51 protein-coding genes (2 of these 51 cut by a window edge) are annotated in these 57671 nt (G+C 46.0%); 23 read left to right on the forward strand and 28 right to left on the reverse strand.

Annotated elements, in window-relative coordinates; genetic code table 11:
- The 3 genes from EP13_RS18325 to bioH form a co-directional block, all read right to left on the reverse strand.
- Positions 1–363, reverse strand: the beginning of a protein-coding gene (locus EP13_RS18325; protein WP_044058536.1) for a putative metalloprotease CJM1_0395 family protein. 636 nt of this gene lie to the left of the window's left edge; the window shows 363 of its 999 coding nt (coding positions 1–363); it begins with the start codon at positions 361–363; the stop codon falls past the left edge of the window.
- Positions 364–377: 14 nt separating this feature from the next.
- Complete coding sequence (locus tag EP13_RS18330) at positions 378–710, reverse strand: hypothetical protein (RefSeq protein ID WP_044058537.1); 333 nt, start codon at positions 708–710, stop codon at positions 378–380.
- A 152-nt stretch (positions 711–862) separates the two neighbouring features.
- A complete protein-coding gene (gene bioH / locus EP13_RS18335) occupies positions 863–1672 on the reverse strand; it encodes a pimeloyl-ACP methyl ester esterase BioH (RefSeq protein WP_044058538.1) in 810 nt (269 codons plus the stop codon).
- A 311-nt stretch (positions 1673–1983) separates the two neighbouring features.
- Between bioH and EP13_RS18340 the strand changes: the two genes are divergently transcribed.
- Complete coding sequence (locus tag EP13_RS18340) at positions 1984–2487, forward strand: ComF family protein (protein WP_231497893.1); 504 nt, start codon at positions 1984–1986, stop codon at positions 2485–2487.
- Here the strand turns inward: EP13_RS18340 and EP13_RS18345 are convergent.
- Complete coding sequence (locus EP13_RS18345; RefSeq protein ID WP_044058539.1) at positions 2459–5092, reverse strand: M14 family zinc carboxypeptidase; 2634 nt, start codon at positions 5090–5092, stop codon at positions 2459–2461. The genes EP13_RS18340 and EP13_RS18345 overlap by 29 nt on opposite strands.
- Before the next feature lie 114 nt (positions 5093–5206).
- Between EP13_RS18345 and nfuA the strand changes: the two genes are divergently transcribed.
- The 5 genes from nfuA (at position 5207) to EP13_RS18370 (ending at position 8452) form a co-directional block, all read left to right on the forward strand.
- A complete protein-coding gene (gene nfuA, locus EP13_RS18350) occupies positions 5207–5785 on the forward strand; it encodes a Fe-S biogenesis protein NfuA (RefSeq protein WP_044058540.1) in 579 nt (192 codons plus the stop codon).
- Between the two features lie 15 nt (positions 5786–5800).
- The gene (locus tag EP13_RS18355; RefSeq protein ID WP_044058541.1) at positions 5801–6025 is read left to right on the forward strand and encodes a hypothetical protein; all 225 of its coding nucleotides are present in this window, start codon (positions 5801–5803) and stop codon (positions 6023–6025) included.
- A gap of 99 nt (positions 6026–6124) precedes the next feature.
- Positions 6125–6817, forward strand: a complete 693-nt coding sequence (locus tag EP13_RS18360; protein ID WP_044058542.1) for an aspartate/glutamate racemase family protein — start codon at positions 6125–6127, stop codon at positions 6815–6817.
- A 34-nt stretch (positions 6818–6851) separates the two neighbouring features.
- Complete coding sequence (locus EP13_RS18365; protein ID WP_044058543.1) at positions 6852–7466, forward strand: class I SAM-dependent DNA methyltransferase; 615 nt, start codon at positions 6852–6854, stop codon at positions 7464–7466.
- 89 nt (positions 7467–7555) lie between these two features.
- Positions 7556–8452: an AraC family transcriptional regulator gene (locus EP13_RS18370; protein ID WP_044058544.1), complete on the forward strand. Its 897-nt coding sequence runs from the start codon at positions 7556–7558 to the stop codon at positions 8450–8452.
- A gap of 8 nt (positions 8453–8460) precedes the next feature.
- Here EP13_RS18370 and EP13_RS18375 read toward each other — a convergent pair whose 3' ends face one another.
- Positions 8461–9726 (reverse strand): MATE family efflux transporter, encoded by a 1266-nt coding sequence (locus EP13_RS18375; protein ID WP_081869595.1) that lies wholly within the window; start codon positions 9724–9726, stop codon positions 8461–8463.
- A gap of 174 nt (positions 9727–9900) precedes the next feature.
- Here EP13_RS18375 and EP13_RS18380 point away from each other — a divergent pair, with 174 nt between their 5' ends.
- Positions 9901–11028, forward strand: coding sequence for a polysaccharide deacetylase family protein (locus EP13_RS18380; RefSeq protein WP_044058545.1), 1128 nt, complete (start codon positions 9901–9903; stop codon positions 11026–11028).
- Positions 11029–11050: 22 nt separating this feature from the next.
- Here the strand turns inward: EP13_RS18380 and EP13_RS18385 are convergent, their stop codons facing one another.
- The 6 genes from EP13_RS18385 to EP13_RS18410 are packed head-to-tail and all read right to left on the reverse strand — an operon-like array spanning position 11051 to position 15510.
- A complete protein-coding gene (locus EP13_RS18385) occupies positions 11051–11638 on the reverse strand; it encodes a GNAT family N-acetyltransferase (RefSeq protein WP_044058546.1) in 588 nt (195 codons plus the stop codon).
- Position 11639: 1 nt separating this feature from the next.
- Positions 11640–12287, reverse strand: coding sequence for an SCO family protein (locus tag EP13_RS18390; protein WP_044058547.1), 648 nt, complete (start codon positions 12285–12287; stop codon positions 11640–11642).
- Positions 12284–13198 (reverse strand): heme o synthase, encoded by a 915-nt coding sequence (cyoE, locus tag EP13_RS18395; protein ID WP_044058548.1) that lies wholly within the window; start codon positions 13196–13198, stop codon positions 12284–12286. The genes EP13_RS18390 and cyoE overlap by 4 nt, the downstream gene beginning before the upstream one ends.
- The gene (locus tag EP13_RS18400) at positions 13191–14255 is read right to left on the reverse strand and encodes a COX15/CtaA family protein (protein WP_081869541.1); all 1065 of its coding nucleotides are present in this window, start codon (positions 14253–14255) and stop codon (positions 13191–13193) included. The genes cyoE and EP13_RS18400 overlap by 8 nt, the downstream gene beginning before the upstream one ends.
- A 9-nt stretch (positions 14256–14264) precedes the next feature.
- Positions 14265–14810, reverse strand: coding sequence for a hypothetical protein (locus EP13_RS18405; RefSeq protein WP_044058549.1), 546 nt, complete (start codon positions 14808–14810; stop codon positions 14265–14267).
- Positions 14803–15510 (reverse strand): SURF1 family protein, encoded by a 708-nt coding sequence (locus EP13_RS18410; protein ID WP_052364488.1) that lies wholly within the window; start codon positions 15508–15510, stop codon positions 14803–14805. Before EP13_RS18410 ends, EP13_RS18405 begins: the two co-directional genes overlap by 8 nt.
- Positions 15511–15542: 32 nt before the next feature.
- Between EP13_RS18410 and EP13_RS18415 the strand changes: the two genes are divergently transcribed.
- Positions 15543–15752, forward strand: a complete 210-nt coding sequence (locus EP13_RS18415; RefSeq protein ID WP_044058550.1) for a DUF2909 domain-containing protein — start codon at positions 15543–15545, stop codon at positions 15750–15752.
- 20 nt (positions 15753–15772) lie between these two features.
- On the opposite strand, the gene EP13_RS18420 is transcribed toward EP13_RS18415, so the two are convergent.
- The 6 genes from EP13_RS18420 to EP13_RS18445 all read right to left on the reverse strand — a co-directional run bounded on the left by EP13_RS18420 (position 15773) and on the right by EP13_RS18445 (position 23537).
- Positions 15773–16654, reverse strand: coding sequence for a cytochrome c oxidase subunit 3 (locus tag EP13_RS18420; RefSeq protein ID WP_044058551.1), 882 nt, complete (start codon positions 16652–16654; stop codon positions 15773–15775).
- Positions 16655–16675: 21 nt separating this feature from the next.
- Positions 16676–17263 carry a cytochrome c oxidase assembly protein gene (locus tag EP13_RS18425; RefSeq protein WP_044058552.1) on the reverse strand — a complete coding sequence of 196 codons (588 nt, stop codon included), beginning with the start codon at positions 17261–17263 and terminating at the stop codon, positions 16676–16678.
- Positions 17264–17281: 18 nt separating this feature from the next.
- Positions 17282–18895, reverse strand: a complete 1614-nt coding sequence (ctaD, locus tag EP13_RS18430) for a cytochrome c oxidase subunit I (RefSeq protein WP_044058553.1) — start codon at positions 18893–18895, stop codon at positions 17282–17284.
- Between the two features lie 9 nt (positions 18896–18904).
- Complete coding sequence (gene coxB, locus EP13_RS18435) at positions 18905–19981, reverse strand: cytochrome c oxidase subunit II (protein WP_156026871.1); 1077 nt, start codon at positions 19979–19981, stop codon at positions 18905–18907.
- A gap of 678 nt (positions 19982–20659) precedes the next feature.
- Positions 20660–21286 (reverse strand): transcriptional repressor LexA, encoded by a 627-nt coding sequence (gene lexA / locus EP13_RS18440; protein ID WP_044058554.1) that lies wholly within the window; start codon positions 21284–21286, stop codon positions 20660–20662.
- A gap of 139 nt (positions 21287–21425) precedes the next feature.
- Entirely contained in the window at positions 21426–23537 is a 2112-nt protein-coding gene (locus tag EP13_RS18445; RefSeq protein WP_044059150.1) for a TonB-dependent receptor, read from the reverse strand.
- Positions 23538–23760: 223 nt separating this feature from the next.
- Here EP13_RS18445 and EP13_RS18450 point away from each other — a divergent pair, with 223 nt between their 5' ends.
- Both EP13_RS18450 and plsB read left to right on the forward strand, forming a co-directional pair.
- Entirely contained in the window at positions 23761–24243 is a 483-nt protein-coding gene (locus EP13_RS18450; protein ID WP_044058555.1) for a GNAT family N-acetyltransferase, read from the forward strand.
- A 125-nt stretch (positions 24244–24368) separates the two neighbouring features.
- Entirely contained in the window at positions 24369–26816 is a 2448-nt protein-coding gene (gene plsB, locus EP13_RS18455) for a glycerol-3-phosphate 1-O-acyltransferase PlsB (protein WP_044058556.1), read from the forward strand.
- Positions 26817–26907: 91 nt separating this feature from the next.
- Here plsB and ilvA read toward each other — a convergent pair whose 3' ends face one another.
- The gene (ilvA, locus tag EP13_RS18460; protein ID WP_044058557.1) at positions 26908–28446 is read right to left on the reverse strand and encodes a threonine ammonia-lyase, biosynthetic; all 1539 of its coding nucleotides are present in this window, start codon (positions 28444–28446) and stop codon (positions 26908–26910) included.
- Positions 28443–30293 carry a dihydroxy-acid dehydratase gene (gene ilvD / locus EP13_RS18465; RefSeq protein WP_044058558.1) on the reverse strand — a complete coding sequence of 617 codons (1851 nt, stop codon included), beginning with the start codon at positions 30291–30293 and terminating at the stop codon, positions 28443–28445. The genes ilvA and ilvD overlap by 4 nt, the downstream gene beginning before the upstream one ends.
- A gap of 541 nt (positions 30294–30834) precedes the next feature.
- Here ilvD and EP13_RS18470 point away from each other — a divergent pair.
- Both EP13_RS18470 and EP13_RS18475 read left to right on the forward strand, forming a co-directional pair.
- Positions 30835–31449 carry a trimeric intracellular cation channel family protein gene (locus tag EP13_RS18470; RefSeq protein ID WP_044059151.1) on the forward strand — a complete coding sequence of 205 codons (615 nt, stop codon included), beginning with the start codon at positions 30835–30837 and terminating at the stop codon, positions 31447–31449.
- Positions 31450–31539: 90 nt separating this feature from the next.
- Positions 31540–33054 (forward strand): YifB family Mg chelatase-like AAA ATPase, encoded by a 1515-nt coding sequence (locus EP13_RS18475; protein ID WP_044058559.1) that lies wholly within the window; start codon positions 31540–31542, stop codon positions 33052–33054.
- Here the strand turns inward: EP13_RS18475 and ilvY are convergent.
- Complete coding sequence (ilvY, locus tag EP13_RS18480) at positions 33051–33923, reverse strand: HTH-type transcriptional activator IlvY (RefSeq protein ID WP_044058560.1); 873 nt, start codon at positions 33921–33923, stop codon at positions 33051–33053. The genes EP13_RS18475 and ilvY overlap by 4 nt on opposite strands.
- A 155-nt stretch (positions 33924–34078) precedes the next feature.
- Here ilvY and ilvC point away from each other — a divergent pair, with 155 nt between their 5' ends.
- Positions 34079–35557: a ketol-acid reductoisomerase gene (ilvC, locus tag EP13_RS18485; protein ID WP_044058561.1), complete on the forward strand. Its 1479-nt coding sequence runs from the start codon at positions 34079–34081 to the stop codon at positions 35555–35557.
- Between the two features lie 76 nt (positions 35558–35633).
- Here ilvC and EP13_RS18490 read toward each other — a convergent pair whose 3' ends face one another.
- A complete protein-coding gene (locus tag EP13_RS18490; protein WP_052364490.1) occupies positions 35634–36881 on the reverse strand; it encodes a multidrug effflux MFS transporter in 1248 nt (415 codons plus the stop codon).
- Positions 36882–37097: 216 nt separating this feature from the next.
- Positions 37098–39044, reverse strand: a complete 1947-nt coding sequence (locus tag EP13_RS18495) for an alpha/beta hydrolase family protein (protein WP_044058562.1) — start codon at positions 39042–39044, stop codon at positions 37098–37100.
- Positions 39045–39439: 395 nt separating this feature from the next.
- On the opposite strand from EP13_RS18495, the gene EP13_RS18500 reads away from it, so the two are divergent.
- Together EP13_RS18500 and EP13_RS18505 are read left to right on the forward strand one after the other, a co-directional pair.
- A complete protein-coding gene (locus EP13_RS18500) occupies positions 39440–41260 on the forward strand; it encodes an autotransporter assembly complex protein TamA (RefSeq protein ID WP_044058563.1) in 1821 nt (606 codons plus the stop codon).
- Positions 41257–45000: a translocation/assembly module TamB domain-containing protein gene (locus EP13_RS18505; protein WP_052364491.1), complete on the forward strand. Its 3744-nt coding sequence runs from the start codon at positions 41257–41259 to the stop codon at positions 44998–45000. The genes EP13_RS18500 and EP13_RS18505 overlap by 4 nt, the downstream gene beginning before the upstream one ends.
- Positions 45001–45066: 66 nt before the next feature.
- Here EP13_RS18505 and EP13_RS18510 read toward each other — a convergent pair whose 3' ends face one another.
- Both EP13_RS18510 and EP13_RS18515 read right to left on the reverse strand, forming a co-directional pair.
- Positions 45067–45645: a hypothetical protein gene (locus EP13_RS18510; RefSeq protein ID WP_052364492.1), complete on the reverse strand. Its 579-nt coding sequence runs from the start codon at positions 45643–45645 to the stop codon at positions 45067–45069.
- The gene (locus EP13_RS18515) at positions 45638–46144 is read right to left on the reverse strand and encodes an RNA polymerase sigma factor (protein ID WP_044058564.1); all 507 of its coding nucleotides are present in this window, start codon (positions 46142–46144) and stop codon (positions 45638–45640) included. Before EP13_RS18515 ends, EP13_RS18510 begins: the two co-directional genes overlap by 8 nt.
- A 225-nt stretch (positions 46145–46369) precedes the next feature.
- Between EP13_RS18515 and EP13_RS18520 the strand changes: the two genes are divergently transcribed.
- Positions 46370–46642 carry a hypothetical protein gene (locus EP13_RS18520; RefSeq protein WP_044058565.1) on the forward strand — a complete coding sequence of 91 codons (273 nt, stop codon included), beginning with the start codon at positions 46370–46372 and terminating at the stop codon, positions 46640–46642.
- Positions 46643–46656: 14 nt separating this feature from the next.
- On the opposite strand, the gene EP13_RS18525 is transcribed toward EP13_RS18520, so the two are convergent.
- Genes EP13_RS18525 through proB form a run of 3 tightly spaced genes read right to left on the reverse strand, consistent with a single transcriptional unit; the run spans position 46657 to position 49157 of the window.
- Complete coding sequence (locus tag EP13_RS18525; protein WP_044058566.1) at positions 46657–47592, reverse strand: D-2-hydroxyacid dehydrogenase; 936 nt, start codon at positions 47590–47592, stop codon at positions 46657–46659.
- A complete protein-coding gene (locus EP13_RS18530) occupies positions 47585–48034 on the reverse strand; it encodes an acyl-CoA thioesterase (RefSeq protein WP_044058567.1) in 450 nt (149 codons plus the stop codon). Before EP13_RS18530 ends, EP13_RS18525 begins: the two co-directional genes overlap by 8 nt.
- Before the next feature lie 22 nt (positions 48035–48056).
- Positions 48057–49157 carry a glutamate 5-kinase gene (proB, locus tag EP13_RS18535; protein ID WP_044058568.1) on the reverse strand — a complete coding sequence of 367 codons (1101 nt, stop codon included), beginning with the start codon at positions 49155–49157 and terminating at the stop codon, positions 48057–48059.
- Between the two features lie 193 nt (positions 49158–49350).
- Here proB and EP13_RS18540 point away from each other — a divergent pair, with 193 nt between their 5' ends.
- From EP13_RS18540 to EP13_RS18555, 4 genes are all read left to right on the forward strand, one after another.
- Positions 49351–51816, forward strand: coding sequence for a M1 family metallopeptidase (locus EP13_RS18540; RefSeq protein WP_081869543.1), 2466 nt, complete (start codon positions 49351–49353; stop codon positions 51814–51816).
- Positions 51806–52345, forward strand: coding sequence for a DUF6702 family protein (locus tag EP13_RS18545; RefSeq protein WP_231497895.1), 540 nt, complete (start codon positions 51806–51808; stop codon positions 52343–52345). Before EP13_RS18540 ends, EP13_RS18545 begins: the two co-directional genes overlap by 11 nt.
- Positions 52346–52485: 140 nt before the next feature.
- Positions 52486–52758, forward strand: a complete 273-nt coding sequence (locus tag EP13_RS18550; protein WP_044058569.1) for a hypothetical protein — start codon at positions 52486–52488, stop codon at positions 52756–52758.
- A 112-nt stretch (positions 52759–52870) separates the two neighbouring features.
- Entirely contained in the window at positions 52871–54283 is a 1413-nt protein-coding gene (locus tag EP13_RS18555; RefSeq protein ID WP_052364493.1) for an ABC1 kinase family protein, read from the forward strand.
- 27 nt (positions 54284–54310) lie between these two features.
- On the opposite strand, the gene EP13_RS18560 is transcribed toward EP13_RS18555, so the two are convergent.
- The gene (locus EP13_RS18560; RefSeq protein WP_044058570.1) at positions 54311–54619 is read right to left on the reverse strand and encodes a DUF6482 family protein; all 309 of its coding nucleotides are present in this window, start codon (positions 54617–54619) and stop codon (positions 54311–54313) included.
- 359 nt (positions 54620–54978) lie between these two features.
- Here EP13_RS18560 and EP13_RS18565 point away from each other — a divergent pair, with 359 nt between their 5' ends.
- The 3 genes from EP13_RS18565 to EP13_RS18575 form a co-directional block, all read left to right on the forward strand.
- On the forward strand, positions 54979–55836 hold the full coding sequence (locus EP13_RS18565) for a DUF3014 domain-containing protein (protein WP_044058571.1): 858 nt from the start codon (positions 54979–54981) through the stop codon (positions 55834–55836).
- The gene (locus EP13_RS18570; protein WP_044058572.1) at positions 55823–56401 is read left to right on the forward strand and encodes a DUF1285 domain-containing protein; all 579 of its coding nucleotides are present in this window, start codon (positions 55823–55825) and stop codon (positions 56399–56401) included. The genes EP13_RS18565 and EP13_RS18570 overlap by 14 nt, the downstream gene beginning before the upstream one ends.
- Before the next feature lie 176 nt (positions 56402–56577).
- Positions 56578–57671: the 5' portion of a metal-dependent hydrolase family protein gene (locus tag EP13_RS18575; protein ID WP_156026874.1), read on the forward strand. Its footprint extends 187 nt past the window's final position; the window shows 1094 of its 1281 coding nt (coding positions 1–1094); the start codon lies at positions 56578–56580; its stop codon lies off the right edge, out of view.

The raw sequence follows: 57671 nt of genomic DNA on the forward strand, positions 1-57671 counted from the left end.
TTCTTGTTGCTCTTGCTCGGTTTGCTGCTGCGACTGTTGTTGAGATTGTTGTTGGTCTTGCGCGTTTTGCTTACCCGCGCTTTCATCTTCAGCATTGTCAGGCTCTTGCCCAAAAACATTATCAAAAGCGGCCTGTAGTTCAGATTGAACTTGAGGGCGTTCGTACGTTACCGGTGCAGGGGGTTGACCAGGCGTTCTTGCCTTATCAGTATCTGAACCCAAACCTTTCTGGGACGCGCCTTGTTCAGCATCGCTTGCTTGGGGAATGGTTTCTCGAAGGGTATTGTCTCTACGTGCCGACTCGGTATTTAAGTTGGCCGTAGGAAACGCTAGCGCAGTCAATATCGGCGTGACAATATTCACTTTAAAACCCCCTTTTAAGCTAGCGTATCTATAATGGTTCCGACAGTTTCATTCGCCACTTCTAACACCTTGCTAGAAGCCTGCGCGTTAACGCTATTAATCTTTAATGACAATAGGTTAGACGTGAAATCATCGCTCGCGGTGGGTAGCACATTACGTATATTACTTAGCCCCTGCAAAGACGCATCGGCCAGCACAGCTTGTGGGCCATTCTCTGCAAGATTCACTTGCGCCGTTTGCTGCGCAATATTTGTGGCGGCTTGGGTTAACCCGCTATTCGCCTGCTGCAAGCCAAATTGGCCAGACACAATGGCTGAATTGACACTATTGGTCACAATACTAGACATACACTACCTCTACACTCTCATGCGCAATTATTAACCAGCTTGCACAAAAAGAAAAGCACACAAGTAGAGGGGAAAACTAAGTCCTTGTCTTTTTTATAGTTATTGTTCGGCCATTTTATAACCAGCCGCATAGAAACACAGAAAGCGCCAAATTAAGACGCTTCCTGTTTATAAACGTTGGTCGCAAAACTGTAAAGAATATCGGCCGTCTGCTGCGGGTGGGAAATAAACGGAGCATGAGAAGCGTGAGGTAACACCACAGTGTCGGCTTGGGGGTGTAACTCACAAATACGGTCTATACCACTGGTAGGGACAAGACTGTCTAACCTGCCATATAATCGCAATGTAGGCACAATAATGCGCTTTAATTCACTGCGCAAATCCTCACAAGACAATATATGCAATCCTTCTTTTAACGCCTCTTCCGATGGCGATGGAAACTCGGTTATTTGCTCACGAATGGCTTTAATGTCTTGTTTAGCAGTATCACTTCCCATTGCTTGAATCGCTAAAAAGCGCTCAAGGGTTTTACTGAAATTTTTCTCTAGTTGCTGCTTAAACATATTCAGTAAGTCTGCCGCTATACCTGGCCAACAAGGCCCGGCAACAAACCGTGGTGTAGAAGCAATAGTGACTAACCCCGCGAGAAGATTGGGTCGTTGAGCAGCAAGTTTCTGCGCCACTAAACCGCCAAGAGACCAGCCAACCACGATACTTTGAGGGGGCATTAAAGGTGCGACCATTTCACTTAAGTTAGCCACCGTATAGGGCGTGGGTACATGCGCGGCATTTTCACCAAAACCGGGCAGGTCGATGGTGGTAATTCGGAAATCGGCACTTAAATAGGGAATAAATGAGGTGAATGCGCCACTGTTCATTCCCCACCCATGAATGAAAACCAGATCTTTTCCTGTGCCTTGAGTACGGGTGACAAGCGGAGTGTTTGTATGCAAATCTTTCACTGTATACATCCTTAAACTGTTGCAAGACGCGACTTAGGAGCAAGTCTATCTGCGCGTTGACCCAATTCTTTAAAGCACGTGTTGCGTCCATTAAACGTGCTTTAAATGTTTCCTGCTTACTATGCTATCAGGCAAGTCCCACGCCAGTATGTCAGTGGTGTGAAGATGACATATTTTCTTTTGATACCCGCAAGTATAAAGAAAACTTACTGTCTTTTGGTCTTATCAGTCGGCATGTGCGGCACTGCCGCTACCAACGACTTTGCGTGTATGGCTTGTACACACCGCCTCTTTCAAGCCTAATTCACTTAATGAAGTTTCGCCATTCTCTCACCGCAAGCCAAGAGATTGGCAGGCTGTTTGTCGACAAATGGCAACAGCATACTGGGCCAAAACCAGATTTGTTATTACCCGTTCCTCTAGGCACGCGGCGCTTTGCTCAGCGGCAATTTAATCAATCTGCTGTACTGGCTTTATACATAGGGCGCAAGCTAGGTATACCGGTGTATCAGCACTGGGCAATTCGTCAAACAGATACCGCCCAACACTTACTCGACAAACAAGCCCGTTACGTCAACGCGAAACACAGTTATGCACTGACAAAACATGGAATAGATGGCTATGTAAGCGAACCTAGCGCCGTGCTTCGGGTCGCCATTGTTGACGATGTTATCACCACGGGGATAACGGTGGATAGGTTAGCTGGTTTATTAAGCGCCCGTTACCCTCACCTAAATATTGAAGTATGGGCGGTGGCGTTTACACCACCGCCTAAAAGCCATTTACTTAATGCAGAAAATGGGATTGGTAAATAGCATTACTAAGCATCTTATTCGTGCCATACCAGTACCCCCTAAATTGGGTGTTATCCACAAAGCCAATAATCAGCCCTTTCCCTTTATTGGTGGTGACTACCGCGGGGGTCTTTGCGATGAGTTTCACTATTGGGTCTGCGCTAAACCCCGCCATTAACGGCGCTTCGGTGTAACGGGCAGGCGTGGTAAACGGTGAGTAGTGATTGTCGATGATCATATTGCTGGTTTTAAACATGGCCAATGTGTCACCTGTATAACCAAAAAACAGAGGGTGACTGGTGTCTATTTCTGCTTCGTATACCGCACCAGCTACCAACTTTTGTGCGCCATGAGACGCTCTGTCTTTGAAAGATAAACCTTCTTCTTTAAAGAGATTATCAATTTCCTCACGCAGTAAAACATCGATGTTTAACCAGCTATTCGCGGAAAAATACCGTAGCGCTGATTTTTGACCTATTAGTACCCCGCCTTGTTTCACCCAGTCGATAAGGATGTCCTTGGTATTCTGAGACAATTCGAAGCGACCACTTGGAAATATAATATGAGTGTAATCCCCTTGCAGCGCTTGAAGAAGATTTCGTTGCTCAATAATGGTGGTGGGTAGGCCAACACGGGTATCAAAGTAATGCCACATTTCACCGACTTCATACTCACGGGTTCCCTTTCCACCCACTATTAACACTTTGGGCATGCTGATAGGTGAAATCCCGCGACTTCCCAGATCGCTCCCTGCGGGCGTTAAACCACTTTTGATGCCATATACACTCATGCCAAGAGGTTGCGCCTTTTGTTTTATGAGTGAAACCAAATTGTTGGGCTGCTTTAAGCGCGCTGGGCCTGCTGGAATAACAATACTGCCTGGCGGGAACTCTACCTCCCCACTAAATTGCGTATGCGCGGTGAAACTGTTCTGGCTACTGCGAACTTTTACACCAGCCTCGAGTAAAGACTGCAGTAGTGCAGGTGCATAGTAATCGTGCCAAGAAAACGCGTAGGCATACGCGTTGCTGTCAAACTTAAGCATTGGATTAGCCTGCACGAGTTTAGCGTTAGCATCCCATTTGACGCTACTGCTTTGACGGCGGGTAACAGGGGTGTAATCAACATTAAATGCCAGCGCAATATGCCAACTAGAGACATCATAAAAGGTGTTATCCTCAAACGAGGTTTGGGTTGAAAATAGCGATTTAACTAAGCGATATTGGTATTGCTCTAATGGAATATAAATGGCGCGATTGGCTTGAAAGGTTTGACTGTCCACTGTGACATCACGGGTAACAACATGAAACACAACCTGGTGTTGTGATAGTAATTCGGTAAGCGCACTAAATCTGCCTAAATCGTCAGGCATGGCCAACAGGTAGCCACCTAACTTGTCTTGCTTTGCCAATTTTTGTGCTTCACCCACAAAGCTGCTCTGGTATTGCAGTAGAGCCGGTTTGTTGGCAACGGCCCCAGCAAAGGTGCTAAGCGATGTGGTGACCTGGTTTGCAATTGTGTCGGCGAACGCGAGATTGCCATTTATCGACGCTTGAAGATGGCCCCTTGACCTTGCCTGTTCAAACAAAATCCCCACACTGCCATGAAGATCAGGGTATGTAGAGCCTTTACCGGCGTAAAAATCGTCGTAGGCTTCTTCGGTAAAATACAGCTCGTTTTGACCGTCTAAAGCGCGAGCGTGAAACGACGCAAGTGCTTCGGTGAGGGTAACGTTGGCGTCTGGCGTTAGCGGGTTCTTTCTAGCGCGTACACCAGGCTGAAAGAAATAGCTGCTGTTCGTGCCCATTTCATGAAAATCAGTTAACACATGGGGGCGCCAGCGATGAAACTGTGCAATACGTGCCTTAGATTCCGGGTGCGCCAGTAATAACCAGTCTCGATTTAAATCGAACCAATAGTGATTGGTTCTTCCCGATGGCCAACCTTCGTTATGCTCCCGGTGCAAACTATCAGCCACCAGTTGGGTGCCCTTATGCATATTAGCCCATTGTGCAAAACGAGATAGGCCGTCGGGGTTGAAAGAAGGGTCAAGCAACACAACATTAGTGGTTAGCAAAGTATCAATGGCTTCGCCTTGGGCAGCGGCTAAGTAATAGGCTACCGCCAGCGCGGCATTTGAACCGGAGGGTTCGTTGCCGTGAATGCTATACCCCATGTATAGAATGAGGGGGGCGTTTTCACTGGGCTCTGAGCCTGACGCGAGTTGTGATAAGTGACGTTGTCGAAGGGTTTCTATCTCAGCGTGATTGTGTGGCGCAGTAATGGTTAACAGGAGGAGAGGCCTGTTTTCATGCGTACGACCCATCTCTTTGATTGTCATACGGTCAGAGGCGTCAGCAAGTACATTAAGGTAGTGTACGAGTTGGTCATGCCTAACATGCCATTCGCCCAATTGCATACCCAGTACAGATTCTGGGGTAGGAATTGCCGGGTTATAGTCGACATTTTCAGGAAGATAATCGAGTACGGGACGTCCTCCCGTATCTACTTCGATATCAATGGCATAGGAGGGTAACGTGGTTACCATTAGTAAACTAAAAGCCGCGCCAATTAGAGACGCACTGCGTAGTAGGGTAAGAGCAGCGTGTGAGAATGAAGCTAACATAGCGTTCCCGTCTTGTTGTTTTGCTAGTACATCGAAAACAAAAAATACTTGACTGATTTACTCAAGTTAATTTGTTATCATAGATAAAATTTTAATCGTATGTAGGACTTGCTGATGATCACTATATCAGAAGATGCTCAGGCTCACTTTGTAAAATTACTGAGTAAACAAGAGCCTGGCACAAATATTCGCGTATTCGTCGTAAACCCAGGCACATCAAGCGCAGAGTGCGGTGTGTCCTATTGCCCACCTGACGCGGTGGAAGAAAGCGACACGCGCCTTGAATTTAACGGCTTTGACGCCGTAGTAGATGAAGAAAGTGTTCCTTATTTAGACGAAGCGGAAATTGACTACGTTACAGACCAAATGGGCTCTCAACTGACCCTGAAAGCACCTAACGCTAAAGCACGCAAGGTTGCTGACGATGCTCCGCTAGTTGAGCGTATCAACTACATGATAGAGTCTGAAATTAACCCGCAATTGGCCAGCCATGGCGGACAAGTCATGTTGGTAGAAGTGACTGAAGAAGGCTATGCCATCTTACAATTTGGCGGCGGTTGTAACGGCTGCTCAATGGTAGATGTCACCTTAAAAGACGGTATTGAAAAACAAATGCTAGAACACTTTGCCGGTGAGCTTAAAGGCGTGCGAGATGCAACAGAGCACGAAGCTGGCGAACACTCTTATTACTAACCGCCATTCAGCGCAATGAGAGACGTAAATACAAGCTGGCAACGTTTTAAAATCGGGCTATCGATTTTCGTTGTCGGCGCTGTATGCTTACTGTTTTTTAGCCAATATCACATTGTTATATACCTATTTTCTCTAGCCACATTGTTTATTGGCTTTGCCTTCGCCATGTATGGCTATGTAGGTATTTTTCTCTCTCGTTTTTCCTCCTTAAAAAGTAAAAAGCCCCCTGATGACATTTAACAGTTTCTCACGTATCGTAAATATCCCTTATTGATAAAGCGTGCTCTTTGACGGCCAATTCCCCTAGCCCTTGAGCCATCGCAAAGAGGAAGGCCACCAATGAAAACACTTGGATTAATTGGCGGGATGAGTTGGGAGTCTACCGTCTCGTATTATCAATTTATCAATCGCGGAGTGAATCACCAATTAGGTGGCTTACACAGCGCTAAACTTTGTCTTTACAGTGTCGACTTTGCCGATATTGCGCGATACCAGCACGATGGGAATTGGAAAGGTGCTGCTGATATTCTCATTAGTGCAGCGAAAAGCTTGGAAGCCATGGGTGCTGAGGGAATCGTTATTTGTACCAATACAATGCACAAGGTGGCTAACATTGTACAGAACGCGATAACCATACCATTACTTCATATTACAGATGCCACCGGCGAAAAGCTGAAAACCGATGGCGTCAAACATGTAGGGCTATTGGGGACAGCGTTTACCATGTCAGAGCGCTTTTATTCCTCACACCTCACTGATAAATTCGATTTAAATGTTCTTACCCCAACGACAGATGAGCAAACAACTGTTCATGAAATTATCTACAATGAATTATGTAAAGGTGTCGTTTGCGAGGCCTCCAGAAATTGCTATATCGAGATTATAAATAACTTAAAGCAACGAGGCGCGGAGGCAATCATTTTGGGATGCACTGAGATTGCTTTGCTGATTTCTCAGACCGATACCCCACTGCCTTTGTACGATACCACGCAAATTCATGCGGATGCGGCAGTGGCATTCGCCATCACTTAATCGACTTATGCTTTGAAGGAAGCAAGGACACCCTATGAGCCCAGAAGAAACTGGACAAGCCTATAATAGTATTACCCACTTATGGACGTCTGAGGAATTTAATCGCAGCAATGGCATGAACGCATTAGAGCAAGCGCTAGCCTATTTACCCCAGCTCCCTAAAGATGCGAAAGCCCTTGATGTTGGTTGCGGCTGCACCTGCCGCTTTTATCCGCGCCTGGCTGAACAAGGATTATCGATAGAAGGCATAGATGTGTCATCTGGCATGCTTGCCATTGCACAAAAAAACTACCCCGAAGCCACCTTCACCCACGCCGATATTTGTACCTATCCCCTCAAGCCAAACACTTATCACTTTATAATGGCCTGGGATAGCATTTGGCATGTCCCGTTAACTCAACAACCGCCATTAATTAAAAAGCTAAGTGATGCATTGGCGCCTAATGGCGTGTTTATTTTTAGTTTTGGCGGCGTTGAAAGCGCGGGTGAACACTACGATAATTATATGGGCCCTAGGGTTTACTATGCTTCTCTTGGGATTCATGGTTTTATTGAACTAGCAATGCAAACAGACTGCATCATTAAACACCTCAATGTGGGAAAAGGGGATGAACCTCACAGTTTTATAGTGCTTCAACGTAAATCTTAGCAAAATCGGTAGGGCAAGGCGCTTAAAATTGGGTTAGTTTGATACTGGTTTAGTCATTCACCTAACTGAGTAGCGAATAAGTACTTTTTATGAACCCCCTATTTCAACGACTGGTTAACGTTGCCGAAGCCATAGAGAGAGAGCCATCTCTTGCCAGTGATTTACAGGCCCTTAGCGACGTTGCAGCATTATCCCCCTTTCATTTGCACCGGCTTTTTGCCTCGCACTTTAATCAAAACATAGGGGCTTATGGCAGGAAAGTACGGGTATATCGCGCCGCTTATCAGTTGGCATTTCGAAATGACATTCCTATTTTAACCGTGGCGTTAGATGCTGGCTTTTCAAGTGCAGAAGGTTTCGCCCGCGCGTTTAAGAAGCTTTTCGACGTCGCGCCATCCACATTTCGAGCACAACCTCAATGGGAGTTACTGCATCAACGCTTTACTCCTTTATCATCCCTTACCGTCCATAGAGGAAACCCCATGAATAACCCACCGTTTTCTGCTCAACAGGTCAACGTTCAACACTTCCCTACCATTCCTATTGCCGAATGGGTACATCAAGGCCAACCCAATTTAGTGCTGAAGACCGTAAAATCCTTCATTGACTGGCGCAAACAGGAAACCTTACCGCCCTCTGCTTATCGCACTTTCAACGTGCTTTATGATGACCCTAATACCACCCGCGACGAAGACTATCGTTTTGGCGTTGCATGTGAAATTCCGCAGGAAAAGACGATTGATCACAGCAACATTGAAAAAAAACACATTCCAGCTGGCCTGTGCGCGACAGTGAGGCTTATCGGCGATGACAGTCAAATTGGAGCCTATGTGCATGAATTATATGCCTCGTGGCTGCCTAGTACCCTTTTTGTTTTGCGAGACTTCCCAATATTTATAGAGCGTGTCCGCTTTTACCCAGAGGTGGGGGCAGCCGATGCTATTACCGACATCTACTTACCCATAGAAGAAGCACAATCGAAGTAAGTTTTTCGTTATTCAGTCAGGCGTTGGCGTTTGTCTAAGCGAGCAAACACCCACGCTAAGCTGATACCTCGGGCAAACAAAAAGCCCAACAAGGCATACCATAAACTGATATTGCCAAGTGCTTGAGTTACGTACCAAAGAGGGAAGAAAACCCCTAACGCGCTAAATATCATGGTATTTCGCATCGCTGCCGCCTTGGTCAATCCGACAAAAACGCCATCGTAAAGAAAGCACCAGTGAGCAAGCAGGGGTAAAACGATCATCAGCGGTAAATAGGCGACTGCCTGAGAGACCAAGTGCGTATGCGTAGTAAGGGCACCAATAATAGATTCACCCGCCACGTAAAAAGTCATCGCGTAGAGAATCGCAAATAGGCTTGACCACACTAGCCCTTGATAGGTTCTGCGTTTTATTTCACGGGCATTATGTGCACCTTTTGCCTCGCCAACTAGCGCTTCTACAGCATAAGCAATACCGTCTAGCCCCAACGCAATAAGCACGAAAAATTGCATCAATATGGCGTTAGTGGCGGCTGCCGTCTCGCCAAATCTTGCGCCTTGAATAGTAAGAAACGCCAAACAGCCTTGCAGTGCTAAATTTCTTAGCAGCATGTCGCCATTTAGTTTCATGAGTATTTTTCGGGCGGCTTTGTTGAACCAAGAGGGCTGAGGAGCAATGCCCAGGGTGAGTTTCATTGCCACAATTAAGGCGAGAATCGCCATGGTGTACTCTGCCATTACGCTCGCTAGAGCAACACCGGACACCGACAAATCAAACCCGTACACAAACAGCATGTCTAACCCAGCATTGAGAAGGTTCCCCACCACTTGGATGGCCAGCACGGTACGTGTTTTTTGTTGCCCTACTAACCATCCAATAAGGGCTAAGTTCAACATGGCGGCAGGTGCGCCCCACACCCGTACATTGAAGTAAGCGGTTAAGTGGCCCTGTACATCATCGGCCGGATTAGAGAGCGCAATGCCCGCGTGCAAAACAGGCATCTGCAGCGCCCACAGCATTAAGCCTAAAAGCACCGCAACCAGTGCGGTTTGCCATAACACTTTGGCCGAGGCTAGCTTTGCATTTTGCTGACCTTTAGCCTGCGCGCTAAGACCTGTAGAAGACATGCGAAGAAAGCCACACACCCAGTAGATTTGCGTAATAATCAGCGCCCCTACAGACGCGCCCGCTAGCATAGCGGTAGATTGCATATGACCAAGCACAGCAGTATCCACTAAGCCTAACAAAGGTGTGGTAACATTCGCGATGATCATAGGCACGGCCAATGCAATAAGGCGGGTATTGTCTTGCCAAAAGCGCTTTTGTTGGCGCGGTGTTTGCTGTTGAATTTGCTGAGCATGTTGCTCAGTCTTTTGGTTTTGGTGCATTAACCTTGTGCCCAATAGCCCTTATCCGGTAAGGGTGAGAAAATTAAACAGGAATAAAAAATGAAGTGTATCACGCTCTTTTCTCTCTGCGCTTGTCTTCGTTCAACCTACGCCATACTGATATTACTGCTTGCTAGTACTACTGCAGTGTCAGCCGCAGATACGCCCGACAACAGTGTGTTAAAACACAATGCCGTGATATTGCTTTATCATCATGTTTCAGAAGAAACGCCCGCGAGTACCAGTATTAGTCCCGACACGTTCGAGTCACATATGGCGTACCTCAGCAAGCACCATACTGTGATCGCATTAACCCAAGCCGTTGATGCCATTACTGGCGGTGCCAGTTTGCCTGAGAACAGCGTGGTGATTACATTTGACGACGGCTATGCGAATATTTTACATAATGCCCATCCAATTTTAGCCAAATACGGATTTCCGTACACCGTATTTATAAATCCAAACGAGATAGGGGCTCATCGTCAGCAGCTAACTTGGCAACAGGTCGACGCTATGCACAACGAAGGCGTCACCTTTGCGAATCACACGCTAGATCATATTCATATGTTGGATAACAGCCAAACAAATACACACTGGCTAGCAGATGTTTGGCAAAATGTTGAACAGGCAGAAGCCACTTTAAAAGACAAAGTAGGCGTCTCACTTCAGTATTTAGCATACCCTTTTGGTGAATTTAACGAACCGCTAGCAGCTCAAGTCAAACGCGCAAATTATATAGGCTTTGGCCAGCATTCAGGCGCAGTAGGCCCGTTAAGTGACACCAGCGCTTTACCTCGCTTCCCTGCTGCCGGCCCTTATTCCAATCTTGCCACGTTAAAAACCAAGTTAAAAAGTATTGCCATGCCGGTGGTTAATAGCACCGTGGTGAATCCAGCGTTAACGTCTCACACTCCGCCCGCATCAGTGACATTAACCATTGGCAATGCAGATACGGGGTTAGATATTGCTTCAGATGTCAGCATTACACAAACACAGTGCTTCTTTGGCGGAGAAAAAATCTCGACAAAAACCAGCCCAAATAAAATTACCTTTTACCTAGAAACTCAATTACCCACCGGGCGCTCGCGAGTGAACTGTACTGCCCCTTCAAAGGCTCACAGAGGCAGATATTACTGGTATTCCCAGCCCTTTTTTGTGGCTAACGAACTGGGACGTTACCCGGATTAAGGCGACACAGTCGACAGTAAAGCTACACGTTTAGAGAAAAGCGAACAAAGCCACTATTTACCGCCAATTCGCTAAAATTAAGCCGTTGATAGAAGCGAATGGCGGGAATGTTCGACAACTGAACATCCAACACGATTGTCTGTTTTTTCAGTGTGCGCGCGTGAGTAATCATGTGCGCGATCATAAAGCGGCCGACACCTGATTTTCTATGCGCTGTATCCACCGCAATATGCCCAAGCATGAGTTCATGTGGTGTGGGCGGAACTAGCCCAACAGACACCGCTTGATTGCGCATGAGTACAAGCATAGATTCATCAAGGGAGTAAAAGGTGGTAATGCTGTCTAAGGTGGCGCGGTCAAATGCGCTCCCTAGCTTGGTATGCCAGGCCGTTACCACACCGACAACGTTATTATCCTTCACAGCTACCCAATGGTTTTGACAACCATACTGGCCTTGCGCTTTACACCATGCATGATGCAGAAAAGCGCGCGTCTTTTCCTCGTCTTCGTCGCCGAAGATAGAGACTAATAATTCGTATGCGGCCGACAGAATTAGAGGTACAGCCGATGCCGCGTCTGTTGGCACGCCCTTTCTTATAGTTAATGTCATACTACTTTTTCGAGGTAATTACAGGCATATCAGCAAGTATTTGCTGTGCATCACTAATTGATAACGTGCCAATTTCTCGTTTAGGTTTAAAACGACCCAGCACTTCTCCGGTTGGGTTAACAAGTACAACCGACGCACTGTGATCCACCAGATAATTAGGATTATCTGTACTCTCAGCTATAGCGTACATCATGCCAAGGCTTCTCGCGAAAGGAAATAAATCTTTGTGTTCACCTGTAAGCCCAATAAAGTCTTTATTGAAGTAACGAACATAATCGTTAAGACGTGCAGGCGTGTCTCGCTTAGGATCCACAGAGACAAACACAACTTTGATAGGGTGAGTCGTATCTAACGCTTGTAGCTGAGGATAAATGCCATTTAATTCGGCCATTGTGGTGGGGCAAATATCTGGGCAAAAAGTATAACCTAAAAACAACAAGGTCCATTGCCCTTTCAAATTCTCTTCTGTAAAGGGAGCTTCATGGGTGTCGAGCAGCGAAAAAGGGGCAACCGTACGAGGCGTGGGATAAAGCTGAAAATACTGAACTTGCTTCACATCGTGAGATGGCGGGGCAATATATATTGCCCCTATAATGCCTGCAACCAGTGCAAAAAATGCAACAATTCCTACGAAAATGCGTTGATTCATAAACTTAATGGTACATAGTGATCCAAGAGTAATATCACAAACAATACCATGAGATGAATAATAGAAAACCTAAAAGTTTGCATCGCCGTTTGGTTAGTCGGTGCAAATTTGAGTTTTAACGCGTAATACAAGAAACCGCCATTAAGCATAGTTGAGCCAATTAAATAAATGAGGTCACTCATGCCGATTAAATATGGCAGTAAGCACACAAGGCTCAGCAGCACTGTGTATAAAAGGACAGAGGTTTTGGTAAATGCGACGCCATGGGTGACGGGCAACATGGGAATCTTCGCTTTCGCGTAATCCTTCTCCCTATGGATGGCTAATGCCCAAAAATGTGGTGGTGTCCAAGTAAACACAATAAGCACCAACAACAGAGCATGCGAATGCACTTCGCCGGTCACCGCCGTCCAACCTAACAAAGGTGGGGCGGCACCCGCCAACCCACCAATAACGATATTTTGTGGAGTAGCACGCTTCAGAAACATGGTGTATACAAAGGCGTATCCCACTAAGCTTGCGAGTGTTAGCCAGGCAGTTAACATATTGACCCATAACGCTAAAATGGCGAACCCAACCACTGCCAAACATACCGCAAACACTAACGCGTTAGGAATACTCACTTTTCCTTTCGCCACTGGACGGTTAAAAGTTCTTGCCATCATGCTATCAATGCGATGGTCCACCACATGGTTAATGACTGCCGCCGATGCCGACAGCATCCCAATCCCTAATAAACCCGCTAAGAGCACAGTGGTCTCTACCCATTGAGGCGTGGCCAAGCACATCCCCACCAATGCCGTTAACAAGAGGAGCATAACCACATTGGGTTTCGTTAATTCGTAATAGTCGCGCCAAGTGGCGGCTTCGTAGCGTGCTGAACGTGATGATATAGATAAAGATTTAGCCATAATGACCTCGTAGCCTACCGGCGTTTAACGAATAAGAAGAAGACGGACGTGAACTGAATAAACGATGACTAGCCTGTAAAGTGTGAACTTTCCACGTTAATCCCACTAAACAGAGCAACAAAATAGCGGCCACAGCATTGTGTGCCACTGCCACAAAAAGGGGTAAACTCAATACGACATTACTTACCCCTAACGCCACTTGAGCACAAAGCGCAGTTAGCATTACGCCTACGCCTTTTTTTAACTGCCCTGAAGCACTGTGGCGCAAACAAAGTATGGCGAAGAACAATAAATAGGCACAGGTGATGAGTGCGCCTGCGCGATGAACAATATGCATGGTCATCCTTTGCCCATAGTCGTGCGCACCGTATTCATAATTATCAGCTTCCGGAATCGTATAGGCACCTGAAAAATCCAGACGCTGCTGCCAACCGTCTTCACATATGGGCATATCGGTACATGCTAACGCAGCGTAGTTCGCAGACGTCCACCCGCCCAATGCAATTTGAGCAACGAGAATCATCACAGCCAGCGCACTGGCGAAGCCTAACTGGCGCAATCCCTTGGGCTGAGTCACTCGGCGATGTTCGCCGGAAGTGGGAAGGCGCAAGTAGAGTAAATAGAGGCAAGCAATGACACTAAACCCCCCTAATAAATGGCCCATGACCACCACGGGTAAGAGATTCAGGGTGACTGTCCACATACCTAACACCGCCTGAAAGGTAACCAAAGCTAGCAGGAGCAAGGGTAACTTAACCGGTGTGCCTTCCTTTCGCTTAATCACCGCCAGTGTGGCAATGGCTAAAATGCACAACCCCAATGCCCCCGCAAAATAACGATGAATCATTTCATTCCACGCTTTATGCGTTTCCACTGGGCGATGGGGAAACGCCTGATTGGCGGCATCAATTTTCGCCTCCGAGGTCGGTACGGTCAAATGACCGTAACACCCCGGCCAATCAGGACACCCCAATCCAGCATCAGTCAAACGGGTATAGGCACCCAATACAATCACTACCGCGGCCAAAAACAAACTAAATAGCACTAATTTTTTCATTGTCTTCACCTAGCCAATACGTGAAAGCTTTAGCAACTTTTTCATGTCGGCCAGTATGTTGCGACTCTCCATAACCGCCACGTCTTTATCGTCATCCATTTGGTATAGCAACACCGCATTGTTTAAGGTATCGACTATATATACCTTGCTATCGAGTAGTGGCGTGTCTGGTTTTTCAGAGAGTGGCTTAACCACAACATTGGGGTAATCCTTTGCCCAATCGAATGACGTGGTATCGCTGTTGGCCGTGACAAATACCACGGGTTCTGCGCGACTAGACTCCCGCCCTAATGCTAGCCACACTTGATTGATACTAAAAAGCGCGTTCTTACACGCTTGATCGCAGTCAGTGGGCAACACATACACGAGTCGCCACTTAGGTTTACTGTCCTGCACCATGCTAGAAACATTAATGGTAGGTTGTAATAACTGCCCTTTGTTAGTGGCTGCTTGCTCAAACCAGCCGTGGTCTAAAGCCAGCTTTGCCAGAACCACAGGAAGCACAAACACAGTCACCATTAGGATGAGGGTTTTCTTTGACGCTTTATTACTCATGGCTTGATTCCTTTTTAACAATAGCAAGGCCACCCACCACTACCGCTGCAACTGCAAGGGCAAACCATTGAATGGCATAACCAAGGTGTTTTTCTGGAGGCATGACAACAGGTGTGTAACGACGCAAAAAGACGCTATCTTCACCGGTTAACTCGATAACATAGGGTTGCAGTTTTCTGTCTAGCATCTGCTGAATCCGCGGTACAGACACTTGCTGCACCAGCGCGGGAAAGGTTTGATTAACAGAAGCTGGGTCGCGTACAAAGGGATTAAGACTCGGCTCACTAATTTTCCCTCTTAAATGAGACTCACCTGCGGCCACCTCCACGATAGGTAGAGTACGGGTTAAATTCGGTGCTGCCACCCAGCCAAAATTCACCAGTATCCAGCCCACATTAGTCAGTACCGGGGCAATCACATCAAACCCAACTTGACTATCAACCACTTGATTATCCACTAAAATAAGATGCTGGTTATCGACGTTACCGGTGAAATTAACATCCACATCTCGGGGGTCGTTCAGCTGCAAGGCGGTTAATAAACCAACGGTTTCTTTTTGTTGCTTTTCCGTTATGCTATCCAAACGTTGTTGCTTTTGAGCCATGCGCTGTAACTGCCAAAAACCCAGAGAACTCAACGCAATGACGACAATAAGAATAAACGTTGCAGCAAGCCAAATCCCGGGAGTACGTTGTGTCATCAGCAACCCCTCCCGCTTACTGAGAGGTCATAATGCTGATTAAAATTGTGTTATTTGCTTTAGTTCTATACATGGTGGTAAACCTCTTTTTAGCGATGCGGGTCATGATTAAAAATGACCACAAAAAAGGGCCAATGAGCAAATACATTGGTCGCAGAGTGCTCACGTCAGCCATTATTGTGATTGTTATCTTGCTGGCCATAAGCACCGGATTAATTACGCCAAACCCTCGTCCTTATTAAGGACGTATAGCGGTACAGCGCTACAGCACATACACAAACAAGAAGAGCATGACCCACACCACATCGACAAAATGCCAATACCAACTGCCTGCTTGAAAGGCGAAATGGTTTTCAGGGGTAAAGTGCCCTTTAAGCACACGGAAAAACAGCACAATAAGTATTAGAGTACCCAAGGTAACGTGCATGCCATGAAAGCCTGTAAGCATAAAGAAGGTATTGCCATAAATGCCCGACTGAAGGGTAAGCCCAAGATCACGATATGCGTGGATATATTCTTCAACTTGCAGGAACAAGAAACCCGTCCCCAATAAAATGGTAATACCCAACATGACGGTAAGCTGCTTGCGTTTGTTTTGTTCTAAACCCACATGTGCAAAATGTAAGGTTATGGAGGACACCAGCAAAATGACCGTATTAATGGTAGGCAAGCCAGCGGCACTCATGCGCTCTGTGGTTATGCCACCAGGGGTAGTCGTTAAGGGCCACATAGCTTCAAAAGTAGGCCACAATACTTCATTGGTCATTGCATTGTTTGATGCGCCTCCCAGCCAGGGCACAGCAATAAAACGTGCATAGTAGAGCGCGCCGAAAAATGCAGCAAAAAACATGACTTCCGAGAAAATAAACCAACTCATACCTTGGCGATAGGAACGGCCCAGCTGATCGCTGTACAGGCCAGACATAGACTCATCAATTTGGTTTTTAAACCACCCCACCAACATCACCAATAATACGGCGATGCCAGCAAGTAAAATATGCCCACCGTAACCCGACTCGCCTTTGGTTGATTCAATCACATAGTTTCCCGCCCCTACCGCAATGAGGAAAAGGGCAACTGCACCTACTATAGGCCAGGGGCTTTGCGCAGGTACGTAATATTTTTGATACTCTTGTTGCATCATGCTCTCCTTATCTCAGCTTAGTTACTTTCCAGTTTCAGGCTGAGGGACAATAAAGGGGTTCTGTTTTGGTTTGAGGTCGCCCGCTCTGGCGGTGACGTCATAAAGGGTGTATTGCAACGTAAAATAGGTAATGTCTTCTGGGAGTTGAGGATCCACATAAAACTGCATGGGCATATACGCCTCTGCCCCGGCTTCTAAAGGTTGTTGATTAAAGCAAAAACATTCCGTTTTGTTTAAATACAAGGCCGCGGTGCCAGGCGACACAGAGGGAATAGCTTGCGCGACTATATTTGTTGAAGCGGGGTTTCTTACATAGAAATTAACGGTACTCAATTCCCCCGGATGAACGTTTACCCGAGCGGTTTCAGCTCTGAATTCCCACGGCATACCCGTATTAGTCCGAGTGATAAACTCCACCGTGACGTGACGGTTTTCATCTATTTCTATGGACTGATAAGAGGCTGCTGAGTTCTCCGTTTTACCATTAATGCCAGCAATATCACAAAATACATCGTAGAGGGGGACTAAGGCGAAACCAAACCCAAACATACCAACCACAATAATCAGTAATTTAACGACCATTTTGTTGTTTGCGTTTGCCTGAGTCATGATTTCGCCCCTCTCGTCTTATTTCACTGTGGGAGGTGTTTCAAACGTGTGATAAGGCGCTGGAGATGGGATTTCCCATTCTAGTCCTTCGGCGCCTTCCCATACTTGGTTTGACACAGGCTCACCTTGTTTCTTACAAGCCTTAATTAGCAGGGCCAAGAAAATAAGCTGTGACAAACCAAAGGCGAAGCCCCCTAAGCTAATCCACTTATTAAAGTCTGCAAATTGCAATGCATAGTCGGGTATACGGCGGGGCATACCTGCCAAACCTACAAAATGCATAGGGAAAAAGAGCACATTGACGGAAATTAAAGAGCACCAAAAATGCCATTTCGCCAATCCTGTGTCGTACATTTTGCCAGTCCATTTCGGCAGCCAGTAATACACCGCCGCCATGATGGAAAACACAGCTCCCGTCACAAGAACATAGTGGAAATGCGCTACCACGAAATAGGTGTCGTGATACTGGAAATCCACAGGCGTAATAGCCAGCATTAGCCCAGACAAACCACCGATAGTGAACAACACGATAAACGCAATGGCGAACATCATCGGTATTTCGAAGGTAAGTGACCCACGCCACATAGTGGCCACCCAGTTGAATACTTTAACGCCGGTGGGCACCGATATAAGCATAGTGGCGAACATGAAAAACATTTCCATGTAGACTGGCATACCCGTGGTAAACATATGGTGAGCCCAAACCACAAACGACAGTAGCGCAATGGAGGCTGTCGCGTAGACCATAGAGGCATAACCAAAGAGTTTCTTGCGAGAAAACGTCGGTACTATCTGCGAAATAATGCCAAATGCAGGCAAAATCATAATGTAAACTTCTGGGTGACCAAAGAACCAGAAAATGTGCTGGAACATAACGGGGTCGCCACCGCCGGCTGCATCGAAGAAACTTGTACCGAAAAACTTATCCGTTAGTACCATGGTAACAGCGCCTGCCAGGACTGGCATCACAGCAATCAACAGAAAGGCGGTGATAAGCCAAGTCCATACAAACAAAGGCATTTTCATCCAAGTCATGCCCGGCGCGCGCATATTGAATATAGTAACAATCACGTTAATCGCACCCATAATGGAGGAGATACCCATGATGTGTACCGAAAACACAAACAAGCCCGTTGAATCGTTGCTGTAAGTGGTAGAAAGTGGTGCGTAAAACGTCCATCCAAACGCAGGACCACCGCCTTCCATAAATAGTGAACTTAACAGAATTAAGAAGGCACCCGGAAGTATCCAAAAACTCCAGTTATTCATGCGTGGTAACGCCATATCTGGAGCACCAATCATCATAGGTATTAGCCAGTTTGCCAAACCGGTAAATGCCGGCATGACAGCCCCAAATACCATGATGAGGCCATGAACTGTTGTCATTTGATTAAAGAAGTTCGGTTCTACAATTTGTAGTCCAGGCTGAAATAACTCAGCGCGGATCACCATGGCCATGGCCCCGCCGACTAAAAACATAATAAAAGCGAACCACAGGTATAAGGTACCTATGTCTTTATGGTTGGTGGTAAATAACCACCTCGTTATTCCTTTAGGGATGTGATCATGGTGATCATCGTGTGTGTCAGTCGCCGCAGAACCCGGCGCGATAATATCGGTAGCTTTACTCATCATGCGCTCCTAGTTTCCGTTGGCCACGTCGTTAACATCTTTAGCTTGCACCATATCCCCAGTATTGTTCCCCCATGCATTCCTCTCATAGGTCACCACCGCAGCAATATCTTTTAAGCTCAACATTTTTCCGAACGCCTGCATGGCAGTACCGGCTTTTCCATGCAGCACGATATTGATATGTCCTTCTTGATCTTCCAGAGCCATCTTACTGCCCTTGAGGGCGGGGAATACGCCAGGTAAGCCTTCACCATTAGGCATATGACAAGCGGCACATGTGGCGTTATATACCCGCTCTCCCTCTCGCATAAGCTCATCCATAGACATGTTCATAGACAACAAGCGTTGCTCTTCTTCTTTTGCTCGAATTGCCATGGCCTCTTGTTCGGCCATCCAGGCATCGAACTCTTCGGGGGGCTTAGCAATAACCACTACCGGCATGTAGCCATGGTCTTTTCCACACAGTTCCGCACACTGACCACGGTATATGCCTGGTTCATTCACTTTTGCCCAAGATTCGTTAATAAACCCTGGGTTAGCATCTTTTTTAACGGCAAAATCAGGCACCCACCAAGAGTGAATGACATCGTCGGAGGTAATTAAGAAACGGACTTTTTTCCCTGTAGGGATAACAAGAGGGCGGTCCACCTCAAGTAAGTAGTTTTTACCTTTATCAAACTTGTTTTCTATTTGTTCCCGCTGGGTCGCCAGCAGAGAATAAAACTCCACATCTCTGTCTTGGTATTTGTAGTGCCACTTCCATTGAGAGCCTGTAACGACGACTGTCAAATCGGCCTCGCTGGTATCTTCCATAGCAATCAGGGTTTTGGCGGCGGGAACCGCCATGAAGATAAGAATGAGAAAAGGCACTATGGTCCAAGCAATTTCCACTTTGACATTCTCATGAAAGTTGGCTGGCTTGGCACCGCGAGATTTACGGTGTAGGTACATAGAGGCAAACATAACACCAAACACTACCACCGCAATTGCCACACAGATGAAAAACATCAACATGTGTAAGTCGTAAACCTGGCCGCTAATGTCTGTGGCGCCGTAACGCAAATTAAGAGAGGAGTTTTCACTCATCTCGCTGTCGGCAAATATAGCAGTAGAAAACAGTATACTGGGTATACTTGCCCCCAGCGCGACCAGTCGGGTTATGTGTCGTTTCACTCAGCACCTCCGTAATGGCAGAATTTTTGACGCAACATGTGCGTGCGTTACCCCTGCCTCGTGGTTTTTTGTAAACGAACTCTACCTTTCACTACTTTCCAATCACACAATGATTGTAAAATTAAGTTAGAGCCATTGTTATTATTTTGTTAATCACAGTATAAGAATTGCGCAATAAAACCGCTACGTCTAGTCTTTTCTCAGAAAAAACCATTAAATTGCTCATTTGTTAATCAGCATGATAGGTAAAAACCCGCTGTGCGGGCGAGGTGGAAAGGCGTTTAAGGCAACGTTAAAAGGCTGTTTGAAACGGCTATTTAGAACAAGTTGTTTTTCAAGAAAGGCAAACTTAAACTCAGCAATCAGACACTAACAGCATTTATGTGGATGTTTTCAAACATAAACCGAAGACATTCAGGCGGAAGGTATAGAAAATGAAAATAGGCACATTTCCCATGCTTTTCTTTTTCTGTGTGTACGCGTACTCAAAGTACAAAGCGGTGTTTGATTAGGGTGTTATCCACCAATCGCAATGAGATAGGTAACAAAAAAGCGACCTAAAGGTCGCTTTTTCATCAAACAGGATGAATCTTACATCCAGTCAGCATTTCTAATTACGCCAACGGCAATACCTTCAATAGAGAAAGGTTCAGAGGCAAGATCGACTTTTATGGGTGAAAACTCTTCGTTTTCAGCATGCAAAAGCACTTCACGACCGCGTTTTTCAAGACGCTTTACCGTAACATCTTCATCCACTCTGGCGACCACAACCTGGCCATTGTGCACGTCGGTGGTTTTGTGCACGGCAAGTAAATCACCGTCCAAAATACCGATATCCTTCATACTCATGCCATTAACACGCAGTAAAAAGTCGGCCTGAGGCTGAAATAACGCAGGGTCTACTTTGTAATGAGACTCAATGTGCTCTTGCGCAAGAATAGGCTCACCCGCAGCAACACGACCAATAAGGGGAAGCCCTGCTTCTTCTATCGATTCTTCTTCAAGAGGAATATTTAATTTTATTCCTCGAGACGTACCAGGAAGAATTTCGATGACCCCTTTACGAGCAAGGGCTTTCAAATGTTCTTCAGCTGCATTCGCTGAACGAAACCCCAACTGACGTGCAATTTCTGCACGGGTTGGCGGCATGCCAGTTTCTTGCATGGTAGTTTTTATAAGCTCAAGAACTTCCGTTTGTCTAGCTGTGAGTGGGCGCATAAAAGACCTGTCTGTCTATACAGTTCCTGTAAGTATATACACCTACATATAAATGGCAAGCAGCAAAACAAATTAGTGGCATGATCAAAAAAGGCAACCTCGTCACTGAGGTTGCCTTGTTGAAGGGGCTAACCGATGATTAAAAGCTGTACTGTAAACTAATACGTGCGTTTAACGGTTCACCCGTTGAGATGTTGTTATCGTTATGTGCTGATGGGAAGTAATCCTCATCAAACAGGTTTTCTACGTTAAGCTGGAACTTCAAGTCCTCGCTGTAGTTGTAATACACAGCCGCATCAACCCGAGTGAAATCAGGCAGAGTAACACTGTTACTTAACGAGGCGTATTGCTCAGATTGATAAATTACCCCTAAGGCAACCCGCCACTGTGTGTTCACTTGATACTGATTCCAAACGGTAAGCATATGCTCGGGTAGCTGCGCAAGATCTCGGTTTGCAAGTTCACCGTCACTAATACGACCCATTTCTTGCCCATCTAGATTGCTATACCCTGCATTGATAGTCCATTTTTCACTAAGCGAACCCACCACCTGAATTTCGTATCCCGAGGTTTCAGTACCGGTCAGTATTGACGCTTCTGGATTGTTAGGATCCTGAGCTGTGCCGTTTTCTCGTTCCACTTCAAACGCAGCAGCGGTCACGCTTAAACTGTCTGATACATTCCACTTCACACCAATTTCTTTGTTTTCAAATTCTTCAGCGTCTAAGGCTTGAGAAGTAAGCGAAAGGGTTAAGAATTGATCTCCCGAGCGTGGCAGAAACGATTTGCTATAGCTTGCGTACAAAGACACTGATTCGGCTGGCTTATAAATCACACCGGCTCGAGGAGATACCTGAGAGTCTGAGCTCGTTAATAATCCATTGTTACCATCGTCCGCGCCATTATTCACTTCGATGGTATCCACTACATCTATGTCAAAGTTGTCATAGCGTAGGCCAGCAACCACGATCCAGTGCTCACTGAGCTTGATTTCATCTTGCAAAAATACTGAGGTAAAAGTGACATCTGAGGATCTGTCGCGAACCGCATCGGTTAACGTCATCTCTGGAATCACTAGTGGATCAGAAAACCCAAAGGTTACCTGATCATCTTGGCTATCAGCGAAAAACGCATCTCGACGATCGTTAGCAGTTTCTTGATTACCATATTCCACACCGGTTAACACCGTATGCTCTATGTTACCTGAGGTGATTTGACCAATTAAGTTCACTTGCACTAGCGCATTTTCACGCGCAGTGGTGTCGCGATAACCATCGAGAGTGACGGTACCCGCTTGATCGTCAAAATTAACCGGATAAAGATTTTGGTACGCTTTGTCATAATCGGCAAATTGCAAAGAGCCGTTAAGATTCCAGTTTTGAGAAAGACTGTGATCAACGCGAACCCTTGCTATATGTGCTTCAAGCGTCGTGTTGTTAAAGTCAGGATCACCAAAATATGTGTTGTCGTAACCTTCTAACGGCGCACCATTAAGTGACGGAACGCCCCGGTCCACCAATCGGTCATCATTAACGTATTCATAAGACGCGACTACACGAGTATCTTCGCTCACATGCCATGTGTAAGTAGGGTTAAACGCGTAACGCTCGCCGTCTTTGAAGTCGCGATGGTTATCAATGGCATCGAACACGCCGTTAAATCGAAACGCATTTTTTTCGTCGATCACCTTGTTGGTATCAACGCTAATTGACCCTGCAGAAAACGTATCAATCCCTGCTGACAAGGTGGTGAAGTTTTCTTGGGTGTCGGCCACCTTAGTCACACGGTTAACCACACCACCGCCGCCGCCACGGCCAAACAATAACGCATTGGCACCGCGTAATATTTCTACACGCTCTAAGTTATAAAGTGGGCGAAAATACTGAACATCATCACGTAAGCCGTCCACAAAAAAATCTGCTGTCGTATTTTGACCTCGAATCGTGACTTGGTCCCGATGATCTTCGCCTAACCCAATGCTCACGCCAGGTGTGTACTGCATTACATCTGAAATACTAAATAACGCTTGCTGCGCAATTTGCTCAGCGCTTACGACAGATACTGATTGAGGTACATTTATCAGTAAGGTTGGCGTTTTTACTGCGGTAGCCACCTGCTGACCAAAGAACGCGCCTCTTACGGTAATACGTTCTACGCTTTCTTCTTTACTGTCGGTTTCGTCAGCCAGTGCCACGTTGCCATATAAGGCCAATAACACAGCGGCAGAAATTGCTTTGGTGCTAAGTTTCAAGAATGTCTCCCCAATGCTCAGATGAACATAAACGTTTTTATTAAAGTGTTGATGACGCGAATGATAATAGTTGTTAATAACAATTAAAAGTACATTTAGCAAAAGTTAAACTAATTTATATATTGATGCCATCTCACACGTCTGGGCGATACCGTGGCATACGTACGCCAAGGCCATTTTTCATGCTATATTTGCGCAATGATAAGAATACCCTCAACAATCTATGCTACGTTTTCATAGTTACTCTGATGCACATGCCCCGTATTTCGACGCCATAAATCGACAATGGATAACCGAAATGTTTGTGCTAGAAGCCATAGACGAGCAGGTAATCAGCAACCCTGCTACCTATGTTATTGCGCCGGGCGGGCATATTTGGTTCGCAGAACATCCTGACCTTGGCATAGTAGGCACCTGTGCATTGATGAAAAAAAGTCCAGGGGTCTTCGAACTTACTAAGATGGGCGTGGTCGGTACTGCTAGAGGATTAAAAGTCGGTGAGGCGCTGTTACAGCATGTATTGAGTCAGGCTCCTTCAATTGCTTACAACACCCTTTTTCTTCTCACCAACAGAAAGTGTGAGGCGGCTATCCACTTGTACGAAAAACTAGGGTTTAGACACTGCCCAGATATTATGCAACGCTTTGGCGCAGCGTATGAGCGATGTGATGTAGCCATGCGTTATACAACGCCCAAAACAGCCTAATATTCGTGACGAAAATAACCGTCTATACTGAGCCTTGTATCGCCGTCGCCTAGGTTGGGAATGCGTGTATTTCCTTAAGGTGTGATACACTTTCTCCGTTTTAATTTCATAGGATCACTTAATTCATGTCGTGGATGCGAAAAGTCCTTTTATCGGTATTTCATTATCCTGTTAAATTGTTAGTAAAAGCGCACAGTATTCCCGTCAATGTGGAGACCGAGCTTGGCATAGATAAGGGCAAGCCCATTGTTTACTTGTTGCCAACTAACTCAGTAACTGACCAGTTGGCGTTAAAGATGTCTACACAAGCACTCGGACTGCCCGTGCCCACAGACACATTAACGCTGGCGGGCCGCGAATATCCTTCTACGTTATTTTTGCGTAAAACGCCGCCTATCTTTAGAAGCGCAGCAAAGGACACGGGGATTGAAGATGTCTTTACCGACTTATTCCACCTTCATCGTGACCATGAAAACCTCGACCTTCAGGTGGTTCCCGTTTTTGTATCTTGGGGCAGAGCTCCGGGCAAGGGTAAACCAGGCCTCAGCGATTTAATTGCCGATAATGCCGCAGCAAGTTGGCTACGAAAACTATTCATCGTGTTGTTTTTAGGCCGCGATAATTTTATTAGTTACTCAAAGGCTGTATCTGCCCGTGCCATGTCTAATCAGCACGGTAGTGATCAACGAATAGCCCACAAACTTGTCAGGGTAGCGAGTACTCACTTTCAAAGAAAACGTCAAAGCATGACTGGGCCTACGTTGCTTGAGCGTCAAGAGTTAAACAATAGCGTTTTAGGGTCTGATGCGGTGCGTCGCGCCATGGCAGAAGAGTCTCGCAGCAAAAAAATCAGCCATGAACAAGCCAAAGAGCGCGCACAATCTTATGTGACAGAAATCGCCGCTGATTATCGAGAGGGGCTAATTCGCTTCGGCGACCGCTTACTTACGCGCATTTGGAACAAAATTTACAATGGTATTAGTGTTGGTCACGCTGAGCGCATACGCGAACTCGCCGCCAATGGCCACGAAATTGTCTATGTTCCCTGTCACCGAAGCCACATGGACTACCTGCTACTCACCTACGTTATTTACCACGAAGGCATGGTAACACCGCATATCGCCGCGGGGATCAACCTTAACTTCTGGCCAGTAGGTAAGATTTTTCGACGAGGTGGCGCCTTCTTTTTGCGTAGGAGCTTTGCCGGCAATAAGTTGTATACCGCCGTGTTCAGAGAATATTTAGAATTGCTATTTAACAAAGGCTATTCGGTAAAATATTACCCTGAGGGCGGTCGTAGTCGCACAGGCCGTCTTATCCCTCCCAAAACCGGCATGCTCGCCATGACAATTCAAGCCATGCTGAAAGGCGTCAACCGGCCAGTCAGTATCGTACCTGTCTACATAGGCTACGAAAACGTCATGGAAGTCAAAAGCTACCTTAACGAATTAAAAGGCTCGAAGAAGAAAAAAGAGTCGAATTGGCAGGTGTTTTCAGCCATTAGAAAACTGAAAAACTACGGCCATGGATACGTTAATTTTGGTGAGCCCATTCAGCTAAATCAGTTCTTAGAGAGCCACGTACCCAACTGGCGAGATTGCAGAAATGCTGAACCTGAGAAAAAGCCAGCCTGGCTCACCCCAGCGGTTAACGAGTTGGCTAATAATGTGATGACGCGGATTAATCGCGCGGCGGCGTTAAACGGAATGGCGTTGTCGTCACTGTGCTTATTGTCATCGAAAACTCACACAATGAGTGAAGCTGAGCTGAAACAGTCTATGGGCGATTTTGTTGCCCTGTTTAACACTGTGCCATTTAGTGACGATGCAACTATCCCAGACCTCAGTGTTGACGATCTTTATGCTGAAACCATGAAGTTAGGACGGTTTGATATTAAAGAAGACGACTACGGTCGACTCATTAGCCCTCAACCTAAGTCGGCAATTTACCTCACCTACTATCGCAACAACATTCTGCATTTGTTCGCATTGCCAGGATTGATAATGGCCTGCGTATTTGCCCATAAAGGCACATCGAAAAATGCAATATTGCAGCTTATTGCGGCACTTTACCCTCTTTTACAACGAGAGCTTTTCTTGCATCTATCACAAGACGAAGCGCTTTCACACACCGATGCGTTAGTGACAGCTTTGCTGGATTTAGGGTTGTTGCGGCAAAAAGGTGATGATTTGCTGCCTCCCGGAGCGCAACAAAAGCAATTTCATTCCGCATGGCTATTGAGTCGCTGCATGCAGGAAACCTTACAACGCTATGCGGTGGTGTTAACTATCTTAGATAGGGAAAAGACGATTAGTCGCTCCACCCTTGAACGCACAAGTAAACAAGTTGCAGAACGCTTATCAACATTATATGGCTTAAGCTCCCCTGAGTTTTACGACAAGAACGTACTGTCTAGCTTTATTTCAGCCCTTAAAGACAATCACTGGCTAGATTCCGCTGAAGACGGCAGCTTAAAGTATTCGGAAGAATGTGAAGGCTTACGAGAAGATGTCATGGCGCTAATTTGGCCTGAAATGGCCCAGCACTTAGAAAATGTGGCATTCCATCATTGATGTTGTAAAGCGTAGATGAGTGCACTTTGTGTCGCCCCAGGGTAAACAATGCTTAACCTGGAACGACACAAAGTGCAAAAAACGTTACACCCTAATTGGGTTGTGAAAGGAAAAACTGATAAGCAGGGTCGTTGGTCACTTCCTCTACCTTGTAACCCAGTTCAGCCACATGGGTATTGAAAGCGTCACGACTGTCTGGCGCAATATCGAACCCAGCCAACACTAAGCCCTCTGCCGCACCATGGTTACGATAATGGAACAATGTGATGTTCCACTGTTCACCTATGGTACTCAAAAAGTTGAGTAATGCGCCTGGTCGCTCGGGAAACTCAAAACTAAATACCTGTTCATTCAATATGGTCGGGGGTCTGCCACCGACCATATGCCGAACATGCAATTTAGCCAGTTCATTGTCTGTTAAATTAAAACAATCGTAGCCTTTCGTCGCGAGGTCAGTTTGTAACGTGGCAAACTCTTGCTGCCCGCCTTTTAACTTCACGCCAACGAATATGTGAGCTTCACTGTCACTGGCATAGCGATAGTTAAATTCAGTAATCGCTTTAGCACCAACACACTCACAAAATTGCTTAAACGCGCCTTTTTTCTCTGGGATTTTAACCGCAAACACGGCTTCTTTTTGCTCGCCTAATTCGCAGCGCTCCGACACATAACGCAAGGTGTGGAAGTTGATATTCGCGCCGCATAAAATGCCGCCAAGCTTCTTGCCTTTTAGGTTATGCTGTTTCACGTATTTACGGATTGCCGCCACAGACAAAGCCCCGGCAGGTTCGGCGATAACTCGGGTGTCATCAAAAATATCTTTAATTGCGCCGCAGATTTCGTCGTTAGTCACAGTGAGAGTTTCATCAATAAGTCGGTTGCATAAACGAAAGGTTTCTTGCCCCATCACTTTCACCGCTACACCATCAGCAAAAATACCCACACTGTCTAACTCGGTGGGCTGTCCAGCTTCTTTTGCTTTGATAAAGCACGCCGACTCTTCTGATTCTACCGCAACTATTTTTATACTCGGCTTTAACTGTTTAAGATAAACCGCAATTCCGGCGGCCAATCCACCGCCACCCACAGCAACAAATAGAATGTCTAAATTTGGGTTTTGCTCAAGTAATTCCCGGGCAACCGTGCCTTGACCCGCAATAACGTCGGGGTCATCAAACGGCGGTACAAACGTGTACCCATGAGTGTCGCATAAATGCTTCGCATGGCTACTTGCTTGGTCGAAGCTCGTGCCATGCAGTACCACATTTACATTGTCACCACCGAAACGTCGCACGGCATCTACTTTAATATCTGGGGTGGTTTGCGGCATAACGATGGTGGCTTTTATGCCTTTCATCTTGGCACTATAAGCCAACCCTTGTGCGTGGTTACCCGCAGAAGCCCCAATCACCCCAGCATCTAGTTGCGCTTGTGATAGCGAACATATGCGGTTATACGCACCACGCAACTTAAAGCTCTTTACCGGTTGTTGATCTTCCCGTTTTAGAAAGACGTCATTACCCAATTCTGCCGACAAAAGTGACATGTAGGATAACTCACTGGCCACGGCCACTTCATAAACAGGTGCCAGCAGTATCTTTTTTAGATAGTCGTGATCGCTGACGGTCATAGGTTCTCCAATTTCGTCACATCACGCACAGCCCCTTTATCTGCACTTGTCGCTAGGGCCGCAAATGTTTTCAACGAGGTAGACACTTCACGGACACGGTTTTTCGGGCGCCAAGGTTTTTCACTGGCTTCCATTTTCGCTCTTCGTGCTGAAAGCTCTTCATCGCTTATGGCAATGTTGATGCTACGATTTGGAATATCAATTTCAATCTTATCGCCATCTTCCACTAAGCCAATACCACCGCCACTGGCTGCTTCAGGCGAACAGTGTCCAATAGACAAGCCACTGGTGCCACCACTAAAGCGACCATCAGTCACTAAGGCACAGTGCTTACCAAGGCCTTTAGATTTCAGGTATGACGTGGGATAAAGCATTTCTTGCATACCCGGTCCGCCACGAGGGCCTTCATAACGAATGAACACCACATCGCCAGCTTTCACTTCATCACCTAAAATGCCTGCCACAGCGTCATCTTGGCTTTCGTAAATGCGCGCTGTGCCGTTGAATTTCAAGATAGATTCATCAACACCAGCTGTTTTTACGATACAACCATCTTCGGCCAAATTACCGTATAGCACGGCAAGTCCACCTTCTTGGCTGAAAGCATGCTCAATGGAGCGAATACAACCATTTTCTCTATCATCATCCGCGGTATCCCAGCGGCAATCCTGACTGAATGCCTGAGTGGTTCTAATACCCGCAGGACCAGCACGGAAAAACTTAATGGCGTCTTTATTCTCAGGGTTGGTGATATCCCAGTCGCTAATAACCTCTGTAAGCGGCTTACCCAGTACGTGCTGAACGTCGGTATTTAATAAACCCGCTTTGTGAAGCTCACCTAAAATACCTAAAACACCACCGGCTCGGTGCACATCTTCCATATGGTATTTTGGCGTAGATGGCGCAACTTTGCATAAATGAGGCACGCTACGTGAAAGACGATCGATATCATCCATAGTGAAAGGCACTTCCCCTTCCATTGCTGCGGCCAACAAATGCAAAATAGTATTGGTTGAGCCACCCATTGCAATATCGAGGCTCATGGCGTTTTCAAAAGCACTAAAATTGGCAATATTTCTTGGCAACACGCTTTCGTCATCGTCACCGTAGTAACGCTTACACAATTCTACAATTTGCTCTCCGGCTTTTTTGAACAAGCTTTCACGATCGGCATGGGTTGCCAACATTGAGCCATTACCAGGCAGCGAAAGGCCAAGCGCTTCCGTTAGGCAGTTCATTGAGTTTGCGGTAAACATCCCTGAACATGAACCACAGGTAGGGCAGGCAGAACGTTCGATTTCATCGGTGTCGGCATCGCTAACTTTATCGTCAGCAGCGGCCACCATTGCATCCACTAAATCGAGCTTAATAAGCTGATCAGATAACTTTGTCTTTCCCGCTTCCATGGGGCCACCTGACACGAAAATAACCGGAACATTCAGACGCATGGACGCCATCAGCATTCCCGGCGTTATTTTGTCGCAGTTCGAGATGCAAACAATTGCATCCGCACAGTGTGCATTTACCATGTACTCAACGGCATCAGCTATGATTTCACGCGAAGGTAAACTATACAGCATACCGCTGTGCCCCATTGCAATACCGTCATCTACGGCAATGGTATTAAACTCTTTCGCAACACCGCCGGCCGCTTCAACGCTTCGAGCAACCAATTGCCCCATATCTTTAAGATGAACATGTCCCGGCACGAACTGCGTGAATGAATTAGCGATAGCGATAATGGGCTTTCCGAAATCAGAATCTTTCATACCAGTGGCGCGCCATAACGCGCGCGCTCCTGCCATATTTCTACCTTGGGTAGTGGTTGCAGATCGTAACTTGGGCATAAATCCTTCCCGTTTTAAATAAGCTTAAAAATGTATTTGTTCGACAGTGTCGTCAACATCTCAGTTGTTTGCTATTGGTGCGTATAACCCCATTAATGGGTTATGAACAAGATGAGCGAGTATCATAGCTTGTTCAATGACGTCTTACTTCTTTAAACGCTATGAGACAATATGCCTACGCGCCGACGTACATAATAGCGATATAACATGAGTGACTAGACTATGCTTAGCACTGTCGCAATTAAATGTTTTAGGTCGTTCACGATTGAGTAAAAGCGAGAATACAAGGTAGCAAATTCATGCTAAACCTTTCTTTCGCATAACTAATTTGACGAGTAATAACAGCGTCCTTTTGCTATTACTTAAATGAATGGTTGCTCATTAGGGCTTATGGCTTTTACCCTGAAATTACAGTGCGCTTTTTAACGTCTGTATTGTAACGGCAAGAAATAGCATGAAAGTAGGGCCGAAATCAAGTATTTTGCGGCCTTTCGCCTATATCTATGGGCAAATTAACAAGAAGAAAACGGTAAATAATAAGATGATAGATTGGTTTCATTGGGCGAATCTGGCGGGTGTGGCAGTATGCGCCATCTCAGGCACCTTAATGGCATATCAAAAGCGAATGGACGGATTCGGCGTTATTGTACTTGCCAGTGCCACCGCAATTGGCGGCGGCACACTAAGAGACATGATGCTAGATGTTCCCGTCTTTTGGATTGCCGACACCGATTACCTTTACACCACATTAATTGCCGCTTTTATTCCTATCATTTGGTTGCGAGTGAGCCCTAGATTCCCTTATCACTATTTGCTTATTGCAGACGCATTTGGCTTAGCGCTTTTTAACGTAGTCGGCATTGAAAAAGCATTAGCCAACGACACCGGTATTGCGGTAGCCATTGCTATGGGCACCATTACCGGGGTTTTCGGAGGCCTATTGCGAGACGTCATTTGCCGAGAAGTCCCCTTGGTATTGCACGGTGAACTTTACGCGACCACCTGCATAGTGGGCGGTGTTGTGTATGGCCTAGCAGCCTACTTTGGTTTTGCCACCCAATGGTGTGGTATTGCTGCACTCTCCACCACCGTATGCTTTCGCCTAGGTGCCATGCGATGGCATTGGGAAATGCCCGTATTTAATAGAGAGCATTAAACGGGTTACCCCCTAAAATACCATCCGAAGTACAGTATTAACTGACGCCCAACTTACATACATTACTCTTCTTATTAAGGAGAGTTGTTAATGAGTATGGCAGTTGTAAAAACCTTCGCAGGGCAGGGTGTGTCTGCCCCAGAGGTCTCAGTAGAAGTACACTTGGCAAACGGTTTGCCTGCCTTTCAATTGGTAGGCATGGCAGAAACCAGTGTCAAAGAAGCTCGCGAGCGCGTACGCAGTGCATTAATAAACAGTGGGTTTGACTTTCCCGCCAAGCGAATTACGGTCAACCTCGCGCCAGCGGATATTCCTAAATACGGCGGACGATTCGATTTACCTATTGCCGTAGGTATATTAGTGGCTTCAGGATACCTTCCTGATACCTGTTTATACGATATCGCCTTAGTGGGTGAGCTAGGCTTAAACGGCGAAATAAAATCCGTAGGCGGATTAATTCCTATTTTAATGGCCAGCGCCCATGAAGGGCTGCCGCTTATTTTTCCAGGGGTAAATGATGTAGAGGCTGCCATGGTTTCTTATGCCACGCGCTTTCCCGCGTTTGATTTACTCTCAGTCTACGAGCACCTCGCCAAAAACACACGCTTACAAGAAGGGCAGCCTTATAAAGAACCTAGTCGTGCTAGCGAGATTAAGGGCTGGGATGACATAATAGGTCAAGCACAGGCCAAACGCGCCCTAATCATTGCGGCCGCAGGCGCGCATAATCTACTTATGGTAGGCCCTCAAGGTACAGGAAAAAGTCTTTTAGCCAGCCGCCTACTTAGCTTACTCCCTCCGTTGTCAGAACAAGAAGCGTTAGAAGTTGCCGCGATACACTCAGTAAAAGGCGAAACCATTAAGCCCACAAACTTCAAAACACGAAACATGCGTTCGCCTCACCATACAAGTTCTGCAGTAGCCCTCACCGGCGGAGGTTCGCACCCGATTCCGGGTGAAATTTCGCTAGCTCATCATGGCGTTCTGTTTCTAGACGAATTACCTGAATTTGGGCGAAAAGCATTAGATGTGCTGCGGGAGCCCCTTGAAACCGGTGATGTACATATATCCCGCGCTTCAGGAAGCGCCACGTATCCGGCTAACTTTCAATTAATTGCAGCAATGAACCCCAGTCCCACTGGCGATATTGACGACAACCGGCTTACGCCTCAACAGCAACTCAATTATTTGAATCGCCTCTCTGGTCCGTTGCTCGATCGCATCGATATTCAAGTTGAAGTTCCCAGGCTTGCTAGCTACGACTTGTCGGTACCGATTTCACAACACGATGATTCCATTCATCAGGCAAAAAAACAGGTTATGGATGCCCAATCTCTACAACTGACACGCCAAGGAAAAACCAATGCTCAGCTTAGTGGCGCGGAACTCGCTACCTTATGTCAGCTAAACGATACCGATTTGCGATTTTTACAAGCAGCAGCCAAGCAGCTCAATCTTTCTATGCGAGTGTTTCATCGTACGTTAAAAGTAGCACGCACTATTGCAGATATAGAAGGGCAAACACAGGTGCTTCGGCCGCACTTAAGTGAAGCATTGGGCTATCGGGCCTTAGACAACTTAATCAAACAGTTAAGCAGTCATTAACCACGAGGTATAAAATCCAGCTTCAAAAATGCATCAATAAGCGGTTCTTGCTGCTTATCTTGCAGGCAGCATAGACCTAGCGCATAAGGCTCTATATCTTCTACAGCAATCTGGGTCACGAGACTTGCCATACTCGAGTGATCAAGCACCACTTTGGGCACAAAACCAATACCACATTCTAACGCCACCATACTAACAATGGCTTCATTGCCCCCCACTGATGCGTACACATTCGGCCTAACACCATGTTCGGCAAACCAATGGTAAGCAATACGTCGGGTAGGGCCATGCTCAGGCATAATCACTTGATGTTGTGTCCAGTTTATTTGCGCCAATTGGGTGAGCCGCCACTCTCTCGGCGCAATAAGCACTAGAGGTACATTGTCGAGTGGAGAGAAGTACAAATCAGTGGGCAAATCAGGCGTATGAATGGCTATTGCCAGATCACATTGCTTCTGCTTAATTTTTTCAATAGACAATGCCGGGTCACCTGTTATTAAGCGGATATCCACACCGGGGTGTTGCTGTCTAAATTGCCGTAAAATGGCGGGTAAGTGGCTTTGGCTAGCGGTGACTGAACAGAAAAGACTAATCTCGCCTTGCAGCGCTTCCGTATCTTCTTTTAAATCTGCTTTTAATTGTTGCCAATCCTTTAACGCCTGCGTAGAAAAAGACAGCAACTTATGACCACTGTGGGTTAATGCCACTTTGCGGTTGTCTCGCTTAAACAGAGTACACCCTAATTCGTCCTCAAGCCTTTGTATCACGCGGCTTAGCGTAGATGGGGAAACATACATTGCCTCAGCGGTATCGCCGAAATGTAAGCTTGTGGCAAGGTGCTTAAACAACTGAAGACTACGAAAATCCATAGCATTTCACTTTTTGCAATATTATCTTGCAAATATATCATTTTCCAAAACAAAATAAATCCCTTAATCTCTCCATCAAGTCGTCATAGACGAGGTAATCAACGCCACGGTTGGACGTTGATAATGACGAAAATGAATGTTGTTCGGAAATTTTTATGGCTAATTATTTCAACACCCTGTCACTTCGCCAGCAGCTAGATCAACTAGGCCGCTGCCGTTTCATGGCACGCGAAGAATTTGCTGACGGTTGTCAGTTTTTAAAAGGCAAAAAGATCGTAATCGTAGGTTGCGGCGCGCAAGGTCTTAATCAAGGTCTAAATATGCGTGATTCAGGGTTAAATGTTTCTTATGCGTTGCGTCAAGCAGCGATCGATGAGCAACGAGACTCTTACAAACGTGCTACCAGCAACGGCTTTACCGTTGGCACGTATCAGGATCTTATTCCTGAAGCTGATTTAGTTTACAACTTAACCCCAGATAAGCAGCACGCTAGCGTAGTAGAAGCCGTCATGCCGCTTATGAAGAAAGGGGCTACCTTGGGCTACTCTCACGGTTTCAACATTGTTGAAGAGGGTCAGCAAATTCGTAGCGACATTACCGTGGTAATGTGTGCGCCGAAAAGCCCAGGTTCTGAAGTACGTGAAGAATATAAGCGTGGCTTCGGTGTACCAACATTGATTGCTGTACACCCAGAAAATGACCCTGAAGGTAAAGGTTGGGATCAAGCAAAAGCACTAGCAAGTGCAACAGGCGGTGACCGCGCAGGTGTACTTGAGTCATCATTTGTGGCTGAAGTGAAATCTGACCTTATGGGTGAGCAAACCATCTTATGTGGTATGCAACAAGTTGCAGCGGTGCTTGCTTTTGAAAAAATGGTTGATGATGGTATTGACCCAGGCTATGCAGGTGCACTTATTCAGTATGGCTTAGAAGCGATTACTGAAGCACTTAAGATTGGCGGTGTTACCAACATGATGGACCGTCTTTCAAACCCTGCAAAAGTGAAGGCATTTGAGCTTTCTGAGCAGCTAACAGATTTACTTCGTCCGTTGTTTGAAAAGCACCAAGACGACATTATCAGCGGTGAGTTCTCTCGCACAATGATGGAAGATTGGGCAAACGGCGACGCAAATCTACTTAAGTGGCGCGAAGAAACCGGTGAAACCGCGTTTGAAAATGCCCCAACTTATGAAGCCGAAATCAGCGAGCAAGAGTTTTTTGACCACGGCATTCTATTAGTTGCCATGATCAAATGTGGTGTAGAAGTGGCCTTTGACGTGATGGTTGAAGCAGGCATTTTACCTGAGTCAGCGTACTACGAGTCACTACATGAAACACCACTAATTTCAAACACAATCGCGCGAAAGCGCTTGTATGAAATGAACGTAGTAATTTCTGATACCGCAGAATATGGTAATTATTTGTTTGCTAACGCAGCCATTCCAATTTTGCGCGAGAAGTTTATGCCTACTATTGATACTTCAGTTATCGGCAAAGGCTTGTCAGCTACTTCTAACCAAGTAGAAAACAAGCGCCTTGTAGATATTAACGAAGCCATCCGTTCACACGGTGTGGAATCGGTAGGTAAAACCTTACGTGGCTACATGACTGACATGAAAGCCATTATAGGTTAGGACAGTTTCTGTCGTTAGGTGCTTAACTAAGCCCTCTTGCCCGACCATTTTGGTCGGGCTTTTTTATGCCTAATGCTTATACGTGACCTTCACGCACTTTTTCCGCAAAGCGCACGGCAACATAAGACAACGCAAAAAACACGCTAAAACCATAGCCTATTGGCAGCAAATTTCCCGCCAAAAAACTATCGACAAAAAGCGCAATTGGCACTGAGAACAAGCTAGAAAAAGAGCCAATAATAGCCGCCCCTAAACCTGCCATTTCGCCAAGAGGTTGCATAGCCATGGCATTCAAATTACCAAACAGAATTCCCACAAAAAAGAACCCCACGAACATAGTAGAAACCGTTAACCATAAAGGCGGCAAGCCATCGAAGATGAGTAACAACGCCAAATAGACACAGGCAAACCCATTTGCCCCTTTCAGGGCAAAGCGACATAGTCTTCGCATCCCAAATTTCATCACCATTTTACCGTTGAAATAAGAGGCAAGGCCGATGGAAAACGCTAAGGTTGCAAAAATATAGGGAAACATATCTCCTACATTATAAAACACCTGAAAGATGGTTTGAGACGCACTCAAGTACGCCAGAAACGCACCAAATATACACGCCATAGCAAAGGTGTACCCCATTACCTCAGGGTGGGTAAGAATAAAGCGAGATGAAGCAATGAACTGTTGTACTGAAAACGGTTTACGTTTACTCCGTGGCAGTGTTTCACCTTGTCGAGTGAAAAACCAAGCCCCGGTAAGCGAAGCAACCACTAAGAACAAAGTGAAAATATGGAACCATGAAGATAAGTCCATCACTGTTTGTCCGATAATGGGGGCTAACATAGGCACAAGAATAAACACCATCATAATAAATGACATTACCCGCGCCATGGCGTCCCCCACATAAAGGTCTCGAATAATCGCCATAGATGCTATTCGCGGGCCCGATACGCCAAATGCTTGAATCACTCTGCCAACTAACATGGTTTCTAAATTAGTCGCGGACATGCATACAAAGGTGCCTAACGCAAAAATACACAAGCCGACTAAGATGGTCAGTCGCCTACCCCGACTATCTGAGAATGGCCCAAAGAACATTTGACCCAAAGCCATCCCTACAAAGAAAAAAGTCACAATTAAATGGGTGTGATGCGCCTCTTCTACATTTAATGACTCGCCAATTTGCAACAATGCCGGCAGCATAGCGTCGATACTGAGGGCAACCAATGAAGTCAGTGATGCCATTAATGCGACAAACTCAATCAAACCTAACACCGGACGTGTGCCATGGCGTGCTTGTTCTACAGATTTATCACTGATATTTGACATAAGGTCTCACATAACGAAATTGAAGGCTGCCCAGAGTTTTACGTAAAGTGACATAATGCTGGATGACTAAGGCAGTAATAAGGGTGAGGATTTTAACGCAATTTAGCGCAAAAAGCCGCCAGTAACACAACCACTTGTCGTGTTAACTAACGGCCTCAACGGTTTGACCTAGGCGCATTGCACCTAGCTAAGTATTACATGAGTAATAAATTGCTTTTAATTAAGATGTTTAGATAGAAAAGCATCCATTTCTTCAAAAAACGCGTGTCGGTTTCTTTGGATTGAAAGATGGTGATCGCCCGCTTCCAACTCAACATACTTATAGTCTTTGTTGTGCTTTCTTAACGCTTCCGCCATATCGCGACTTTGATCAATATGAACAATACGATCCTCTTCGCCATGTACCAACAAAATTGGCGCTTTTATAATGTCGACTTTGGAAATCGCCGAACGGGCAAGTAAGTCTTTATCGTCATCGCCAATCTGGTTTTTGACAAACTCGGAGTTTTGGAACATACGGGACTGTTCGACAAGGGTTTTCAAACTGCTCACACCAGCAAAGCTGACCGCGCATTGAAATAACTCTGGGGTTTTCACTGTCGCCATCATAGCCGCGTAGCCACCATAGCTCGCCCCGACGATACACATATTGTCTTTTTCAGCGTAACCTTGCTTAACCATCCAGTTAGCCGCGTCGGTGATGTCATCTTGCATGGCCAAACCCCAGCCTTTCATTTGGTTCTGAGAAAACTCATAACCATAGCCTTCAGATCCTCTAAAATTAGGGCGCAATACGGCATACCCTTTATTAGTGAAATACGCCGTCCAATAATCAAAGCCACTGAAGTCACGGGCACCAGGTCCACCATGAGGGTGAATAATGGTGGGGAAGGGGCCATCACCTTTAGGTAAAGTGAGATAAGCTTCTATCTCAACACCGTCTCTGGCTTCGTAGCTAATTAGTCTATGCGGACTAAGAAGTGCAGGTTGAATTTGCGGGTATTGTTGAAAGAGGAAGCCAAGTGAACCTTTGGCTCTATTTCCGATAAAGTAATTTCCCGGCTGTGTATCCGACTCTGCGTAAAGTAGGTAGGTATTCCCATCTCGGCTGAAACTCGTTAAGGTATTATGAGTATTGGGCAGCGCTGTATCTAACCCTTTTTGTAACTCTTTATAGCCTTCATCCCAATATTGGCGGCCATCGTGACGTATACCAATCACCTCTCTCGTTGTAGGTGAGTAAATAAGGCCACCTGATACGTCGTAGCCTTCATCCGCGTAAACTTCTGTCGATATTTTGGTCGTCAGATCTATTTTAAATATCGCTTTATAATCGCCTTTATATCCCCTGTAATAAAGAATATTTGGATCAAGAGCAAAACCTAACGGGTAAATGCTTTTATCCGACATTGCGTTGTAGCTAAATAAGGTTTCCCAGTCATTATCAACACGAAGCAGTACCTCAGTATCACCCCCCCGATAATTTCGCGTGACACCCAAGCGTACGTTGTGTTGCTGGTCTGTCATCCAAGTTCGAATTTCATTTTTCGATTTTTCAACAATTTCTGTATCGCCATTGTTGATATTCACTTTGTATACCGAAGGTTTACCCGGGTTTTCTACATCAATGGCCATGAGGATATGTTTAGGATCATCAGGCAACCAATCTACAACCGTATCTTGGAATTGAGGCGCAGAGCGCGCATTTGGAAATCGGCGTTTTAACTTACGAAAATCTAAAATTCGAAATGGGTCTTCACCTTGAGCGTCGTAGTCCATGGCCAATAATCGCGTTTCATAAACCCGCGCATTGTATTGCTTTCTTGCGTAACGAGCGCTAATGACAAGCCGATCATTACTTACCCACTTAAACCAGTTTATTTTTACTTTTTCGTTGTCAGATTGAAGTAAATAATGTGCTTTGTTCGTCGTAAGGTCGAAAGTGGCCAGCACACTCACTTCATTTGGCTCTGTTAGATTTTGGACATACGCTATACGTTGCCCGTTAGGAGAAAGTGACGGCCCCCAATAGGCGGGCAATTTACTAAAATGAGAATAGTGAAGAGGCTTTGCCTCATTTTCGGCACTTGTTGCGCCAAATGAAAATAGAGTTAAGCATACTAAAACTACACACGAAAATAGGTGTAATTGGACAACACGCATAGGCATTCCTTCGCTTTATTATTGATTTATATTGGTTCATTAAACAATGAAAGTCTGTTTGACTATACAGATTTTTAACTTTTGATTGAAGTCATTCTATCGAAACCTTCGTTAAAAACTAACACCTGTCAATTGGCCCCGTTACGGTGATCTTGTAAATTTTTACGTGATGTTGATCCCTAATAAGGGGGTAATAACTAAAAAGCGGGTAACACAGGGAAATTGGCTTCGTCGCAACGTTTAATTTGCTGACCTTAGCAGGCTAGGGCTTAGGAAGGGATGTGCTATCATGAAGTGACGCGATATCATTGTTGATACCTGTAGCATTTGCATCGCCACAAGCGATGTTCACTGACCGAACTCACTATTTGCGCAAGAAGGAATTGCATTTCTAGATGCCACCGCACTTATCTTCGTTCTACATTATAACTTACACCCATACTATTTCGTGGTGTCGTTCCGTTTGTTCTTTAGCAAAACCTATTTTCCTGAGTGCGTTTCTTGTTCTTTTACCGTTAAATGTCTACGCAATTTCCTATTCAATAAAAGGCGTAAAGCAAGATGCTATAAAGGACAATATTCGCCTGCATCTTAATAACCTAGACGTTGAAACTGCCCTTTTGGACGACCCTTTTTGGCAAGATGAAGTTAAATCTACAATAAGCACGGCCGTTGAGCCCTTTGGGTATTACAACAGCGACGCTGAAATTACTATTGACGGCAACAACAAAGTGGTTGTTACCGTCACACTTAACAGCCCACTCATTGTGGCAAATGTCACTCGTGAGATTATTGGTAAGGGGCGAGACGACCCAGCGTTTAGGCAACGCTTTAATGGGTTTAGCCTCAAGCAAGGCGATGTACTTCACCAGCCTACATACACTTCATTTAAGTCTTCTATGTTTAACTATGCGTTATCCCACGGATATTTTGACTTTCACTGGCAGGCTACCCGCTTAGATTTAGTGCGCGAAAACAAAGAAGCCAATATTCTATTAATTGCGCAAAGTGGCCCTCAATATCAATTCGGCCCCTTAATCTTTGTCGGCGAAGACAAAGCAAAAGACATAATTCAACGGCTAGCCCCTTTTTCAGAAGGCGAGCCCTATTCTTCAGCCGCTTTGACTGACTTTAACCGCAAACTAAATCAGTCTGGTTACTTTAACCGAGTTATCGCGCGGCCCGTCGTCAGTGAAGCCGAGGGCTTATTGGTGCCCATTGAGGTCTCACTCGCCCATAGACCAAAAGACGCGTTTAATGTGTCAGTAGGCGCAGCAACAGATACGGGCCCTAGGGTACGTTTAGGTTGGGAGCGTCCGTGGGTAAACGACAAAGGCCACTCCGTGAGTGCGGATATCTTTATATCTGCACCAGAGCAGTCTATTACTGCAGACTACCGAATTCCACGACGCAATATTACCCGCGACTACGTCAGTATCGAAGCCGGTTATCAATTCATTGATTACACCAATACATCCATAGAAAGTGAAACGCTCTCGCTATCTGCCCATCGCTACTGGCAATATGACGAATCACCTTGGCAGCACGACTTTTCAATCACTTACTTGCAAGAAACCTACAATGAAGGCGATGAAATTGATACCACGACCTCGCTCATCATGCCCGGCTACGCCATTAATTATCTTGAGAAGGATAACGATTTACTCATTAATTTCGCGCGCTACTTTAAGTTCTCTACCCAAGTTGGTAGAGATAACGCCGGTTCAGATATTAATATTGTTAAGTCCTTTGCCGAAGGCATGTTTATCCATACGCTCAACGAGAACCACCGCTTTACCGTGCGCGCTGAAATCGGCGCCATAAAAGCCAACGACTTCTCCCAGGTACCAACGTCTATTCGTTTCTATGCTGGGGGCGATCAGAGTATTCGCGGGTTTGAATACAGAGATATTTCACCTAAAGACGAAGTTACCGACCCTGAAACGGGGGAAACCTCCATTGAGTCCATTGGCGGAAAATACCTGGCTACCGCAAGCGTAGAATACGCTTACCGTGTGGCTGAAAATTGGCGAGTGGCCGCCTTTACCGATGCAGGCACTGCAACAAACGATACGAGCACTTCACTCACCTACAGTGTCGGGTCGGGTTTTCATTGGTTGTCTCCAATCGGCCCTGTTCGCGTGTATGTGGCCCGGGGCTTTTCTCCAGACGAAACCACCTGGAGACTGCACCTGATGTTGGGGCCTGAACTATGAGGAAGCGTACCACTACGGCTATTTTACTGACACCGGTCTTTCTTCTGGTTCTGATATACGGGTTACTGATTAGCCCATTAGCCGGCCCAATGATAAAGCTTATTGCGAATCAATTTGTTGCTGGTCTCAGTGTTGAAAAAATGGAGGGCGGGCTAGCTGACTCGCTGTCGTTTCAACACGTAGATTACCGCAATGAACAATGGCATGTACATCTAGAAAAAGCAGACTTAGATGCCACGTGGCGCTGTTTATTTGAGCCCCGTGTGTGTATCAATAATATATCCATAAACGGGCTGACCGTCACACAACTAGGTTCTGCCCCTGCGCAACCCCAAAAGAGCAATGCCCCCTTTAGTTTGCCGCTGCCCATCGACATAACGCAGGGCAACATGGAGAACTTTACCCTTACGTTACCCGACCAAACCATTAGCATCGGCACCCTTGCGCTCTCCCAAGTGCAAGGCGATCGTGAGATTAGCATTGATGAAATTGCCTTAGACACCGTGGTTGTGACGCTACTCACCCAAGAGGAAAAAACTGCCGCACCCAAAACATCCACACTTCCGACGCGCTACTCTCTTTCGTATTCTGCGCCTCAGTTACCCACATTAAGTAGCCCTATTCCGGTCAGTATCAATGGGTTTGAAATGACTCAAGCAACACTCATTCAAAAAGGCGATACTGATGAGATTCAAACCTTACAGGTTGTATCTTTCGACGCTTTGTCGTTTGAACAGAGCCAGCTGGTGTTACGGTCACTCTATCTATCCCACCCGCGCGGAAAGGTAAGCGGCAACATTCACACAACACTGTCTGCAAATTTCCCCCTTGAAATAGATCTACAGGGCGAAGGTTACTTAGGCGATAACACCCAAGAACAAATGTTTGAATTAAGCGCTTCTGGCGCCCTTGATGACTTGACAGTAGAGGCTTCCACCGAAGGTGAATTTAATGGTGTGTTGTCGTTAAGCACAAACCTATTAAGTGACCAGTTACCCGTTTCTTTTTCTGCAAACTGGCAAACACAACCTATCCCCACCCTGAAAGAGGGTACCTTGCATGACGGCGAGGTGGTGCTAGAAGGTACTATGGGTAATTACCTACTTAAAGGAAACGGGGGAGCTACCCTTCCTGATGTGGGTAATGTCCCAGTGGCGCTTGATGTGGTGCTGAAGAAGAAAAATATTTTCGTCAATCAAGCCGAGGTTAGCGCCCTAGGCGGGAGTTTACGTAATACAGGCACCTTGCACCTTGGTGACGCTATATTCTGGGAAGGTGAAACTCAACTAACCGAAATTTCTGCTACTGATTTTTCACCTTATGCCCCAGAGTCGCTATCAGGGCAATTCGAAAGCATTATGCAATGGTCTCCAGCCGGATTAGAAATGAGTATTCGCAACTTAAACGTGGAAGGGCGATTGCAGCAAAAGCCGTTGTCTGTGGCTGGCGCGTTTGTGTATTCAGGATCAAACGATTTAGCGGTGGCTAACCTCACCATGAAGCAGGGCAGTAACGAAGTGGCTGTGACCGGACAGGTGCTAAACAATCGCTATTTAAATGCAGATATCCACGTTAATGTTGCTGCGATTTCAAGCTTGTACCCTGATGTATCAGGCACGATAAAGGGAAATGTGGTTGCCAGAGGCCCGTGGAACAACCCCAATGCAACTGGCTCGCTGGCCTTCAACGATATTAACGTCGCCAGCCAACTGTCAGCGCCCTTGTCACAGCAAGGGCCGTTAAACGGTGAATTAGAAATAAGTGGCCGCTATACCGACCACACCCTTAATGTAAACCTCATTCTTCTAGATCATGAAGCGGACATTCGCCTAAAAGGACAATGGCAAAACCACGTTTGGCGCGGGCAACTAGAGAGTAGCGCACTAAAACTGGCAAATACTGAATGGCAGTTAACCAGCCCTTTTGCGCTATCAGTAGGTACCAGCCCACTAAAAGCCGATGTCAGTAGCCATTGTTGGGCATCGCGGGGCAATGGCGAACTGTGCATCGATGCTGTGCATTACCAAGACAGTACAGCGAAATGGCACGTGTTTGCCAAGGCATTACCGGTTGGTCTGTGGGCAAACGAGCTAGCCCCAGACATTGTCTCAGCGCCCTCTAAAGCAACTTTGTCTTTTAATTCGAAAGGGCAATACGCCCCGCAAGACCCTATTGACGCCACTTTTGATGTTTCCCTTTCTTCTGCAGATTGGCAGTTGGGTGTTTCACGCCCGCTCACTATAAGGGTTAATAACGTCACCACCACAGGTACCTTTAAGCAAGGACAGTTACAATCGCAGTCACTGATCACCAGTGCAGACTTAGGCGAGGCCGAGCTTAACTTTAACGCCAATGTACTGGGCGAAGAAAAAGACATCGATGGCCAATTGACGCTCAAGAACATAGATGTTGCGCCGCTGAAGCCTTTATCTCCGGCCATCCGCACCCTAACGGGCGTGCTCAATGGTGAAGTAGAGATTGGCGGAAATTTAGCCTCTCCTACCCTAAATGGTGAAATGCAAATAAACAACGGAGCCATTGATATTCAAGACACACCGGTCTCGTTGGAAAACTGGCAACAACGCATTGTATTAAATAATCAACAAGCAGATTTCAATGGCAGCTTTATTCTTGGTGGCGGGGAAGGCGCGCTTAATGGCAACCTAAGTTGGCAAGATACGCCGTCGGTTAACTTCAATCTTAAAGGCAGTAAATTTGAAGTTCGCCAGCCTAATATGCGCTTGCGGGTGTCACCCGATATTACAGTGAACGCTAACGCTGAGCGGGTAGATATTACCGGTAGTGTGAATATACCTTGGGCAAGAATCGAAGTGGAGTCACTGCCAGAAAGTGCGGTTTCTCCTTCCAAAGATGTTCATCTTCGAGGTGAACCGCCAAAAGAAGAGCCACTTGATATTGTACATGCGTCTGTCATGGTGAATATTGATAAGGCCAAAACCAAAGAAGTGAAGTTTGAGGCTTTTGGGCTAAGTGCAAGTTTGCATGGTGGCGTAAAAGTGAATACCCAACCCGCGCTGGTGGGCTTTGGCGACTTGCAAATTCTAGATGGCCTTTATAGCGCCTATGGCCAGCAATTGGTGATTCAAACCGGTGAAATCCAATTTAATGGCCCGCTAGACCAACCTTTACTGCTGGTAGAAGCTATTCGAGACCCCGATAAAACCGACGATGACGTTATTGCCGGTATTCGTATTGATGGGGCAGCAGATGCGCCCAGCATCAACCTGTTCTCTGAGCCCGCAATGGATCAACAAAACGTTTTGTCGTACTTGCTTACTGGGCAAGGCGCAGATGCCTCCTCTGGTAGTCAAGACCCTAACTATGGAGCCATACTCTTAGGCCTTGGCCTTTCTAATACTAAAACCTTGACCGGTCAAGTGGGTGAGGCGCTAGGTATTGATGATTTTAGTTTAAGTACAAACGAGTCAAAACTGTCCGTTACAGGGCAAATTAATCAACGCCTTTCTGTAGAATACAATGTGGATGTAGGATTAAGTAACAATGACACCAGCTCTACACTCAGACGTAGACAAGACCCGCCGGATTTAGCATTACGCTATCAACTTTTGCCTCGCCTATTCTTAGAAGCCGTGCAAACCACCATTGAAGATCAATCAGAATTTGCATTAGATTTATATTACGAGTTCTTCTTAGGGGAAAGTCAGGTGCTGCCGGATAGCGATAACGAGGCCGAACAAGACGACAGTAAAAACGAGTAGTCACTAATCGGCCTAGAGCATCACTATGGCAAGCCAGCGTTCGTTTGCTGGCCATAGTGTATCCCCTTAGTATTGGCTGCTTCGCATGGTTTTCAGCCCATCTAATTGACGCCTAAATCGCTGTTCTCTTTTTGCTGCCCAAACATACCACACCCCCATGATAAAGGCGGTCGCGGCAAGCACCCCAAACATAAAGGACAACTTCGATGTGCTCACATCGTCAACAACATACTGTAATGCCATGGTTAGCATCACCAACACCATTGAAATCCATGTAGAGTGTTTGGTAATGATGGCGATACGTACGTTGTTTTTAATTTGTTTGGTCAGTACGTCCAAGTGATCCAAGGTTGACACATTTCGTGAAAACGCGGCAACACGCCTAAGCCATAGCTGATAAATTAATAGCGGCAATGCAATAACACCAACAGTAAGATTCACCGCCTTCACAGTAAAGGACAGTTCGCTCCAAAAGTGATAAAGCAGGAACAATGCTGGAATAAAAGCACCGATATCAACAGCCATATAAAGCCGTTGCTTTTTCCGCTGACTCATAAAGCCTTGTTTCACTGCCGCCATGTCTATGTCGTTCACAGTTTGCGCTTGCCACAGCGATGATAACTCGGTGTGCACTTGCTCAGACATTAGATACCTCCTGCAGAATACGTTGCTTTGCTCGTTTTAAAATGACACCCACGTGGTTTTTAGTTAACCCACAAACATCCCCAATTTCGTCGTAGCTAAGCCCCTCTAAAGACAAGGTAAGTACTTGCCTTGGTTGAACGGGCAGCCCACGTACCGCATTGAGTAATTGCCCCAGTGACTGATGGTGACTGGTGGAGATCTCAGGAGAGCATTGTTGACTCACGTATGCTTCTGCGCCTTTGTCTTGGTCGTCGTAGGGATGGGTATCTACGCGCTTCACTTGCTTGGCGACATGCGACACCGCTCTATTATGCGCAATTTTTAAAATATAGGTTTTCACACTGCTATCACCTTTAAATCGCGACAACCCTTGCCAAACCGCAATAGCAATCTCTTGTAAGAGTTCTTGCTGCATTGCTTCATTGGCTTCATAACTATTTGCAACACGACCCAGTAAGGCGCCGTATTGCGCAAATACATCCTCAAACCCTTGGCCCAACGTTCCATTTCCCCATAACCACTAACCGATTGGCGCAGCACATCATTTCGATTCTACGCCTTGCCTATTCTTGTTTTCATTGACCGCTTACTTACTAGAGTCTGCGCGTTGAATAAAAAATTACATCTAAACAGAAAGTCGCTGTAATTTTTTCTTCGCATCAGCGACTAGCTTAGTAAATCCGAACACACACTGAGTTCATTACCACAGCATGAGGATAACCAAATGTCGACACTAAGCCTTTTAATGTTATTTAGCGGTATTGCCACCATTGCGCTCATCGCATGTTACTTGGATGCAAAATTTCAATGGCGATTGAATGATTGGATGAACGGACGATGCGATAACCCCTTCATATCCTCAGAAACCAAAACACTAAAGGCATGCATACAGGAAAAAGATGAGAAAATTGATGCCCTTACCCAGCGCATTGAGACGCTTGAAGCCATAGTGACAGAGCCCGCCTATGAGCTAAACAAGAAAATCAATGCACTGTGACAGTAAGCCCCTCGTTAAGCGATAAATGCAGCGAGATGTTCCACCGCTTTATCAAGTAAACGCTGGCGTGACGCGTTGGCTATCCAGGCGTTATGGGGAGTAATCAATAAGTTAGGCAACGAAGCTTGCATCAATGGGTGATTTTCAGGTGGAGGCTCTACCGTTAATACGTCTAATGCCGCGCCGCCAATGGTCTGAGCTTTTAATGCTTGGAGGAGTGCCGCTTCATCAATAAGGCCACCACGGGCGGTGTTAATTAAAAAGCAGGTCGGTTTCATCAACGATAAAGTGTCACGGTTAATGAGCTTCTCGGTGTCACGGGTAAGCGGGCAGTGCAAGGAAACCACATCAGCCTTAGGTAACAGTGTGTTTAATGAAGGCCGCGTGTCATTAGGGTTTCCAGGGCGCGCGGCAATACTCACTTGCATTCCCAATGCTTTAAATAAACCTTCTACTCGCTTCCCCAGTTCACCGTGCCCCACAATAACGGCATGCTTTCCCGCAAGCTCCATCACGTCGTACTGGGACAAACAAAAGTGAGGCGATTTCGACCAGCGTCCCGCCTTGATATCCCTTTGGTACTGGCTGAAATTCGTGGCCAAATTCAGTAACAACATGAGGGTATGTTGGGCAACACTATCGGTACCATAGCCTTCCACATTCTGAACACGAATGCCGTTTTTCTTACAGTACTCGAGGTCAATATTATTGGTGCCCGTGGCCGTCACCCCAATGTACTTTAGGTGCGGCGCATGACATAAACTGGCGCCCTCTAATTGCACCTTGTTGACCAATATAATGTCTGCGTCAGCAATACGTGCTAGCAAGTTTGCTTCAGACGTCTGCTGATAACATGTCAGCGATAAATTAAGCTGATCGAGCGCGCGGGTATCGAGAGAGTCGAGTCCAAGGGTTTCTGCATCTAAAAAGACGCTACGCCACTTAGACATTCTCAATGCTCTCGTCAAAAATAGCCGCTAACGCTTCTTTGGTATTCACAGGAATAGGCACCGCTTTGTCAGACAAACGTTCAACAAAAACATGCACAAATTGACCGTGCGCTACTCGCCGCTTGGCTTCCCCAGCGTACACACTCAATCCGTAGGTGACTGAACTTCTACCTACCTTAATGACCCGCACGCCGACAAAGATTGTTTCTGGGTAGGAGGCTGGCGTTATGTATTGACACTGACTGCTCACCACATAGGCCACAATATTGCCTTTGTGAATATTTAAACCACCTTCTTCAATTAAAAAGCGATTTACCGCGGTATCGAAAAAGCTGTAATACATCACATTGTTAATATGGCCGTAGGCATCATTGTCTTGCCAACGTGTGGCAATTTCTACGTGATAAGGATAATCGCTAAGCGATGGGGTTATGTCAGTCATCGTAGGCTTTTCTTCCCTTTTGCTATTTGAGTAACACGAGGTCGTCTCGGTGAACTACCACATGGGCTGTTTCATACCCTAACACATCAGCAATCTGAGACGATTTTTTTCCTTTAATAAGGGCTAAATCTCTACTGTCGTAAAGTGATAACCCTTTCGCCAACACCTTTCCAGTGCACCATATTTCTATGGCATCCCCTTGGTTGAATGTACCCTCAACCCCGGTTATACCCGAGGGAAGCAATGAAGCCCCTTTTTCTACAAGTGCACGCATTGCCCCTTCATCCACATTAATAGTGCCACAGGTTTTTAACGTATGAGACAACCAAAGCCGTCGTGCCTTTTTCGGTGTTTGCGTGGCCTTAAACAACGTACCTGGTACTTCACCTTTCAGCAAGCTATCGAAGGTGTCGGCCTTTTTGCCATTAACAATGAGGGTTTGAATGCCACTGGTGGTGCTTTTATCTGCTGCTTGAATTTTTGTGCGCATTCCTCCTGTACCTAGGGCAGTACCAGCGCCCCCGGCTAATGCGTAAATGGTTTCATCGATATGCTCAACGGTTGGGATCAGGGTGGCGGAGGCATCTTTACGGGGGTCGGCCGTATACAGGCCGTCAATGTCAGAACAAATAATTAGCGTATCAGCTTGGGCGACGAGCGCGGTATAAGCGGCAAGATTGTCGTTGTCTCCCACTTTAAGCTCGTTCACCGCCACGGTGTCATTCTCGTTTACAATAGGAATGGCTTTGTGGTTAAGAATTTCTCGAAGGGTATTTTTAATGTTCACGTAACGGGTTCTATCACGTAAATCATCTGCCGTAAGAAGCACTTGCGCACAGGGGAAGTCGAAGAAACGTTGCCAATTCGCCATCATCTGCATCTGCCCAATAGCGGCCATCGCCTGTTTTTCAGCAATAGAAGCATTGTGGTTGACTTTTACTTTACTTCGACCCGCGGCCACACTGCCAGACGACACTAAAATAACGTCTTTTCCAGCGCGGCGACTGGCTGTAATAAAACGCGCTAAATCTAAAATATAACGGGCACTGCACTGATCGCCATCGGGGGCTATCAACGCACTTCCCACTTTAATGACAGCTCGCTGCCAGGTAAAACGGTTCATAGGCGATGGGAAATAAATAAAAGTGGAATAAGAATACGACAGTTAAATCATGAAACAAAAGAAATGTTACAGATTTTTTGCGTTAAAACAGGGGTAGTTTACGATCAAAAACTAGGATTCACCGATCCACCCTTATATACTAAAGATTGTTATTGTATAACAATTCTAATTTACAATGTTGCAAGGAAACTGCATGAACAAGCACAAACGACACTTTTTCTGGCTAGCGCCAGTTCTGTCTATGCTGATATGTCTTCCCACAAGCGCCGCAATAAAACAAACAAAAGGCGACTTTGAAGATAAATTCCGTCAGCTAGACGAAGTTTTACCTACCCCTAATGTATACCGTAATGCTGCTGGTGAACCTGGCCATGAATATTGGCAGCAGCAGGTTGACTACAAAATTGACGTTAAACTTTTAGAAGACAAGCGTCGAATTGAAGCTAGTGAAACCATTACGTATCACAACAATTCTCCAGATACACTGAAATACCTTTGGATTCAGTTAGATCAAAACAAATTCCGTGACGACTCGATGTCCGCGCTTACCACCACCTTTGGTGGTATAGGCAACCGTGGGCCAGCGACGCAATCTGCAAGTGGAAGCGCCCCAGCCAAGCTAAGCATGGGTGCATTACGCCGTCAGCAATTCGTTGAAGACAACGAACTGGGTTACACCATTTCTCGTGTAGAAAACAAATCAGGCACCGACCTACATCACGTAGTAGTGGGTACCTTAATGCGTGTTGACTTAGCCAAACCATTAAAGCCAGGTAAGAAAGTTACCTTTGATATCGATTTTGCATTCAACATTGTTGAAGAAGATGCCGTATCTGCCCGTGCAGGTTATGAACACTTCCCTGATGATGAGCGCGAAGGTGGTAATGATATCTTCTTGCTAGCACAGTGGTTTCCGCGCCTTGCGGCGTACACCGACTATGAAGCATGGACCAACAAAGAATTTATTGGCCGTGGTGAGTTCACACTAGAGTTCGGTAACTATGAAGTTGACATCACCGTTCCTGCTGATCACATTGTTTCATCTACAGGCGTACTTCAAAACCCGAAAGACGTACTAACAAAAACACAGCGTGATCGCCTTAAAAAAGCAGAAAAAGCTGACCGTATTGTTTTTGTTGTCACGCCAGAAGAAGCCATTGAAAACGAAAAAGAAGGCACATCTAAGTTAAAAACCTGGCGTTTTAAAGCAGAAAACGTCCGTGATTTCGCGTGGGCGTCGTCACGTAAGTTTGCTTGGGATGCCCGTGGTTACCAACAAGGTGGAGACACTCAACCTCTTGTGATGGCCATGTCTTTCTACCCGAAAGAAGGCGGAGAGCTATGGCAGAAGTACTCTACTGAGTCGATTATCCATACCATGGAAGTGTATAGCCGCTTCAGCTTCGACTACCCCTATCCCGTTGCACAGTCAGTTAACGGGCCAGTAGGCGGCATGGAATATCCAATGATTACCTTTAACGGCCCACGTACCGAGCTTCGTGACGATGGTTCTCGTACCTATTCATTGGCAGAAAAGCGTTTCCTTATTGGTGTTGTTATTCACGAAGTAGGGCATATCTACTTCCCTATGACGGTAAACTCTGATGAACGTCAATGGACTTGGATGGATGAAGGCCTCAACAGCTTCCTAGATGGTGTTGCTGGTCGCGAATGGGATCCAACCATTCCATGGGGTGTTGAGCCTCGTGACATTACAGGCTACATGAAGTCTCAGACTCAAGTGCCTATTATGACGCAATCTGACTCGGTTTTACGTTTAGGTCCTAATGCCTATACAAAACCAGCAGCAGCATTAAACATTTTGCGTGAAACCATTCTTGGCCGTGAGTTGTTCGACTTTGCGTTTAAAGAATATGCACAACGTTGGATGTTTAAGCGTCCTACGCCATCCGATTTTTTCCGCACTATGGAAGAAGCTTCGGGTGTTGACCTTGATTGGTTCTGGCGTGGGTGGTTCTACACCACTGATCACGTAGATATTAGCTTAGACAGCGTATACAAGTTGCGTCTAAATACAGAAGACCCAGATATTGATTTCGCCCGTGAGCGCGAAGCTGAAATGGACAAACCTAAATCACTTACCGATATTCGTAACAAAGAAGAAGGTAAGAAGCTTTGGGTTGACCGTTTTGAAGATATCAGCGACTTCTATGACGAAAACGACCGTTACACTGTAACCAACAAAGAGCGTAACAAGTACCGTAGTTTCTTAAAGAAACTTGAACCTTGGGAACGTGAAGCGTTTGAACGTGCTGTTCGTGAAGACAAAAACTACTACGTACTGGATTTCAGTAACAAAGGTGGTTTGGTTATGCCTATTATCCTAGAGCTAGCCTTCACTGATGGTACTACGGAAGAAATGCGCATTCCTGCTGAAATTTGGCGCCGTACACCAAAAGCCGTTAGCAAGCTTATTGTGACGGATAAAGACAAAGAGCTAGTTAGCGTAACCGTTGACCCACACTGGGAAACCGCTGATGTAGACGTGGAAAATAACCATTACCCTCGTCGTATTATTCCATCACGTATTGAAGCTTATAAGTCTAAGCCTCGCAGCACTTACGAGTACCGCGATTTAATGCATGATGTAAAAACAGAGCTGAAGACAGATGATGACGAGGAAAGCGATGACAAGTAAGTTATCGGCTTTTCGTAAGACACAGCGCTTATTTGCGCTGTGTCTTATTGTTTTTGGTTTTTTCGCGGGTACCGCACAAGCACACCAAATTAAAGCGGCTATTACCACAGTACTGTTTAATCCACGAACAGAAAACATTGAAGTCATGCACCGCTTTAATTTGCATGATGCAGAGCACGCTGTGAAAGCCCTGTTCGATAAGCACGCTGACATTATGGATGATGCTAATACTCAGCAAGATTTCGCTGACTATGTGAGTAAGCACTTCGCGCTGTTAAACAGCGAAGAAGTGCCCTTGGCGTTAACCCAAGTGGGTTTTGAAGTAGAAGGTAAGCACTTTTGGGTTTATCAAGAAACGGCTCAACCACCTGAGATAGAAGGGCTTAAAATACGTCATGATGCACTTCGTGACTTATGGCCTTCACAAGTTAACACCATCAACGTAGAAGGTAACGGGCCTCTTAAGACCCTTACCTTTACCGACAACGTGACCTTGCTTGAAGTTAGCTTTAACAGCGAGCACCATTAATAGTGATCATTAAATAATTGTAAGGTGCGGGCGCCTCCCGCCCCTTATGGTTTTCTGGCTTTCTACTCCTGAAGTCTTATTTCCTTTCTTTGATTTGTCATTTAACGTAACTGTAGGATTATCGAACAGACGACGATTTTATGGCGACGAATACAACTGAAGCTCCATTCTCAAACCGCAAAAATAGTATATGGGTTACCTTAAGCGGTGCCATGGCACTCACTTTTGTTTCCATGCTGTTTTTACCTAATAGTGGTGCAGGTGAAGGAATGGTGGCAACTTATTCATCAATGTTGTGGTGCGGAATCTTTGGCGCATCGCTAGCCCGTTACTTAAGCCACAGCGGCTGGATTGGTTTTGCCATAGGCAGCGTAGTGGGTTTTACGCTTCAACTCGTTTCACAGCTTATTTAAACTTTTTATCCGCTTCATCCAACAATAAATGTCTGGCGTATACACTAGGTAAATCGAACTAGGCGCATCTTGCATCTAGCCATTTGTCGACAACAAGGTATTTCGCCCGCCCATGACGGATAAATTCAACGCTAACGCCAGTCACCCTAATAAAACGCAGGATGATAAAGCAGCTAGGCCCACAAAAGCGGTGCCTTCATCTCGACTAGGTCGAGTGAGCAGGCTTGGGTTTCTTGCCACCAAAGTGGCGGGAAATGTAGTCGCTAAGGGTGCCGAACAATGGTTAAAAGGTGAAAAGCCCGCCTTATCCTCTTTACTGCTAACCCCCAAAAACATCGCCAACATTGCCGATGAGTTAGCCAGTATGCGTGGCGCCGCCATGAAACTTGGCCAACTTATCTCTATGGATACGGGCGACTTCCTCCCCCCCGAATTGGCGAATATTCTGGCGCGGTTAAGAGACGACGCCGATCCCATGCCAAAATCACAACTCGTTGAAGTGTTAAATGAAGCGTGGGGAAACGATTGGCAAGATAAGCTTCTGTATTTTTCATTTGCCCCCGTGGCCGCAGCCTCTATTGGTCAGGTACACAAAGCCATTACGCTTGATGGCGTAACACTCGCCATTAAGGTGCAATACCCTGGTGTGAAAAAAAGTATTGATAGCGATGTGGATAACGTGGCTACGCTTATTAAGCTCACTGGGTTAGTCCCGTCTTCCCTAGACATACAACCGCTACTTGAACAAGCCAAGCAACAATTACATCAAGAAGCCGACTATAGCCGCGAAGCTAACATGCTTACCCGCTACCGTTCAGCGCTAAGCCATGCCGATAGCGAGAATGTGCTAGGAGATGAAGCTAGCAGTGAGGCTCCCAGCCGATTTATTGTGCCCCAGGTTTACGAGTCACTCACCACTAATACGGTACTGGCAATGGATTTTGTAAAGGGAGAAGCTGCAGACGTGCTGTTGTCACAACCCCAAGAGATGCGTGATCAAGCTATGACCCAATTGATGGCGTTATTCTTTCAAGAAATATTTGAATTCAAGTTACTTCAAAGTGACCCTAACCTAGCTAACTACTTATTCGATACACAAACTCAGCGCTGGGTATTACTCGACTTTGGTGCCACTCGCGATATCCCTGACAACATTGCACAGGGCTACCAGCAACTGTTAAAAAGCGCGGCACTGAATAATGCCGATATGATGCGCGAAGCGGCTTTAGATATTGGGTTAATTCATGCAACGCATTGCCAGCAACAACAAGAGGCCGTGGTGAATATAGGTTTAGAGGCCTGTGAAGCTATTCGAGTATCGGGGGCCTACGATTTTGGAAAGAGCGATCTTATCGCCCGGTTGCATGATAAAGGCATGGCATTAACGAATGAACATGATTTTTGGCACACGCCACCTATTGACGCTCTTTTTATTCACCGAAAACTAGGCGGCCTGTATTTATTAGCAAAGCGCTTGGGGGCGCGGGTGAATATGCAAGACGCCGCGGCAAAGTGGCTGGTATAGCAACGTGAGCAATTCGAGTACGCTGATTTAATAAGGCAATGCCATACTGAATGGCAGCGCCATTTGCTCGGCGCTTTTAGGCGGGTTACCAATCATTTCGTCATAGGGTGAGTCGTGCTTCATCACGGCGGTTTTTACCGTGCAATGAGCAAACGCTTCTCGGATATGGCCTGTACTAAAAAAACGCATAGGCTTATCTAGCTTGTCGTACACCATACCGCTTTTATCCCCAACCGTGAGATAGACTAAGTACACATTCATTTCGTACGATTGCACTTCAAGGTAGTCTATTTCCCACGCAGCGTGTTCAATATTTGTGTAAGGGAATTTAATCATACTTGCCTCTGTAGCCGCCTTATCACCACATGTTCTTAAGCGTTTTATTACACGCCCTACTTAATTACGTTACAGTGCGTTATCGGGTTCAAAGACAGTGCTTATATTTCTCGAAGTCAAAGACTCATCGCGCTGGCGCACGGCATGATTTGCTGTAGCGACGGCATCCTCCCCCTAGCACTGTGTAAATGCACGTAAATACGGAATAATTTCGATCGATTTAGGGTCATAGTTCGTTCAAAGAGGAACAAAAAAAGAAAATTACACGATGAGAAGTATATTTCTCTTGCTTGAATTTCAATTTTTGGGTGTTATCTCTGATAGTATAAAAGAAAGGACAATTTTTCAGCGGAGACATTATGAGCGAAACCTCAGAAAAACGTACGTTGGTTCCCCACTTTCTCATTATTGGGGTGATCATTGTGATCATACTGGCCATAGTATTTTGGCCATCAGAAGACGAATCTCCGGTAGCGCCAGAGCCTGAAGTGATTCAGCCCGAGCTTGAAGTGCCAGAAGAACCCGAGGTATTTGAAACTCGACCTACTCCGCCTCCCGTGGAATTGGAAGAAAAAGATGAAGTAGAGCCATTACCAGAACCTGAGCCTACAGAGCCAGAACCGCTGGATGTGAGCGACCCCGCCATTAAGGCATCGTTACGGGATATTTCTACCGCCAACGATAACAGTGTTAATCGCATGCTGGTTAACGAAGGTCTACTGCAGCGTTTTGTGGTAACCGTCACTAATTTAGCAAATGACGAAATGGCACCTAATCATCAACTACTTAATCCACCAGAGCAGTCGTTCCGCGTATATTCGCAGGCGGGCAAGCAATGGATTGACGCCGCTAGCTACAAGCGGTATACCCCCTATGTAGATATGCTGGAGTCATTCGACAATCAAGCGTTACTTAGTGTGTATAACCTGTACAAAGAGGACGTACAAAATAAATATGCGGAAATAAGTGATGAGCCTGACCAAGATTTCAATGAGGTACTTTTAATGGCGATTGACGAATTGCTAGATACTCCAGAAGTCCCTGTACCTGTCGAAGTTTATACTGACTCTGTTGCCTATAAGTATGCTGATTCTCGTCTAGAAAACCTTAACGAGCCGCAAAAGCAACTGCTTCGAACCGGCCCTGACAATATGCGTCGTATTAAAGCGAAGTTACGAGAGTTGAAAACCTTGATTCAAGCAGATGGATCTCAGTAGATTTCAGCAACAATTGAAGGGCGCGTCTAGCGAGGCGCGCGCACTTCCGCCAGTCGATAAATGGGATCCTCCTTTTTGCGGTGATATTAACCTTGAAATAGCGCTGGACGGACGTTGGTTTTATGAAGGCAGCCCTATTGGTCGAGCCAGCTTGGTTCGCCTATTCTCAACCGTGCTTAAACGAGAAGGTGACAACTACTTCTTAGTCACCCCTGTAGAGAAAGTGGGGATCCGCGTCGAAGATACCCCATTTATTATCGTAGAATGGGAAAACAATGGTGACACCTTAGTGTTTACCACACAAAGTGGCGACACCATCCCTCTTACCGACCTATCTCAAATTGAATTACGTGTTCCCCCTAGCGCGCTTAGAGACGACAACGCCACAGCTATTCCTTACCTTTGCGTAAGACGAAACCTGTGGGCGCGGCTACACCAGAATGTTTACTACCAATTATTGACACAGGCGAAAGAAGTCAGGAAGAAAGAGAATAACACCACAATAACGCAATTTAGCCTAGACTCCGCCGGCAAGCAGTTTGTCATAGGTGAAGTAACGTCGTAAGCCCGCCTCGGCCACCCTTGCAACTAAGAAACATAAGCACAATCAACGACGCCCCACCTAGAAAACCCAAGAATGCATTCACGTTTTTCGACTTCTCTTTTGCCTTCTTCTGCTGCCTCATTTACATTAGCTGTACAATATACATTCAATCATTAAGAAGAATACTTATGAAAAGCATGCCGTTCACCTTGCTATACGCTGCTATTAGTGCACTTTCATTTAACGTAAGTGCAGACACTGTGATTCATGCAGGCAGTGTTTTTACCGGTACGTCAGATACCTTAAAACACCAGGTCACGATTGTCGTTAACGGCAACAAGATTGAAGCCATTGAGGAGGGTTTTACCCCCCCATCACAAGGCGATACCCTCATTGATTTAAAACATGCCACCGTATTACCTGGTTTAATGGATATGCATGTCCACTTGTCTTCCCAGCACGGCGGACCACAAACATACCTTGAACGTTTCTCGTTAAATGAAGCTGACTATGCGCTGCGCGCGGCTAATTACGCAAAGATAACGCTAGATGCAGGCTTCACCACTGTGCGTAACCTCGGCGACAGCTACCATGAAACTGTGGCGTTAAGAAACGCCATTAATAAAGGTTATGCGGTTGGCCCTCGAATTTATACTGTAGGCAAATCTATAGCCACTACTGGCGGGCACGCGGATCCTAGTAATGGCATGTCACACATGATTAGGCCTGATGTTGGACCAAAACAAGGCGTAGTGAACGGCGAAGTAGAAGCAAGAGCAGCGGTTCGTTCTCGATATCAAGATGGCGCCGACCTTATTAAAATTACTGCCACAGGCGGAGTATTGAGTGTGGCAAAAAGCGGCCAAAATCCACAGTTCATGACAGACGAACTGGGCGCCATTGTAGACACTGCAAAAGACTACGGCATGACAGTGGCAGTGCATGCGCATGGAAAAGAAGGGATGAAACGCGCTGTCATTGCAGGTGTAGACTCTATTGAACACGGTACCTACATGGACGATGAAATTCGTAACCTAATGAAACAACATGGTACCTACTATGTGCCTACCATTCTGGCAGGTAAATTCGTGGCAGACAAAGCTAAGATAGACGGTTATTTTCCGGCGTTGGTTCAACCTAAAGCCGCTGCCATTGGGCCGTTAATACAAAGTACATTTGCCAAGGCTCACAAGTCGGGCGTAAAAATTGCTTTTGGTACAGACAGCGGTGTATCAGCTCATGGTGATAATGCCCAAGAGTTTGCTCTGATGGTTGAAGCCGGCATGTCACC

This window comes from Alteromonas australica (genome assembly GCF_000730385.1).
Classification (GTDB): Bacteria; Pseudomonadota; Gammaproteobacteria; order Enterobacterales; family Alteromonadaceae; genus Alteromonas; species Alteromonas australica.

Bases quoted from the DNA above. Each gene is read 5' to 3' on its own strand.
- EP13_RS18475 (WP_044058559.1), top strand. From the start codon at position 31,540: ATGAGTATGGCAGTTGTAAAAACCTTCGCAGGGCAGGGTGTGTCTGCC.
- EP13_RS18450 (WP_044058555.1), top strand. From the start codon at position 23,761: ATGCTACGTTTTCATAGTTACTCTGATGCACATGCCCCGTATTTCGAC.
- EP13_RS18365 (WP_044058543.1), top strand. From the start codon at position 6,852: ATGAGCCCAGAAGAAACTGGACAAGCCTATAATAGTATTACCCACTTA.
- EP13_RS18400 (WP_081869541.1), bottom strand. From the start codon at position 14,255: ATGAAAAAATTAGTGCTATTTAGTTTGTTTTTGGCCGCGGTAGTGATT.
- EP13_RS18500 (WP_044058563.1), top strand. From the start codon at position 39,440: ATGCCACCGCACTTATCTTCGTTCTACATTATAACTTACACCCATACT.
- EP13_RS18495 (WP_044058562.1), bottom strand. From the start codon at position 39,044: ATGCGTGTTGTCCAATTACACCTATTTTCGTGTGTAGTTTTAGTATGC.
- EP13_RS18510 (WP_052364492.1), bottom strand. From the start codon at position 45,645: ATGTCTGAGCAAGTGCACACCGAGTTATCATCGCTGTGGCAAGCGCAA.
- EP13_RS18415 (WP_044058550.1), top strand. From the start codon at position 15,543: ATGCTGATTAAAATTGTGTTATTTGCTTTAGTTCTATACATGGTGGTA.
- EP13_RS18340 (WP_231497893.1), top strand. From the start codon at position 1,984: ATGAAGTTTCGCCATTCTCTCACCGCAAGCCAAGAGATTGGCAGGCTG.
- EP13_RS18420 (WP_044058551.1), bottom strand. From the start codon at position 16,654: ATGATGCAACAAGAGTATCAAAAATATTACGTACCTGCGCAAAGCCCC.
- EP13_RS18560 (WP_044058570.1), bottom strand. From the start codon at position 54,619: ATGATTAAATTCCCTTACACAAATATTGAACACGCTGCGTGGGAAATA.
- EP13_RS18525 (WP_044058566.1), bottom strand. From the start codon at position 47,592: ATGTCTAAGTGGCGTAGCGTCTTTTTAGATGCAGAAACCCTTGGACTC.
- ilvC (WP_044058561.1), top strand. From the start codon at position 34,079: ATGGCTAATTATTTCAACACCCTGTCACTTCGCCAGCAGCTAGATCAA.
- ilvD (WP_044058558.1), bottom strand. From the start codon at position 30,293: ATGCCCAAGTTACGATCTGCAACCACTACCCAAGGTAGAAATATGGCA.
- ilvA (WP_044058557.1), bottom strand. From the start codon at position 28,446: ATGACCGTCAGCGATCACGACTATCTAAAAAAGATACTGCTGGCACCT.
- EP13_RS18425 (WP_044058552.1), bottom strand. From the start codon at position 17,263: ATGACTCAGGCAAACGCAAACAACAAAATGGTCGTTAAATTACTGATT.
- EP13_RS18570 (WP_044058572.1), top strand. From the start codon at position 55,823: ATGGATCTCAGTAGATTTCAGCAACAATTGAAGGGCGCGTCTAGCGAG.
- proB (WP_044058568.1), bottom strand. From the start codon at position 49,157: ATGAACCGTTTTACCTGGCAGCGAGCTGTCATTAAAGTGGGAAGTGCG.
- nfuA (WP_044058540.1), top strand. From the start codon at position 5,207: ATGATCACTATATCAGAAGATGCTCAGGCTCACTTTGTAAAATTACTG.
- EP13_RS18530 (WP_044058567.1), bottom strand. From the start codon at position 48,034: ATGACTGACATAACCCCATCGCTTAGCGATTATCCTTATCACGTAGAA.
- ctaD (WP_044058553.1), bottom strand. From the start codon at position 18,895: ATGAGTAAAGCTACCGATATTATCGCGCCGGGTTCTGCGGCGACTGAC.
- EP13_RS18380 (WP_044058545.1), top strand. From the start codon at position 9,901: ATGAAGTGTATCACGCTCTTTTCTCTCTGCGCTTGTCTTCGTTCAACC.
- EP13_RS18405 (WP_044058549.1), bottom strand. From the start codon at position 14,810: ATGAGTAATAAAGCGTCAAAGAAAACCCTCATCCTAATGGTGACTGTG.
- plsB (WP_044058556.1), top strand. From the start codon at position 24,369: ATGTCGTGGATGCGAAAAGTCCTTTTATCGGTATTTCATTATCCTGTT.
- EP13_RS18520 (WP_044058565.1), top strand. From the start codon at position 46,370: ATGTCGACACTAAGCCTTTTAATGTTATTTAGCGGTATTGCCACCATT.
- EP13_RS18565 (WP_044058571.1), top strand. From the start codon at position 54,979: ATGAGCGAAACCTCAGAAAAACGTACGTTGGTTCCCCACTTTCTCATT.
- EP13_RS18375 (WP_081869595.1), bottom strand. From the start codon at position 9,726: ATGATCATCGCGAATGTTACCACACCTTTGTTAGGCTTAGTGGATACT.
- EP13_RS18505 (WP_052364491.1), top strand. From the start codon at position 41,257: ATGAGGAAGCGTACCACTACGGCTATTTTACTGACACCGGTCTTTCTT.
- EP13_RS18555 (WP_052364493.1), top strand. From the start codon at position 52,871: ATGACGGATAAATTCAACGCTAACGCCAGTCACCCTAATAAAACGCAG.
- EP13_RS18540 (WP_081869543.1), top strand. From the start codon at position 49,351: ATGAACAAGCACAAACGACACTTTTTCTGGCTAGCGCCAGTTCTGTCT.
- EP13_RS18355 (WP_044058541.1), top strand. From the start codon at position 5,801: ATGAGAGACGTAAATACAAGCTGGCAACGTTTTAAAATCGGGCTATCG.
- EP13_RS18490 (WP_052364490.1), bottom strand. From the start codon at position 36,881: ATGTCAAATATCAGTGATAAATCTGTAGAACAAGCACGCCATGGCACA.
- EP13_RS18360 (WP_044058542.1), top strand. From the start codon at position 6,125: ATGAAAACACTTGGATTAATTGGCGGGATGAGTTGGGAGTCTACCGTC.
- lexA (WP_044058554.1), bottom strand. From the start codon at position 21,286: ATGCGCCCACTCACAGCTAGACAAACGGAAGTTCTTGAGCTTATAAAA.
- EP13_RS18545 (WP_231497895.1), top strand. From the start codon at position 51,806: ATGACAAGTAAGTTATCGGCTTTTCGTAAGACACAGCGCTTATTTGCG.
- cyoE (WP_044058548.1), bottom strand. From the start codon at position 13,198: ATGGCTAAATCTTTATCTATATCATCACGTTCAGCACGCTACGAAGCC.
- EP13_RS18550 (WP_044058569.1), top strand. From the start codon at position 52,486: ATGGCGACGAATACAACTGAAGCTCCATTCTCAAACCGCAAAAATAGT.
- EP13_RS18330 (WP_044058537.1), bottom strand. From the start codon at position 710: ATGTCTAGTATTGTGACCAATAGTGTCAATTCAGCCATTGTGTCTGGC.
- EP13_RS18370 (WP_044058544.1), top strand. From the start codon at position 7,556: ATGAACCCCCTATTTCAACGACTGGTTAACGTTGCCGAAGCCATAGAG.
- EP13_RS18390 (WP_044058547.1), bottom strand. From the start codon at position 12,287: ATGAATCAACGCATTTTCGTAGGAATTGTTGCATTTTTTGCACTGGTT.
- ilvY (WP_044058560.1), bottom strand. From the start codon at position 33,923: ATGGATTTTCGTAGTCTTCAGTTGTTTAAGCACCTTGCCACAAGCTTA.
- EP13_RS18410 (WP_052364488.1), bottom strand. From the start codon at position 15,510: ATGACACAACGTACTCCCGGGATTTGGCTTGCTGCAACGTTTATTCTT.
- EP13_RS18385 (WP_044058546.1), bottom strand. From the start codon at position 11,638: ATGACATTAACTATAAGAAAGGGCGTGCCAACAGACGCGGCATCGGCT.
- EP13_RS18470 (WP_044059151.1), top strand. From the start codon at position 30,835: ATGATAGATTGGTTTCATTGGGCGAATCTGGCGGGTGTGGCAGTATGC.
- coxB (WP_156026871.1), bottom strand. From the start codon at position 19,981: ATGAGTGAAAACTCCTCTCTTAATTTGCGTTACGGCGCCACAGACATT.
- EP13_RS18345 (WP_044058539.1), bottom strand. From the start codon at position 5,092: ATGTTAGCTTCATTCTCACACGCTGCTCTTACCCTACTACGCAGTGCG.